A 57,515-nucleotide genomic window follows, 5' to 3' on the forward strand; every position below is an offset into this window, starting at 1 on the left:
CATGATGACCGAGAACGGGGTATCAACATATCTGGCGTTGATTTTTGGCACGCTGTTGAGTTCTCAAGGAACGGTCGCTTCCTTTGTACTCACCCGAGAGACTCTCTCGTGGCTTTCCTCCGGGCGCTTCCCTTCGGTGTTTCAAACTCTACCAGGCTTTTTCCGTCTCCCTGACCACTCATCTGCGGACATGCAGACAGCGACCCTGGATAGGATCTGACGAGTTTGGTTGCTGCTGAGCGAGGACGCTCGGTCGCGCCGCTCTCCCTCAAGCAGGAGCACGACTGTACACGCGGCGCTGAACTGCGTGCAAATCCGCGGGGTTGGTGGTCTAGACCACTTGCTGGTAGCTTCGATCCGGAACCGCCACTTCATTTGACATACGCTGCTGCTCAGTGCGCCGTCCGGGACAAACAGGGACGACCCATCTGCAGCTCCACTCCTTGGGAGGCTTCCCATGACCACCGTGACGTCCCCTCTTGCAGGACGTGCCATCGGACTGGCCGCCGTGCCGGATCCGGTCTTCTCCGGGGCCATGGTCGGCCCGGGCACCGCGATCGACCCCGTCCGTGAGCCCTCCGAGGCCGTGGCGCCCGTGGCCGGCGTCATCGTCTCCCTTCATCCGCACGCCTTCGTCGTGGTCGACGAGAGCGGTCGCGGCGTACTCACTCACCTCGGTATCGACACCGTGCAGCTCAACGGCGAGGGCTTCGAACTGCTCGTCAGCAAGGGCGACACCGTGGCCCGCGGCCAGAGCGTCGTGCGCTGGAACCCGGCCGCCGTGGAGGCGGCTGGGAAGTCGCCGGTGTGCCCCGTCGTGGCGCTGGAAGCCACCGCCGAGTCCCTCGCCGACCTCAGTGAGAGCGGCGATGTGAAGGCCGGCGACCAGCTCTTCGTCTGGAACTGACAGCACTGCCGTCTCGCGACGGCCCCCAGGACAACCACGGCGGCGGGACCTGCCGCACTACCGGAGACGGGTGAGATGGAGACAACGCTGCGAGGCGTCGGTGTGAGCCACGGTGTGGCGATCGGCGAGGTACGGCACATGGGAACGGCGGTCCTGGAACCGCCGGCCAAGCAGATCCCGGTGGAAGAGGCGGAGCGCGAGCAGGGTCGTGCCCGCAAGGCCGTGGAAGCTGTGGCTGCAGACCTCATGGCGCGCGGCAACCTGGCCGGGGGCGAGGCCCAGGCGGTGCTGGAGGCCCAGGCCATGATGGCTCAGGACCCCGAGCTGATGGCGGATGTCGAGCGGCGTATCGCCGTTGGCAGTACCGCGGAGCGTGCCGTGTACGACGCGTTCGCCGCGTACCGGGAGCTGCTCGCCGGCGCCGGTGAGTACCTGGCCGGGCGCGTGGCCGACCTCGACGACGTGCGGAACCGTATCGTCGCCCGGCTGCTGGGCGTGCCGATGCCGGGTGTCCCGGACAGCGACGAGCCGTACGTCCTGGTCGCCCGGGACCTGGCTCCGGCGGACACCGCGCTGCTGGATCCGACCCTGGTGCTCGGTTTCGTGACCGAGGAGGGTGGGCCGACCAGTCACAGCGCGATCCTCGCGAGGGCGCTGGGTGTTCCGGCGGTGGTGGCGCTGCCGGGCGCCGGTGAGCTGGCCGAGGGCACGGTGATCGCCGTCGACGGCAGCACCGGTGACATCTTCGTGAACCCGAGCGAGGAGAAGAAGGCGCAGTTGAAGGCGGCGGCCGCCGAGCGCAGGGCCGCCCTGGCCGCCTCGACGGGGCCGGGTGCCACCGCTGACGGGCACAAGGTGCCGCTGCTGGCCAATGTCGGTGGTCCGGCGGACGTGCCGGCGGCGGTGGAGGCCGGTGCCGAGGGCGTCGGGCTGTTCCGTACCGAGTTCCTGTTCCTGGACGACAGCAAGAACGCGCCGTCCGAGGAGAAGCAGGTGGACGCCTACCGGCAGGTGCTGGAGGCGTTCCCCGAGGGCCGTGTCGTGGTGCGGGTGCTGGACGCCGGCGCGGACAAGCCGCTGGACTTCCTGACGCCGGCCGACGAGCCGAACCCTGCGCTGGGCGTGCGTGGTCTGCGGACGCTGCTGGACCATCCGGAGGTCCTGCGCACGCAGTTGACGGCGCTGGCGAGGGCCGCCGAGGGGCTGCCCGTGTACCTCGAGGTCATGGCGCCCATGGTGGCGGACCGTACGGACGCCAGGGCGTTCGCGGACGCGTGCCGTGCTGCCGGGCTGCGGGCGAAGTTCGGTGCGATGGTGGAGATCCCGTCGGCCGCGCTGCGCGCGCGGTCGATCCTGCAGGAGGTCGAGTTCCTGTCGCTGGGGACCAACGACCTGGCGCAGTACACGTTCGCGGCCGACCGGCAGGTGGGCGCGGTGTCGCGGCTGCAGGATCCGTGGCAGCCCCCGCTGCTCGACCTGGTGGCGCTGGCTGCGGAGGCGGCGAAAGCCGAGGGCAAGAGCTGCGGGGTGTGCGGTGAGGCCGCGTCGGACCCTCTGCTGGCGTGTGTGCTGACGGGTCTGGGAGTCACCTCCCTGTCCATGGGTGCGGCGTCGATTCCCTATGTCCGGGCGACGTTGGCGAAGTACACGCTGGCGCAGTGCGAGCGGGCCGCTGCGGCCGCTCGTGCCACGGACAGCGCGGAGGACGCGCGCGGCGCCGCGCAGGCGGTGCTGTCCGGCGAGTGAGGTCGGGCCGGTGCCTGCGGTGCCGGTGTCCAGGGGCGCCCCGCCTTCGGGTGGGGCGCCCCTGGTGCGTTCGGTGACGGGTGCGTTCAGTGACGGTGACCCGGGGTGGTGTTCTCCTCTCCGAGGTCGGGTGGTGTGCCGTAGTCGACGCCGGGTTCCGGGGAGATGAGTTCGCCGGTTTCGACGTCGGTGCAGTAGGCGTCGAAGACCTCGGCGGCGGTGAGCGGTTCGAGTCCGCCGCCGCGCAGTCGCCATCCGTAGACGCGGTCGGCGGTGCGGGGTGTGCTGGCGCGCAGCACGATTCCGCCGGGGCTGCGGGTGGCGAGGCCGAGGGCGAGCACGCTGGTGAATTCGAGGGTCTCGGCCTCGTCGAGGCGGGTGCCGCCGTCGGTCTCGGCGTCGGCGTTCAGGACGGAGAGGAGTGTCTCCGGTGGTCCGGAGACACTGCAGACGATGTGCCGGTCGCCGGGTGGGGCGGTGTCGAGGATGCGGACCAGGATGTCGGAGGCGCGGCTGAAGGCGGCGCGGCCGATGTCCTCCCCGCAGCTGGGGCAGGGGCCGAGGCGGGTCAGGAGGGCGGTGGCGTACTCCCAGGTGGCCTGGCGTACGGCCTCGTCGACGAGGGCAGGGAGGAGTGCGGCGAGGGGCTGGCCCTCGTAGGGGATGGTGGCGCCGGTGGTCGCCAGTTCGGCGGTGAACCGGGAGCGGCTCGTGGAGGCCTCGGGGTCGAGGCCGGTGGCCGCGCAGAAGTCGGCGTACTCCTCGGGGTCGAAGAGGGCCAGTGTGGTGTGGTTGCCCTGTCCGGCGCGGGCTTTGAGGAGGGCCTCGACCTGCTGGAGGTAGGTGGTGTGGTCGGTGAAGGTGAAGCTGCGGTAGCGCCGCATGGCGTGGAAGTCGTGTTCGTCGGTGATCAGGCCGATGGTGCCGGCGATCTCGCGGCGCAGGACGCGTCGCATGGTGTCGTGAGCGGTGTTCGCCATGGTTTCCCCCAAGTGCGCGGTCGATCGATGCTCACTCACCGTAACCGCGGGCACTGACAACGGAGCCGCCGAACGGCCCCGGCCCGGCCATCGCCGGGTCCGAGGCCGCTTGCGGAGGGTGGCGGGCCGGCGGGCTCAGGCGCGCTTGCGGGCGAGTTCCTCGTAGAAGTCGAGGAGGCCTAGGTTGTCGATCGAGCCGGGGTTGACGGCCTTCAGCAGGGGCGTGCCCTGCAGGAGGCGCTTGACCGGGACTTCGATGCGCTTGCCGGTGAGGGTGTGCGGGACGCCGGGCACCTCGATCACCTCGTCGGGGACGTGGCGCGGTGAGAGCTGTTCGCGGATGCTCTGCCGGATGCGGTTCAGCAGCCCGTCGTCGAGGACCGCGCCGGGCGCGAGGTGTACGAACAGCGGCATCCAGTAGCCCCCATCGGGCTGTTCGATGCCGATGACGAGGGATTCCTTGATCTCGGGCAGGCGTTCGACGACCTCGTAGATGTCGGCCGAGCCCATGCGCACCCCCTGCCGGTTGAGGGTGGAGTCGGAGCGGCCGTGGATGATCACCGAGCCGCGCGAGGTGAGGGTGATCCAGTCGCCGTGGCGCCAGACGCCGGGATAGGTGTCGAAGTAGCTGTCGTGGTAGCGGCTGCCGTCGGGGTCGTTCCAGAAGCGGATCGGCATGGACGGCATGGGGTTGGTGACGACGAGTTCGCCGACCTCGTCGACGAGGGGTTCACCACTCGGGTCCCAGGACTGCAGGTCGGTGCCCAGGCCGGGCGCCTGGAGTTCGCCTGTGTACACCGGGAGGGTGGGCACGGCTCCGGCGAAGCAGGAGCAGACGTCGGTGCCGCCGCTGACGGAGGCGATCCACAGGTCGTCTCGGACCTCGTCGTGCAGCCAGCGGAAGCCGTCGGGGGGCAGGGGGGAGCCGGTGGTGGCGACGCACTGGACGCGGGAGAGGTCGAAGTCGCGGGAGGGGTGCACGCCCGCCTTGCGGCAGGCCATGACGTACGCGGCCGAGGTGCCGTAGAGGGTGGCTCCGGTGCGTTCGGCGATGCGCCACTGGGCGCCCGTGTCGGGGTAGCCGGGGCTGCCGTCGTACAGGACGATCGTGGTTCCCGTGAGCAGGCCGGAGACGAGGAAGTTCCACATCATCCAGCCGGTCGAGGTGTACCAGAAGAAACGGTCTTCCGGGCCGAGGTCGCAGTGCAGGCCGAGCTGCTTGAGGTGCTCGACCAGGATGCCGCCCTGGGACTGCACGATGGCCTTGGGCAGGCCGGTCGTACCGGAGGAGTAGAGCACCCACAGCGGGTGGTCGAACGGGACCGGCTCGAAGACGGGCTCGGTGTCGGCCGACGTCAGCGCCGCCCAGTCCAGGGTGCCCTCCGGGGCGGGGGTGCCGAGGAGGGGGATGTGGACCACGGCTCGCAGGGTGGGCAGTTCGCGGCGCAGCTCGGCGACGACCTCGCGGCGGTCGTGCTCCTTGCCGCCGTAGCGGTAGCCGTCGACGGTGAACAGGACGACCGGCTCGACCTGCTGGAAGCGGTCGAGCACGCTGCGGGCGCCGAAGTCGGGGGCGCACGAGGTCCACACGGCGCCGACGGCGGCCGTGGCGAGGAGTGCGACGACCGCCTGGGGGATGTTCGGGAGGTAGCCGCTGACACGGTCGCCGGGGCGTACGCCGAGGGCGCGGAGTTCGGCGGCGAGTGAGCCCACCTGGCGGCGCAGCTCGGACCAGGTCACCGGGGTCGGCTCATGGGCCTCGTCGACGTACAGCAGCGCGGGTTCGGCCGGGCGCTCGCCGGCGGCGCGCAGAGCGTGCTCGGCGTAGTTCAGCGTGCCACCCGGGAACCACTGGGCGCCCGGCATCGTACGGTCGCCGAGCACGCGCGCGTAGGGCGTGGAGAACCGGACGTCGAACCACTCGGTGACGGCTTTCCAGAAGGTGTCGAGCTGGTCGACGGACCACCGGTGGAGGGCCGGGTAGCCGCCTTCCGCGGGGGCACCGTGGTGCTCGGCGGCCCAGGCCTGGAACCGGGTGATCCGTGCCTGCGCGATCCGCTGCGGATCGGGCTGCCAGAGCGGCTGTGGGTTGGCGGTCGACATCGGGCTGCTCCTGGACTGTGCGCGTCGTGTGCGTCGGTCCGCGCACGTGCCGGGGTGTGCGCGTGACGCGGCTGACAGGGACGATGCCACGTGATCGACTTCCGCACCAGGGCACGTCCCACATCGTCCGTGTCGTGAAGATCTTGGCGGGGTCCGGATGAACGGCGGCTGAACGCCACGCGCGCGTGGGCCGGGCGGTGACAGGGTGAGCGGCATGGACGGTCGTGACCTGGTGCGTTCGGTGGGTGTGGTCGGTGCGGGGAGGGCGGCACGGGGGTGGCACACCGTGCGGGCCGCTTGGCGGATGCGGCGGAGCGACGCCACCGGGCCGGCGCCGCGGGGTGCGGAGCGCGCTCGGGTACCGGGGTCGGTGGTCGAGGCCGAGCCGGGGCCGGGCGGAGGCGTGATCCGTTTCGCCCGCTCCGAGCTGCGGGTCGCGGTCGCGGTCAACGGGGCCGTGTTCTGGGGCTGGGACGGGGCTCGCGCGGAGCCGTCGTACGCGCTCGCCGGCGGGTGCCCCGAGCCGGACCCGCGGGCGGTGCTGGAGCCGGACAAGGACGGCGGCCGGCGGGTCGTGGCCGAGCGGGTGACGGTGGTCGTCTCCCGGCACGGTGCGATCGAGGTGCGCACGCCCGGTGGGGTAGTCCTGCGGCGGGACCTTCCGCCGCGTTGGTGGGAGCCGGTCGGTGGGGGTCAGGGGCGGCGGTGGACGCAGCGGTCCGAGGTGGCGGCGGACGCCCGGTTCTTCGGTCTGGGTGGCCGGGCCGGCGGGCCTCGGCTGCGGACCGGGACGTACCGGCTGTGGAACACCGCTCCGGGCCGTGCGTTCGGCTGCGGCGACGATCCGCTGTACGTGACCATGCCCGTGCATCTGGTGGTGGCCGACGCCGGCGCGCACCTCGTGTTCCACGACAGCTCGTGGGACGGCACGGTGACGCTGCGGGAGGGCGAGGAGGGGGCCGGGTCGGGGCACGACCTGGCGGGGTGCTGCGAGGTGCGGATGGACGGCGGTCCGCTGCGCTGCTGGGTCATGGTGGGCACTCCCGCGCGCGTACTGCGCACGTGGGCGTCGCTGACCGGGGCGCCCGCGCTGCCGCCGTCATGGGCGTTCGGCCACCATCACGCGCGCCGGAATCTGGGCGGCGGGCAGGAGGTGCGGCGCATGGTGTCGGGCTACCGGGAGCATGCCCTGCCGCTGGACGCCGTCCATCTGGACGTCGGCCGCCCCGCGGGGCGGCAGGTGCCCCCCGGCGACCGCGAGCGCCTCGGGGATCTGCCTGTGCTGGCGGAGGAGTTGCGCCGCGACGGGGTCCGGCTGGTGGCCACGGTGGGTCCGGCCGTGCCTGTCTCCCGCGGCGACGGCGTGTACGACAGTGGTGCGGAGGCGGGCGCGTTCGTCCGGGATGCCGCGGGGCGGACGGTGCGGGGCGTGGGGCGGGCCGGCGAGTCGGTGTATCCGGACTTCACGCACGCGCGCGTACGTGACTGGTGGGGCGGTCTGTACGAGGAGCGGCTGGGGCGGGGCGTCGCGGGCTTCTGGCACGACATGAACGAGCCGACGTCGTTCCACGCCTTCGGTGGGTCGACGCTGCCGCGTTCGGCGCGGCACGCGCTGGAGGGCCGCGGTGGTGATCACCGGGAGGCCCACAACGTGTACGGCCTCTGCATGGCCCGGGCCGGCTACGAGGGGCTGCGGGCTGCCTCCCCCCGGCAGCGGCCGTTCCTGTTCTCGCGGTCGGGCTGGGCGGGCATGCAGCGCCATGGCGGCGCCTGTTCGGACGGTTTGGCGACGGGGTGGCCGGGGTTGCGCGCGTCCCTGTCGCTCGTGCTGGGGCTCGGGCTGTGCGGGGTGCCGTTCTCCGGGGCGGATGTGGGCGGCTCCGACGGCCGTCCGTCACCGGAGTTGTACCTGCGGTGGTTGCAGCTCGGCGCGTGGCTGCCGTTCCTCCGTACGCACGCGGGTGGGCGCGCGGGGAGCGGGGAGCCCTGGGAGTTCGGTCCGGATGTGCTGGCGCACGCGCGCGTGGCGTTGCTCGGACGCCGTCGGCTGCTGCCTTACCTCATGACGCTGGCGCACCTGGCCCGGCGTACCGGCGCACCCTGTGCACGGCCGCTGTGGTGGGGGGCTCCGGAGGACCGGGTTCTGCGTGAGTGCGAGGACGCCTTCCTGCTGGGTGACGGTCTTCTGGTGGCCCCGGTGCTCGGTCCGGGGGTGGACCGTCGTGTGGTGTGCCTCCCGCGGGGGCGCTGGTACGACACGGCGACGGAGGTGGCGTACGAGGGGCCGGGGCGGGTTCTCGTGGACGCGCCGCTGTCGCGGATCCCGGTACTGGCCCGCGCGGGGGCGGTCGTTCCCGTGCGCGGGGAGGACGGCGGGCCGGTGCTGGAGGTGTGGGCGCCGGCGCCGGGGCAGGCCGGGGGTGGGCTGGTCGTGCCGGACGCGGGAGACGGCGTGGAAGACGGGTGGGACGAGCCGGAGATCGAACGCTACGTCGCCCGTCGTGAGGGCCGTCGGGTGGTGGTGGCACGGGAGCGGGAGGACGGCGTGACGGAGCCGCCCTGCCCGGTGCGTGTGCGTGGGCTCGGCTGAGGGGCCCGGCTCAGACGTAGCGGCCCTCGAACCAGGCCCGCACGGCGAGGGTGTGCAGGGGGAAGGCGAGTTCCTCCGGTCGGCGCAGCAGGTGCCATCCCTCGGTCTCGGCGGTGGTGCCGGACGGGGGGAGCCCCTCGGCCGGGCGTTCCGGAAGCAGTCCGAACAGCAGCAGGTGGCCGTCGGGTGAGCTCATGGCGTCGGCGAGGCGCACCTCACGGGCGGCCGCGTCGATACCCGTCTCCTCCTTGAGCTCACGGACGACGGCCTGTTTCCAGTCCTCGCGGTCGTCGACGTAGCCGCCGGGCAGTGCGGTGCCCCCGCGCGCGGGTGCGATCGTGCGGGTGATGACGACGAGGGCCGTGCCCTTGGTGTCGTAGACGGGCTGGAGGGCGACCGCGACCGGCAGGGGGTTGCGGTAGGCGACGGTTCCGCAGGAGGGGCAGGTGCGGGGCCAGCCGGTGACGCCCTCGCCATAGAGCGCCCCGCAGCTCGAACAGTGTGAGTTCGGCTCGGAGTTGGCCGTTGAGTGCTGAATTTCGGACACGCGCGGACTGTATCCGATCAGAGGAATGGCGTCTTCCGTCATCGGGGTTCTGCCGGTCGAGAGCGTCCGGTCGGGACGTACGGGGCGGCCTGCCCATTTCCGGCTGCCCGTGGCACACTTCTGACGTCCCGTCAGATTCGCTTGTCAGGGAGGGGCTTTGCCGCGCACAAGCACGCCCGCGGTCTCCGGCTGGTTCACCGGCGAGGGGGACGAGTTCCGGCTCCTGGGCACCCGCTGTTCGTCCTGCGCCTCGGTGTTCTTCCCCCGCGAGGACATCCACTGCCGCAATCCGCACTGCACGGGGGGCACGCTGGAGGAGGTCCCGCTGTCGCGAAAGGGGCGCGTCTGGTCGTACACCGACAGCAGATACCGCCCTCCGTCACCCTATGTGAGCAATCCGGAACTTCCGTGGGTGCCGTACGCGTTGATCGCGGTGCAGCTGGAGGCCGAGCGGATGGTGGTGCTGGGTCAGGCGGTTCCCGGGGTCACCGTCGCCGATCTGACGGTGGGCATGGAGGTGGAGGCCGTTCCCGGCGTGCTGTACGCGGACGCGGAGACGACCTGGACGACCTGGCACTGGCGGCCCGTGGGGGTGACGGCATGACGGAGGACGTGGCGGTGCTCGGCGTGGGCATGCACCCCTGGGGCAAGTGGGGGCGCGGCTTCGTCGAGTACGGAACCGCGGCGGCGCGCGCGGCGCTGACGGACGCGGGGCTGCGCTGGCGGGACGTGGGTTCGATCGTGGGCGCGGACACCATGCGTGGCGGCTACCCCGGATACGTCGCGGGTGCCTCGTTCGCCAAGGCACTGGGCTGGCAGGGAGCCCGGGTCGCCAGTGTGTACGCGGCGTGCGCGTCCGGGGCGCAGGCGATCGCGACCGCGCGGGCCCAGATCCTGGCCGGGCTCGCCGACGTGGTGCTCGTGGTGGGGGCGGACGCGGCGCCCAAGGGGTTCTTCCGGCCGGCGGGCGGGGACCGGCCGGACGACCCCGACTGGCTGCGCTTCCGTCTGCTGGGGGCGACGAACCCGGCGTACTTCGGGCTGTACGCGCGGCGGCGGATGGCGGTGCACGGGGACACCCTGGAGGACTTCGCGCTGGTCAAGGTGAAGAACGCCGCCCTCGGGGCGCTGAACCCGTACGCGCGCTACCGCAAGCGGGTCACCGCCGAAGAGGTCGCCGCATCCGCCGTGGTCGCCGATCCGCTTCGGCTGCTCGACATCTGCGCGACCTCCGACGGCGGTGCGGCCCTGGTGCTGTCCGGCCTGGACTTCGCTCACCGGCACGGAGTCGCGCGCCCGGTACGGATCCGGGCGGTCGCGACCGTGACCCCGCGGTTCCCGAGCACGGTGCTGGACCTCCCCGACATCGCCACGGACTCCGCGGTGTCGGTGGCAGCTCCCGAAGAGGGCTTCCGGGCCTCCATCGCCCGCTCCGCCTACGAGGAGGCGGGTATCGGCCCGGAGGACCTGTCCCTGGCCGAGGTGTACGACCTGTCCACCGCGCTGGAGCTGCAGTGGTACGAGGATCTGGGGCTGTGCGGCGAGGGCGAGGCCGCCAAGCTGCTCCGGGAGGGCGCGACGTCCCCCGGCGGTCGCATACCCGTCAACCCCAGTGGCGGACTTGCCTCGTTCGGCGAGGCCGTGCCGGCCCAGGCCATCGCCCAGGTGTGCGAGGTCACCTGGCAGTTGAGGAACGCCGCGGCCGGACGGCAGGTGAGCGGGGCGCGGGTGGGCATCACGGCCAACCAGGGGCTGTTCGGGCATGGTTCGTCGGTGATCGCCGTGCACTGACCGGCGGCTCAGCTGGTAAGGGCCTGACCGCGTTCGGAGGCGTACGCCATCGCGTGCTGGACGACCCCGATGAGCACCTCCTTGACGGACTCCCGGTCACGCGCGTCGCACAGCATCACGGGCACGTTCTCGTCCAGGTCGAGGGCCTGACGGACGGCCTCGGCCGGATAGCGGTCGGCCCCTTCGAAGCAGTTGACGCCGACGAGGAAGGGGATGGATCGCCGCTCGAAGTAGTCGACGGCGGCGAAGCAGTCCTCCAGGCGGCGTGTGTCGGCGAGGACCACGGCGCCGAGAGAGCCCTCGGACAACTCGTCCCACATGAACCAGAAGCGTTCCTGCCCGGGTGTGCCGAAGAGGTACAGCACCAAGTCCTCGCGCAGGGTGATGCGGCCGAAGTCCATGGCCACGGTGGTGGTGTGCTTGCCCTCCACGCCCTCGGTGTCGTCGACGGGGCGCCCGGCCTCGGTCAGTGACTCCTCGGTGCGCAGCGGCCTGATCTCGCTGACCGAGCCGACTAGGGTCGTCTTGCCCACGCCGAAGCCGCCGGCCACGAGGATCTTGAGCGTGACGGGCTCGACCGGGGACGTGCCGCGCTCAGAACGCCCGAAGATCATCCTTCTCTTCTCCTGCTTGATGGGGGTCGGGCGACGGTCGGCCGTAGCCGCCGCCACCGGGGGTCTCGATGACGAGTACGTCACCGGGGGCGACGTCCGCCGAGCCGCTTCCGCCGAGTTCGGTGACCGTACCGTCGGCCCGCTCCACCCGGTTGGCGCCGAGCGCGCCGGGTGCGCCGCCCGCCATGCCGTAGGGCGGAACGCGGCGGTGCTGGGAGAGCGTGGAGACGGTCATGGGTTCGAGGAAGCGGATGCGGCGCACCGCGCCGTCGCCGCCGTGCCACCGTCCGGCGCCGCCGCTGCCGCGCCGGACGGCGAACTCGTCGAGCCGGACGGGCAGCCGCCACTCCAGGACTTCCGGGTCGGTCAGCCGCGAGTTGGTCATGTGGGTCTGGACGACGTCGGCGCCGGGGAAACCGTCTCCGGCTCCGGAGCCGGAGGCGACGGTCTCGTAGTACTGGTGGCGTTCGTTGCCGAAGGTGACGTTGTTCATCGTCCCGGACCCCTCGGCCTGGACGCCCAGTGCGGCGTAGAGGGCGCCGGTCACGGCCTGGGAGGTCTCCACGTTGCCGGCGACCACGGCGGCGGGGGGTTCCGGGGCGAGGAACGAGCCGGGCGGGACGATGATGTCCAGGGGGCGCAGGCAGCCGTCGTTGAGGGGGATGTCGTCCGCGACGAGGGTGCGGAAGACGTACAGGACGGCCGCGTTGACGACGGAGAGGGGGGCGTTGAAGTTGGTGGTCAGCTGCGCGGAGGTGCCCGTGAAGTCGATGGTCGCCCGTCGTTCGGCCCGGTCGACGCGCACGCGGACGCGGATGACGGCACCGGAGTCGGTCTCGTAGGCGTATGCGCCGTCGTCGAGGGCGTCGATGACGCGGCGGACGGATTCCTCGGCGTTGTCCTGCACGTGCCGCATGTAGGCCTGGACGACGTCGAGGCCGAACTCGGCGATCATGCGGCGGACTTCGTCGACGCCCTTGCGGTTGGCGGCGATCTGCGCCCGCAGGTCGGCGAGGTTCGTCGGGACGTTGCGGGAGGGGTGGGCCGCCGCCGTGAGCAGACGGCGAGTCTCGGTCTCCCGGAAGCGGCCGTTCTCGGCGAGCAGCCAGTTGTCGAAGAGGACGCCCTCCTCGTCGATGGTGCGGCTGTGGGCCGGCATGGAGCCCGGGGCGATGCCACCGATCTCGGCGTGGTGGCCGCGTGAGGCCACGTAGAAGAGGATCTCGGGGTCACCCTCCGTGGCGTCGGCGGAGTCGCGGTCGAAGACCGGGGTGATCACGGTGACGTCGGGCAGGTGGGTGCCGCCGTGGTACGGGTCGTTGACGGCGTAGGTGTCTCCGGGGCGCATCCCGGTGGCGCGGCGGCGGATGACCTCCTGGACGCCGGCTCCCATGGAGCCCAGGTGGACGGGGATGTGGGGGGCGTTGGCGACCAGGTTGCCGTCGGGGTCGAAGAGGGCGCAGGAGAAGTCCAGGCGCTCCTTGATGTTGACGGACTGGGCCGTGGACTCCAGCCGGGCGCCCATCTGCTCGGCGATGGACATGTAGAGGTTATTGAAGACTTCAAGCAAAACCGGATCGGTTTCCGTGCCGAGTTCGGAACTCTGTGTAACCGCCGCGCGTTCCATGAGCAGATGCCCGTCGTCGGTCGCGGTGGCCCGCCAGCCGTCGTCGACGACGGTCGTGGCACTGGCCTCAGTGATGATCGCGGGTCCGGTGACCGTCTCGCCGGGAGGAAGGCCATCGCGGCGGTGGAGGGGTACGTCGCGCCAGGCGCCGCCGGTGTGGAGGCGCACGGTGTCGGCGGCCGCGGGACGGCCTTCGTACGGGGCGAGGGCGGAGAGATCGGGGGGTTCGGTGATGCCTGTGGCTTCGACGGAGAGGGCTTCCACGACGACCGGGCGATCGAGGGTGAAGGAGTACGTGGCGCGATGACGCTCTTCGAAGGCGTGCAGCATGGTGTCCGGCTCGGACAGCTCGACGGTGAGGGTGGTGTCGGTTCCGTCGTAGCGGAGCTGGGCGCGGCGGATGACCCGGATGTGCTCCTCGGGGACGTCCTCGGCACCGAGTTCGGCGCGGGCGGCGGCCTCCAGGTCGTCGGCGGTCTTGCGGATGCCCGGCATGGCGGCGGCGCCCAGGGTGGCCTCGACGGACTGCTCGCGCATGGCGGTGGTGTCGGCGAGGCCGATGCCGAGGGCGGACAGGACCCCGGCCATGGGGGGCACGAGGACGGTGCGGATGCCGAGGGAGTCGGCGACCCGGCACGCGTGCTGTCCGCCCGCCCCGCCGAAGGTGGTGAGGACGTACCGGGTGACGTCGTGGCCCTTCTGCACGGAGATCCGTTTGACCGCGTTGGCGATGCCGGCGACGGCGATCTGCAGGTAGCCCTCGGCGACCTGTTCCGGGGTGCGGTCGTCACCGGTCCGCTCGCGGATCTCCCGGGCGAGGGCCGTGAACCGGTCGTGGACGAGGGCGGCGTCCAGGGGGCGGTCGCCGTCCGGGCCGAACACGGCCGGGAAGTGGACGGGCTGGATGCGTCCGAGCATCACGTTGGCATCGGTGATGGTGAGCGGGCCGCCGCCGCGGTAGCAGGCGGGGCCCGGGGTGGCGCCCGCGGAGTCGGGTCCGACGCGGTAGCGGGAGCCGTCGAAGTGCAGGACGGATCCGCCCCCGGCCGCGACGGTGTGGATGTCCAGCATGGGCGCGCGCAGCCGGACTCCGGCGATCTGGGTGGTGAACACGCGCTCGTACTCGCCTGCGAAGTGCGAGACGTCGGTGGAGGTGCCGCCCATGTCGAAGCCGATGACGCGGTCGAATCCGGCAAGCTGCGACATGCGGGCCATGCCGACGATGCCGCCGGCCGGCCCGGAGAGGATGGCGTCCTTGCCGCGGAACTGTCCGGCCTCCGTCAGGCCGCCGTTGGACTGCATGAACATCAGGCGCACATCGTGCAGTTCGTCGGCGATGTGCCGCACGTAGCGGCGCAGTACGGGCGAGAGGTAGGCGTCGACGACGGCGGTGTCCCCACGCGGGACGAGCTTCATCAGGGGGCTGACCTCGCTGGACAGCGAGATCTGCGGGAAGCCGACGTCCGCGGCGAGCGCGCCGATCGCCTGCTCGTGGGCGGGGTGGAGATGGCTGTGCAGGCAGACGACGGCTACCGCGCGGATCCCGTCGTCGTACGCCTGCTGGAGCTCTTCCCTCAGCCCGCCCAGGTCGGGGGCCCGGAGCACGGCGCCGTCGGCGGAGATACGTTCGTCGGCTTCCACGACGCGTTCGTACAACAGTTCCGGCAGCTCGATGCGCCGGGCGAAGATGCGGGGGCGGTTCTGGTAGGCGATGCGCAGGGCGTCGCCGAATCCCCGGGTGATGACGAGGAGAGTGCGCTCGCCCGTGCGTTCCAGCAGCGCGTTGGTGGCGACCGTGGTGCCCATGCGGACGGCGTCGACGGGCTCCGCGGAGCCGTCGAGGAGTTCGCGTACGCCGGCCACGGCCGCGTCGGCGTACCGCGCGGGACGGTCGGACAGCAGTTTGTGGGTGAGCAGCCGGCCGTCCGGGCGGCGCGCGACGATGTCGGTGAACGTGCCGCCCCGGTCGACCCAGAACTGCCAGCCTGTCACGTCACTTCTCCGCTTCCGCGCCGGTCACAGCGCCCGGAGGCCGTTGATCACGTCGCGCAGAATACTCTCGTCCACCAGTTCCGCCGGGGGGACCGGGCGCGTCACGTGGATGAGTTCCTCGTGCACCAGGTCTCCGATGAGCACGCGTACGACCCCGACGGGGAGGTCGAGTTCCGCGGCGAGCTCGGCGACCGACTGCGGCGCCTTGCGGCACAGTTCGACGATCTCCACCTGCTCCGGGGAGAGCGCGTGGTTCGCCTCCGGGTCGCCCGCGCCCGGTTCCGTGCCGACCACCGCGATCAGATCGAGCCGGTGCTGGGCCGCACTGGTGGTGCGACCGCCTGTCATGGCGTACGGACGGACGACCGGCCCGGCCTCGTCGTCGAACCAGTGCTTTCCCGTCTGACCGTTACCGCTCATGCCATCCCACTACCCGCCCGCGGGCAGATCGGTGCGTGGAGCGGTGCCCAGATGTACGCCGACCCGCTTGACCAGGAGCGTCATCTCGTAGGCGACCTGCCCCACGTCCGAGTCGGCGTCCGCGAGCACGGCCAGGCAGCTGCCGTCGCCGGCGGCGGTCACGAAGAGGAAGGCGTCGTCGAGTTCCACGACCGTCTGCCGGACACTGCCCGCCTCGAAGTGCCGGCCCACGCCCTTGGCCAGGCTGTGGAAACCGGAGGCGACGGCGGCCAGGTGCTCGCCGTCCTCCCTGGTCAGGTCCTTGGACACCCCCGTGGGCAGGCCGTCGCCCGAGAGCACGACGGCCTTGCGGATGCTGGCGACCCGGTCGACGAGCTCGTCGAGGAGCCAGTTCAGCTCCCCCCTGTTCGTCGCGGTGTGGCCGGTCGCCTTCGGTGCGGTCATCGACCGTCCCCCTTAGTCGTTCCTGGTGCTGTGCCGTTGCGGGCGCTGTCGCCCGCGGCGTTCTCCTCGCGGCCGCGCTGCCAGCCCCGCTGGAGCGAGGCCATCCTGCTGCGGACCTCGTCGGCGTCGCGGTCGGCGGGCCCCGGCTGCGGGTCGGTACGCCGTTCGGAGTCCTGCTTCAGCTGCGGGGCCAGGCTGGCCTGCCGAACGCGCCGGGGCAGCGAGCCGGTGTCGGCGCGGGTCTGTGCGTCCGTGCCGCCGGTGGCCGGGAGGTGCTCGCCCTCCCCCGCCCTGTCCGACGGTCCGGTGCGCCGCGCGGACTCGCCTCGTCGGCGGGCGGGCAGCGGGGCCGGTCCCCCCGTGTCCGGGCGGCGCCCCCCGGCGGCCGGCTCCTCGGACTCGCCGCGCCTCCCGTGCTGGTCCGTGACGGGCTTGCCGTGCGAACTGACGAGCTTGGGCGTGTGGCGTCGGGGCAGCGGTACGGGACCGCGCTCGCCGGCCGCCCCGTCGTCCGGGAGCCGGGGTGCGGGCTGATGAAGTTCACTCACCCGGAGAGCGGGCTGGTCGTCGGCACGGGCGAGGGACCGGCGGGGGCGGAACAGGCCGCCGCGCTCGCTGTCCTCATCGGTCAGGACACCGGGGAAGTCGTCGAGGGCGTCCAGGTCGACGGGGGCCTCCAGCTCGACCGGGCCGTCCAGCAGGGTGCCCGGCAGGCCCGGCAGCTGCAGCGGCATCGGGGACCGGCCGGTGGCGCGACCGGCTGCCTCGGCCTCCTTGGCGGGCCGGTCCCGGTCGAGGCGGAAGCCGATGCCGTTGGTGTCCGGGACCTCGTCGGTGAGCAGCGTGTCGGGAATGAAGACGACGGCGGTGGTGCCGCCGTAGGGAGACGGCTGCAGGGAGACACGGACGTTCTGGCGCTGAGCCAGGCGGCTGACGACGAACAGGCCGAGCCGGTCGGTGTCGGAGAGTTCGAATTCGGGAGTCTCGGCGAGCCGGAGGTTGGCGTCCAGCAGCGCCTCGGCCGTCATGCCGAGACCCCGGTCGTGGATCTCCAGGGTGAAGCCGTTGGCGACCCGTTCACCGAGGACCTGCACGGCGGTGTGCGGGGGCGAGAAGACGGTGGCGTTCTCCAGGAGCTCGGCGACCAGGTGGGTGACGTCGGCGACGGTCGGCCCGGTGACGGCGACCCGCGGCAGCCGGCGGACCTCGATGCGCTCGTAGTCCTCGACCTCGGCGACGGCGGCGCGGACGACGTCCATCAGCTGCACCGGCCGGCGCCACTGCCGCGAGGGTGCGGCACCGGAGAGGATCACCAGGCCCTCGGCGTGCCGGCGCATGCGGGTGGTGAGGTGGTCGAGGCGGAACAGGTCGGCGAGTTCGTCGGTGTCCTCGGTCCTGCGCTCCATGGTGTCGAGCAGTGTGAGCTGCTTGTGCAACAGCACCTGGCTGCGGCGGGCGAGGTTGACGAAGACCTCGGAGACGCCGGCGCGCAGTTCCGCCTGTTTCACGGCGGCCTCGACGGCGGCGCGCTGGAGCGTGTTGAGTGCCTGGCCGACCTCGCCGATCTCGTTCTGGTCGTACTCCAGGCGCGGCACCTCGGTCTCGACGTCGACCTGCTCGCCGGACGAGAGGCGGCGCATCACGCTGGGCAGCCGCACACCGGACGCGTCGTGCGCCTCCAGGCGCAGCTGCCGCAGATCGCGGACGAGGCCGCGGCCGATGCGTACGGACAGCACGAGGGACACGAGTAGGGCGAGGAGGCCGAGGACACCGGCGACGGCCGCCTGGGCGATCACCCGCTGGCCCACGGGGTGCATCCGGTCCTGGAAGCGGTCTCCGGCCTGGTCGTCGAGGGTGCCGAGGTCGTCGAGCACGGCCGCCGCGGCGGTGTCCCAGTCCTTGGCGGTGATGCCGTGCGGAGTGCCGGACGTGATGCCGATGACGTCCTGTTCGGCGGCCCTCAGCTGGGTGCTGGTGGCGTTGCGCCAGAAGCGTTCGTAGCGTTCGCTCTCCGTGTCCGGCAGCAGCGGAAGGCTGATGCGGTAGAGGAGGCGGCGCTGGGCGACGAGGTCGGACACGTCGCGGGTCTCGGAGCGGGAGAGCCGGCCGACCACGAGCGCGGAGCCGAGCAGGGCGTCCTCACGGGAGAGCAGGTCGCGGGCGCGGCTGATGTTGACCAGGGCGCGGGACTGTTGGTTGAGGTCGATGTCGTCGACGCCGTCGAGTGCGGCGAGCAACGTGAAGCAGGGGTCGACGAGGCGGTTGTACTGGTCGAGGGCCTGGGCGCGGGTGACGGTTCCCCGCTCGATGCTGTGGCGCAGTGCGTCGAGGCCGCCGAAGCCGTCCAGCACGGCGGTGAGGCGTTCGGTGTCGTCCGCGTCCATGCCGTCGAGGACATCGTGGTCCTTGGCGTTCACGCGGACCCTGGCGATGGCCCGGTCGGTGGCCGTGCGGGTCCGGTGCAGGGCGGTGAGGGCGTCGGCGGCGCGCGGGTCGGCCAGGTACACGAGGGTCTGGCGGCGTTCCAGCTGCAGGACGCGAACGGTGTCCTCGGTGGGGTACCCGATGTCCTGGACGATGTGGTTGACGTGAAAGAGCCGGGTGACCTCACGCCCTGTCAGTACCGTGGTGAAGGCCCAGATGGCGGTCAGGGACACCAGCGGCACGAGAAGCAGCGCCACGATCTTCCGGCGGATGGACTTCCCGCGAAAGCGCATGGCCTCCCCCAGCTCGACCCCCGCCGGCCGGGGGCGCACATGTTCGTCAACAAACGGCGCGAGCCTACTACCGCCTCACAGCTATCTCGAAGACACGCTCGGCGGCCGAACGTCCGTGACAGCGGCGAGAGATGGCGAGTTGTCCGGGCATTGCGGGAGATGGCCACCGTGAAACCGGCGGCTGGAAACGGCCGGACGGTCCGATATGGAAAGCCAGTTGGCTGAATTCTTTCGCCGATCGGGAATCTTCGGACGGTGCCGTTCGTCCTTCTCTGTGGGAAATGGGGGCGGAATCGGCCACAGGAGCCGCATCCCGCATCCCGGCGGCGTAAAACAGCGTAAGCCGGGCAGCCAGTGGGTGTCGGGGTCTTCGGACACCGGGGCGAGCGGTCTTCCGGCGGTGGGGAGTGACAGGGTGATGGGCACGGCTCAGCGGCACGAGGCGCCCGAGGACGAAGGGGCCGCACGCTCGACGGTGCGGTGGGCCCAGGGGCCGCCGGATCGCGAGATTCCGGTGCGTGAGCCCGCCGAGCGGGCTTCCGGGGAGCAACAGCGGGCGCAGTACCGGCCGTTGTGGGTGGAGGAGCCGGCACGGCGGTACCGGATGCCCGATCCGGTGCGTACGGCGGCGGTGCGGGCCGTCCTGATCACCGCGGTGATGCTCATCCAGGCCGTGGTGGCGTTCCTGTGCACGGTGGCCGGGTCCTGGGTGGCGTTCCCCATGGTGATCAGCGGCGTGGCCAGCACGGTGGTGGCCACCTGGGCCGCGGTCGACGTGTGGGTGACCCGTCAGGTGTGGCGCCAGCGGAACGGGGTGGTCTCCCAGCCGAGCAGCACGGCCCGTGCACTGCGCCGCGAGCGGCGCGCCGGCCGCCGCCGGGAGCGGGCCGCTCTGCGGGAGCAGGAGCGGATACGCCGCCGGGGCGGCTCCGGGCAGCTGTCTCACTCCTGAGACGGGCGCCCCGCTTGCCCGCTGTGGGAGGTCGCGGCGCCGCCGCGGGAGGCCGGCGCCGCCGCGGCCCGGCCCACCCCGCCGCTACGAGGCGCTCGGTGCCGGTCGTCTGTACATCCGCGTCGCCGTGATCTCGCTGTGCGCCGCTTCCACCGCGGAAGCCTCGTTCGGCAGCCCCGGCCTGAGGTGTTCCTCCACGCTGATGTACTTCAGGCCCGCCCTGAGGTCGGCGTCGTTGCGCAGGCGGATGACCAGCGGAAACTCTGCCAGCGCGGTCGTGTCGAACAGGCCGGTGGTGTACAGCAGCTGGACGCCGAGCGCGTCGGACACGGCCCGCTGGAGCTCCAGCAGATACGTCGCGTTGGCGCGGCCGATCGGATTGTCCAGGAACAGGGTTCCGGCGTGCCGGTGCTTGTCGCGGCCGCGGTCGTTGGAGCGCAGGGCGGCCATCGTGCAGTACAGGGCGATGGCCGCGGTGAGCAGCTGGCCGCCGGAGAAGACGTCGCCCATCTGGCCGACGGGCACCCGCTCGGCGCGCAGCACGGCGTCCGGTTTGAGGATCTCCACGGCCACGCCCTTGGGCTGCAGCGCCGCCGCGACGCCTCGCAGCAGCAGGGACATGCCGTCGCGGCGCAGGTCGGAGTTCTTCTTCACCGCGGCGCGGGTCGCGTCGTCGATGACCTCGCCGAGACGCTCGGCGAGGGTCGCCTGGTCGGGTTCCTCGAAGCGGATGCGCAGGAACTCCTGCCCGGACCACTCGCCGAGCCCTTCGGGGAGGCGGGAGAGCCGCTGGGCGGAGCGCAGGGTGGCGAGGGCCGACTCGACGAGGCCCCTGAGCCGGTCCACGATCGAGTCCCGGTTGCGCTCCAGCTGCGCCAGTTCGTCGGTGAGGACGCGCAGCCGGGGCGCGAAGGCGTCGGCCCACTTCTGCGCGTGTTCCGGCAGCGCGGAGGCGGGCAGTTCGCGGATCTGCTGCCGGGCGGGGGTGCGCACCTGCTCGTAGCGCGTGGAGTTGGCGTGCCGGACGAGGACGTCGCTCGCCTCGCGCACGGCCGTCTCGGCGGCGGACAGGTCGGCGGCGCAGCCGCGCAGCGAGCGGCGGGCCTCGGCGGCGGAGTGCCGTGCCTCCTCCGGGCTGCCGGGGTAGGGCTCGGTCTCCTCCTGCTCCTCCTCGGGGCCGTGTTCGCGCAGCAGGTCGCGGAGCATGGCGGCGATCTCGTCGAAGCCGCCGGCCGCGTCCTCGGCGGCCCGGTGCGCCTGGAGCAGTTCGGTGTGGGCGGCGCGGGCCTCGGTCAGCGCCTCGGTGCGGGCGGTGAGTTCGGCGGTCGCCGTGCGCAGGAGGGCCTGGGCGTGCTCGGCGTCGCGCGGTAGGAGTTCGTCGGGCAGTTCGGTGTGTGCCTCGCCGTCCGCGGGGGCGTGCCGTTCGGCCTCGCCGCGCAACCGGCCGAGCTGTTCGCTCGCGGAGGACATGCGGGTCTCCAGGAGCTGGACCAGTTCCTCGGCGCGCGCGGCCGCCGCCTGCCGGGACGGGCCGTCGGAGCCGTCCGGGGACCGCAGCAGTTGCTCGGCGCGGGTGCGGACCTTGTTGCTGAGCCGGTCCAGTTCCGCGTGGGCGGCGCTCTCGTCGCTCTCCGCGCGGGCCTGCTCGGCGCGCAGGTCGGCACCGACGCCGACCTTCTCGTACACCTGGGAGGCGGCCCGGTAGGCCTCGCGGAGGGCGGGAAGGGCGGTCTTCGGGGCGTCCGTGCCGTCGTCGGACACGTCCTCGGGCACGTCCTCGGGCACATCGTCGGGGGCGCCGGCGATCTCGGAGCGCTCGGCGCGCAGCGCACGGGCGGTGCGGCGGGCGTCGTCGGCGGCACGCTGAGCGGCGCGCCGGTCCTCGTCGGCGGTGCGGGCGCGGTCCAGGCAGGTCTGGGCGCGGTCCTCGGACTCGGCGGCCTCGTCGGCCAGCTCACGGAGCCGGACCTGCCAGCCGGCCCGTTCGCGGAGCCGGAAGGCGAGTCCGGCGAGGGCGTCGGCGGCGCGACGGGCCTTCTGCGCGGCTTCCTGCCGCTCGTCCCGGACCCGCACGGTCTCGCCACCGGCCTCGTCGGCCTCGGTCCGCACGGTACGGGCCTCGGCGAGTTCGGCCTCGGACTCCTCGGCGAACGCGCGGGCCTCGCGGGCGGCCCCGGCGAGTTCGGCGAGCCGTCCGGCGGGACAGCCGGTGCGCCAGGAGGTGAGCCGGGCGGTCAGCTCCCGGTCCTTGCCGAGCCGGGCGGCGAGGGTGCGGATCTCCTCGTCCCGGTCGGCGGCCCGCACGCGCAGGGCCTGTCGTTCCTCGTCGGCGGCCTGTTCGTCGTGCATGGCCGGGTTCGGCGGCACCAGGAAGACGTCCTCGGGGGCGCTGCCGGGGGCCGGGGTGGGGGCGAGCAGGGCGGCGGACGTGCCGACGGCCACGGCCGAGCGGGGCAGCAGGGCGGCGGCGCTGAGCGCGTCGCGGGCACGCGCGTGCGTGCCGGGGTCGGTGATGATGACGCCGTCGACGAGTTCGGGCCGTGCGGCGAGCACGCGCGCGTGGTCGGCGGGGTCCACGGCCTGGGCGAGGTAGCGCCAGCCGGGCAGCGCGGGGATGCCGTGCTCACCGAGGAACTCGACGGTGGCCAGCACGTCGGGGCCGGGGGGCAGCAGCCCGCCGTCACCCAGGGCGCCGAGGATGCGGGCGTCGTCGGCGGCAGCCGTACGCAGCTCGAACAGGTGCCGTTCGGCCGAGGTGACGGCGGCGTCGAGCAGGTCGCGCAGTTCGTCTGCGAAGCGGTCCAACTGCTCGGGGGTGAGCGGGCCGCCGTCGCCGATGGCCGCGTCTGCGGACGGGTGCGGGGTGCCGTCCGCGGCGGGGCCGCCCTGAGCTCCGGCGTCTCCGGGCGCGTGGGCGGCCGTGGCTTTCGCGTGTCCGCGCGGGGCCGGTTCGCCCGCGTCCCCTCCACGCGGGGCAGCGACTTCCGCGGTAGCGAGTTCTGCGGTAGCGAGTTCTGCGGTGCCCTGCTCTGTGGTGCCCCGGTCCACGCCGCCCTCGGCGCCCGTCCGGGGGCCCGGCACAGCGGCCCGGCCGGCCACGGGGGCGCCCGGCAGGCTCAGCAGCTCCGCGAGGCGCTCCTCGGCCGCCAGGGCCTCGGCGAGCCGCCGCTCGGCCTCGTGGGCCCGCTCTGCGGCCGTCGCCGCGTCCGCCGCGCGGGCCGCCGTCAGCTCCGCGCGGGACTCGGCGGCGGCCGCTTCACGCGCGTGCTCGGTGGCCCTGCGAGCGGCTTCGCGGGAGGTGTCCCAGGCGGCCACGGCGCTCTTCTCGGCGTCGCTGGCGGCGAGCGCCGCGCGCGCGGGGTCGGCGTCCGGGGCGCTGTCGTCGAGCCAGCCCGCGCGGACCGCCTCCGCGGTCTCCTGCTCGACCTCGGTGAGGCGCTGGCGCAGGTGCCCGGCCTCGCTGCGGGCGCGCTGCGCCTCGGTGGCGGCGGCGGTGGAGTCGCGGTACGCGGCATCGCTGACCTCCTGGAGCGCGGCGGAGCGCTCCTCGTCCTGGTCGGCGAGGGCCTCGGCGCCCTCCGCGGCCGCGTGCAGGGCCCGTACGAGGTCCACGGCGGCCTTGGCGCGGGCGGCGAGCGCGGGTGCGGCGTCGCGTTCGGCCTCCTGGATGGCGGCGGACACGCGCGCGACGCGGTCGGCGGCGGCGCGGTGGCGCAGTACGGCCTCGGCGGCCTGCCAGGCGGCGTGCAGGGTGCGTGCGTCGGCCAGTTCCCGCTTCTGCGCGGCGGCGGACTTCTCGGCGCCGGCCAGCGCCAGGGACGCGTGACGGTAGGCGAGTTCGGCGGCGATCAGGGCGCTGCGCTCGCGGGCGCCCTCGGAGTGGGTGACGGCGTAGGCGGCGGCCGTGACCCGCTGGGCGAGGTCGGCGGCCCGCACCCGTTCCCGTACGGCACGCGCGGAGAGTCTGCGGGCCAGGGTGCGGGTGCGGCGCTCGGCCCCGGCGTGGATGTCACGCGCGCGGGACCGCGTGTCGGCGGCCTCGACGATCCGGCCGAGGAGGTCGGCGGAGCCGGCGGTGAAGTCGCGTTCGGCGATCAGCTCGGCCCGGCGGCCCAGCTTGTTGCCGAAGCCGCTGACCAGGTCGGCGAGGCCGTCGGTGTCGCGAGTGTCGGTGACGGCGCGCAGCAGCAGGTCGGTGAAGTCGGAGTCCTTCTTGACCGCGAAGAGGCCTGCGGCCTCGCCCTCGTCGGCGTTCATCTCCCGCTGGTAGCGGAAGAGTTCGGGGTCGAGGCCGAGGTCGCCGAGGTGCTCGATCCAGCGGTCGTGGATCTCCTCCCAGTGCGCCTCCAGGTGCGGGTAGGCCTTGCCGGCCTCGGTGAAGGCGTCCCGGAAGCCCTTCATGGTGCGCCGTCGGCCCTGGGCGCCCGACTGGCCCTCGACGGGCGGCCGTACGGCGGTGGACTCGGCGACCGGCAGGTTGTCCAGGCTCAGGCCGGGGCCGGGCCGGAAGGAGTACCAGGCCTCGGCGAACTTCCGCGGGTCGCCCGAGACCTGGCGCCCGCGCCACTCGCTGACCTTGCCGACGACGACGCACTCGCCGGTCTGCACGTGCTGCCACTCCAGGGCCACGTGGCCGCAGTCGTCGGCGAGCAGGAACTTGCGCAGCACGCCGGAGCTGGCGCCGCCGAGGGTGTTGCGGTGGCCCGGCAGCATCACCGAGAAGATCAGCTTGAGCAGGACGGACTTGCCGCCGCCGTTCTCCAGGAAAAGCACGCCCGCGGGCGCGGGGCGGCGCGGCGGGCCGGCCGGCTCCTCCTCGAAGAACTCCGCCTGGGTGGGGGCGGGGTCGGGCACGGGTTGGCCGACGCCGCGCAGGTCGAGCACGGTGTCGGCGTAGCGCGCGCCGGCGGGCCCGATGGAGTAGAGGCGGACCCGGGACAGCTCGTACATGGCGGACTCTCGTCAGTGTGGTCGAAACGTGCGGTGGGTCAGGAGTGGAACGGCAGTCCGGCGCCGGCCACCAGGTCCAGGTCGTCGGCGTCCTCGCCGGGCAGCAGGCTGGCGGTGCCGTCGGTGACGGGGACGACGCCGAGGTCCAGCAGTTCGGCCATGGCGGCGGCGCCGGCCATGTCGCGGACCTGGAGCTGGTAGCGGGCGGTGGTGCGGTAGGTGCCGCCGTTGTCGTCACCGGTGCGCTGCAGGAAGCCGCAGTCGGTGAGGAAGGCCGCGGCCTTGGCGACGATGCCGGTGGTGGAGGCGGCGGGCCGGCGCGCGTCCTTTGTGGCGCCGGTCGCGCTGCGTCTCGCCCAGATCCGCCAGGCCGCCTCCAGGCCGGGCGCGTCGGTGGCGGGGTCGGTGTTCTCGCCCTGTTCCTCGGCGCGTTCCTCCAGGCGGCGGCAGGCCTGCCGGACGAAGGCGTCGACGCCGTTGACGGTGATACGGCCGATGTAGGCGTCGTCGGCCAGGTCCTCGGGGCGCGGGAAGGCCAGCGCGGCGACGGCGAGATGGGCCAGGCCGTGCAGGAAGCGGTCTCCGGAGTCGGCGGCGGTGCGACGCGCGTAGTCGCCCATGCGGACGGCGAACACCGAGTCCTCGGCGGCCGTCACGGCCATTCCCGCGCGCGGGGACACCTCCAGCACGACGAGCCCCAGGCCGGCGGCGACGGCGTCGGCGAGCCGCGCGAACGGGGGGTCGTCCCGGTAGCGGCGGAGCAGTTCCGTGTACTCCTGGTCGCGGGCGGGCTGCAGTTTGGGCTGCAGCCCGAATGCGACGAGCCGGGCCGCGTCGGCGGCGTCGGCGGGGGTGACGGCGGCGGACACCGACGGCGTCGGCGTCTCCGTGTCAGTCCACTCGACATGCTCGCTCACGGCCGGGGCTCCTTTGTCTTCAGAACGGTGTTGAGAACGGTCTTGAGTACGGCGCCGGGCGCGGGCGCCGCCGGCAGGTCCCTCACGCGGCCTCCGTCCGGTCGGCCGCCATGCCCGCAGCGTCGAGCAGGGCCGTGCCGACGATCAGGTCGGCCCCGCCGAACTCGGGATCGTCCAGTTCCGTGCCGTCGTCCACGGCGAACAGCAGTTTCTCCTCGCCCTGCCGGTAGGCGGTGCCGACCGGCGGGCTGGCCGCGTGCACCGCCAGCAGCGCGACGAGATAGGGCAGGTCGGGATCGTGTGCGCGGGCGTCGGCGAGCAGCCCGGACAGTCTGCGCGGCGCGTCGGCGGGCAGGTCCAGCAGCTCCATGGCGGACGCCAGCTGCTCCTCGCTGAACCGGCTGTCGTCCGGCGTCGCGATCAGGTCGGGCTCCGGCATCTCCGCGCCCAGGTGCTCCCGTTCCTGGGGCGGCGTCAGCAGTATCCCGACGAGGTCACTCACCCGGACCGACACGGGCGTGCGCGGCCCGGTTCCGCGCGCGAAGAAGGCGTCGGTGACCCGGACCGCCTGTTGCAGGGGCAACGGCAGCGCCGGGGCGACGAGATGGCCGTACAGGTCGATGCCGGAGGTCGCGGCGGGTGTGGCGAAGGCCTGCCGGTCCTGTTCGGCGCGGAAGAGGGGGCCGGCCTCCAGCAGGCGGGACTGGAGCTGGGTGTGGCGGCGGATGCAGTCCTTGACGATGTCGACCAGTTCGGCGGCCCGCCGCTTGTGCTCGGCGTCCTCCGTCTCGTCGCGCGCCTTGCGGATGTTGGTGAGGATCGCGTTCTCGTGCCGGTAGCGGTCGGCGACGTGTTCCAGGGCCTCGGCGATCATGTCGGGGACGGCGCTGAGCCAGTCCACCGCGCGGACGTTGCGCCGGGTGGCGTCCAGGGCCCGGCGGAGGGTCTCGGAGTACTGCACGGTGCGGTAGCGGGCCTGTTCGGCCGCGAGCTGGGCGTCGGCGAGGCGGCCGCGGCTGATCAGCACCTCCAGTTTGACCTCGGCGGCGATCTGGGCGCTGGTGACGTCGGTGTCGAGGGCGCCCACCAGCACGTTGACGGCCTCGTCGGTGGTGCGGAGGTAGACCGTGCCGCCGGGGCCGGGGACCTCCTCGATCAGCTTGAAGTCGTAGTCCCGGCGGACGTAGGTGCCGTCGGGGGCGAAGGTGCCGTACACCGCGCGGAAGCCTCGGTCCACGCTGCCGACATTGATCAGGTTCTCCAGGACCCAGCGGGCCACGCGCTCGTGCTCGGCGACGGGCCGGTGCGGGGCCTGTACGGCGATGCGCGGGATGAGCCGGGCGACGATCTGCTCGTGGTCGGCGCCCGTGTCGAAGTCCATGTTCAGCGTGACCAGGTCGATGGCGGCCAGGGCCACCTCCGCCATGCCGTAGACCGAGTACTCACCGGCGAGGTTGGCCTTGCGCTGGTCGAGGTCGTGCAGCGGCGCGGTGCAGGCGAGCGCGCGCAGCCGCCGCGCCAGCCCCTCGTCGGCGGCCGGCCCCGGAGCGGGGCGCGGCCCCGCGTTGAGCTGGGGCGGAACACGGTCCGTCGGTGCAGGCGAAGTCACGGTGCACAGATTAGGTCCTCGGTCTGACAACGGCCCAAACGACGTCCCGGTGCCGCTACGGGGTGCCGTCCACTCGGCGCCGGTACACCTCGACGACCCGCTGGAGGGAGTCGGCGAGATAGGTCTCCAGCAGCCGCTCCGCCTCCCGCCGGTCGCCCGCCTCCAGGGCCTCGAGCAGCCGGCGGTTGCGGACGAGGTAGGGCTCGTGGAGCCGGCGCGGGTGGTCCACGACGTGGAAGGCGAGGCGCAGTTCGGCGAAGACGCTGCGCATCAGCTCGTCGGTGCGCTCGCTGCCGGCGAGGGCGACCAGCTCGCGGTGGAAGTGGATGTTGGCGGTGCCCAGCGCTTTCCAGTCATTCTCGGCGGCCGCCACCTGGCCGTCGGTGACGGCGGCGGCCAGCTCCTCCAGCGGGTAGGGCGGGTCGCCGAGGCCCCGGACGACGGCGCACTCGACCAGGGCGCGGGTGCGGTAGATGTCCTCGACGTCCTCGACGGTGGGGACCCGTACGAAGACGCCGCGGTTGAGTTCGTGGACCAGCAGGCGCTCGTGGGTGAGCAGTCGGAACGCCTCGCGCAGGGTGTTGCGGGAGACGCCGAGCGCCCCGCCGATGCTGTCCTCCGACAGGCGGGTGCCCGGTGGGAAGAAGCCCTCGGCGATCCGGCTCCTGAGGATGTCCGAGACCCGCTCGGCGGTGCTGGTGCGCCCCAGGAGCGCCCGGTCGTCGGCCAGTTCCGTCAGCTGCTCTGCCATGCACGGAATTCAAGCGCAGACCCGGGAACGAAACAACAGGGGTATTGAAGGATCGTTGAACGATCCCCTACGGTGCTCCGCACGGCTCGTTTCCCAGCACCCTCCGTCCCCCTCTGCGAGGTGCCCATGAGCATGACCCCGTCGCCCCCGCCCGTGGCCTCCGGCGTACGCCCGGCGCACGGCGAAGGCGCCGACCCGGACCGCGCCTTCGGCTGGCTGCGCGCCCTCGGCCCGGGCGGCCGACGCGCGTTCGCAGGCGCTTTCGGCGGGTACGCCCTGGATTCCTACGATTACTTCGCCCTGCCGCTGAGCATGGTGGCGCTCTCCGCCTACTTCAGCCTGGACAGCGGCCAGACCGGACTGCTCACCACCGTCACGCTGGTGGTCTCCGCCGTCGGCGGTGCCCTGGCCGGCGTGCTCGCGGACCGGGTGGGCCGGGTGCGGGCGCTGATGATCACGGTGAGCACCTACGCCGTCTTCACCGTGGCCTGCGGTTTCGCGCCCGACTACGGGACGCTGCTGGTCTGCCGCGCTCTGCAGGGCCTCGGCTTCGGCGGTGAGTGGGCGGTCGGCGCGGTCCTGGTCGCCGAGTACGCGAGCGCACGCCACCGGGGCCGCACCCTGGGCGCGGTCCAGAGTTCCTGGGCGGTCGGCTGGGCGCTGGCGGCCGTCGTCTACACGCTGGTCTTCTCCTTCGCCGGTGACGACCTGGCCTGGCGCGTCATGTTCTGGACCGGCGCGCTGCCCGCGCTGCTCGTGCTGTGGCTGCGCCGCCGCGTGCACGACGCCCCGGAGGCGACAGCGGCCCGCGAACACAGCCCGCGGCGCGGCTCGTTCACGGCGATCTTCCGGCCCGGCCCGGACGGCGACCGAGGGCTGCTGCGCACCACGGTCTTCGCGAGCCTGCTGTCCACGGGCGTGCAGGGCGGCTACTACACGCTGGCGACCTGGGTGCCGACGTATCTGAAGACCGACCGGGGCCTGTCCGTCGTCGGCACCGGCGGCTACCTGACCTTCCTGATCTCCGGCGCCTTCCTCGGCTATCTGACCGGCGGTCACCTCACCGACCGCCTGGGTCGGCGCCGCACCATCTGGCTGTTCGCCCTGCTCTCGGCGATCTGCGTCCTGGTGTACGCGAACATCCCGCAGGGCGCCAACACCCTGCTGCTGGTGCTCGGCTTCCCGCTCGGCTTCTGCATGTCGGCCATCTTCAGCGGGTTCGGCTCCTACCTGAGCGAGCTGTACCCGACCGAGGTGCGCGGCACGGGCCAGGGCTTCACCTACAACACGGGGCGCGCGGTGGGCGCCGTGTTCCCCACCCTGGTCGGCTTCCTGGCCGACAGTTGGGGCGTGGGCGGCGCTCTCGTCTTCGGCGCGATCGGCTACGGCATCGCGGCCCTGGCGCTGCTCGGGCTGCCGGAGACGCGCGGAAAGGAACTGGCGTGACGCGGGTGAACCGTACCGACGACCGTCCGGTGACCCTCACCGACCCGCACGCGCACGCGTGGAGCCCGCAGACCGCCCGGGCCCGTTTCCGGGCGGGCCTGGCCGGCCCCACGGCCGGGGTCTCGGCGGGCCACACCCAGGCCAACCTGATCGCGGTCCCGGCCGACTGGGCGTACGACATGCTGCTGTTCTGCCAGCGCAACCCCCGCCCCTGCCCGGTCCTCGACGTCACGGACGCGGGTTCGGTCACGACCGTCCTCGCCCCAGGCGCCGACCTGCGCACCGACCTGCCGCGCTACCGGGTGTGGCGGGACGGCGAGCTCGTCGAGGAGCCGACGGACGTCCGTGCGCACTGGCGTGGCGACCTGGTGTCGTTCCTGCTGGGCTGCAGCTTCACCTTCGAGTGGGCGCTGGCCCGGGCGGGCGTCCCCGTCCGCCATGTCGAGCAGGGCCGCAACGTGCCGATGTACGTGACCGGCCGACCGTGCCGGCCGGCGGGCAGGCTGAGCGGGCCCATGGTGGTGTCGATGCGCCCGGTGCCGCCGGAGCACCTGCGTGCGGCGATCCGGGAGAGCGGCCTGCTGCCGGCCGTGCACGGCGGCCCCGTGCACTGCGGCGACCCCTCGGCCCTCGGCATCGCGGACCTCGGCCGGCCGGACTTCGGCGACGCGGTGGACGCCGGACCCGACGACATCCCGGTGTTCTGGGCGTGCGGGGTGACCCCGCAGGCGGCGGTGATGGCCTCCCGGCCGCCGTTCGCGATCACCCACGCGCCGGGCCGGATGTTCCTGACCGACGCACGGGACGAGCAGTACCGGGTGGTCGGCGTGGACTGACCCCGGCCGTCGCTGTCACCCCGTACGACCACGGACCACGACTCACGGAGACACGGAAAGACCGATGAGCACGATCGATCTGAACGCCGACCTCGGCGAGGGCTTCGGCCGCTGGCGGCTGACCGACGACGAACAGCTGCTGTCCGTCGTCACCAGTGCCAATGTGGCCTGCGGTTTCCACGCCGGGGACGCGGCCACGATGCGCCGGGTGTGCGAGTTGGCCGTGGAACGCGGGGTGACGATCGGCGCCCAGGTCTCCTACCGGGACCTCGCCGGGTTCGGGCGCCGTGCGATGGACGTGCCGCCAGCCGAGCTGGCCGCCGAGGTGGCGTACCAGGTCGGCGCTCTGGAGGTCTTCGCGCGGGCGGCGGGCGCGCGCGTGGCGTACGTCAAGCCGCACGGGGCGCTCTACAACCGGGTGGTGCACGACGAGGAGCAGGCACGTGCGGTGATCGACGGTGTGCGCCTGGCGGACGCCGGCCTGCCCGTGCTGGGGCTGCCCGGCTCGCGTCTGCTGGCGCTGGCCGGTGAGGCGGGCCTGCCGGCCGTGCCGGAGGCGTTCGCGGACCGCGCCTACACGGACGAGGGCACGCTGGTGCCGCGCGGCAGGGAGGGTGCCGTGGTGAGCGATCCCGAGGCCGTCGTGGATCGCTCGGTGGGGCTCGCGCGAGGCGGTACGGTCACCGCGCGCTCCGGCGCCTCCATCGCGGTGCGCGCGCGTTCGCTGTGCCTGCACGGGGACACCCCGGGCGCGGTGCAGCTGGCCCGCCGGGTTCGGGAGCGCCTGGTGGCGGCGGGCGTGACGGTGGAGGCCTTCGCATGAGGACGCTGCCGGTCGGCGACGACGGGCTGCTCGTGGAGCTGGCCACCGCCGAGGAGGCGCGCGCCCTGCACGCGGAGCTGCTCCGCCGCCGCGCCGAGGGCTCGCTGAGGGTGCGCGAGATCGTCCCGGCGGCCCGTACGGTGCTGCTCGACGGCCTCGACGACCTGCTCCGTTGGACAACCGAACTGGCCGCGTCCCCCGCTCCGGCCGCTTACCCACGCGCGCGGCAGCTGATCGAACTCCCGGTGCGCTACGACGGCCCGGACCTCGCCGCGGTCGCCGCGCACTGGAAGGTGGCCGAGCACGAGGTCGCCGGCATCCACGCGAATACGGAGTTCACGGTCGCGTTCTGCGGCTTCTCGCCCGGTTTCGGCTACCTCACCGGCCTGCCGGCGCGGTACGACGTCCCGCGCCGGGCCACCCCGCGCACGGCAGTCCCGGCGGGCGCCGTGGCCCTGGCCGGCCCGTACACGGGCGTGTACCCGCGCTCGTCCCCGGGCGGCTGGCAGCTGATCGGCACGACGGACGCGCCGCTGTGGGACCCCGCCCGCACACCGGCCGCCCTGCTCTCGCCCGGCACCCGGGTGCGGTTCGTCCCCGTGGGGACGACATGACCGGCCGGCCGACGGTCACGGTGGTGATCGTATGACCGACCGCGCGCTCGTCGTCGTACGGGCGGGGGTACTGACCACGGTGCAGGACCGCGGGCGGCCGGGGTACGCGCACCTCGGCGTGCCGCGTTCCGGGGCGCTCGACGCCGCCGCCGCGGCGCTCGTGAACCGGCTCGCCGGCAATCCGCGGGACGCGGCCGTGCTGGAGGCAACGCTCACCGGGTGCGCGCTGCGGCCCCGGTCCACGGTGACCGTCGCGGTCGGGGGCGCGCCCTGTGCCGTCACGGTGGGAGGCCGCCCCGCCGCCTGGGGCGCCCCCGTCGTCGTCCCGGCCGGTGAGGTGCTCGACGTGGGACCGGCCACGGCGGGAGTGCGCGCGTATGTGGCCGTATCCGGTGGCGTCGCCGTGGAGCCGGTTCTCAGCAGCCGGGCCACCGATCTGCTGTCCGGGCTCGGCCCTCCACCGCTCGCCGACGGCATGGTGCTGCCCCTCGGTACGCCGTCGGCAACGCCCGCGCGCGTGGACACCGCGCCGCAACCGCGTCCGCCGGCCGAACTGGTGCTGCGGGTCACGCTGGGGCCGCGCGACGACTGGTTCACACCGGAAGCCGTACGGCGGTTCACCGGGCGCGGGTACCGGGTCTCGTCGGCGAGCAACCGCATCGGCCTGCGGACCGAGGGGCCCGCGCTGGAGCGGGCCCGGCCCGGTGAACTGGAGAGTGAGGGCATGGTGCTCGGCGCGGTCCAGGTGCCGCCGGACGGCCGCCCCGTGGTCTTCCTGGCCGACCATCCGACCACCGGGGGCTACCCGGTGATCGCGGTGGTCCGGACCGCCGACCTCGCGGCCGCCGCTCAGGCCGTACCCGGCACACCGGTCCGCTTCGTGGCAGTACGCCACCGCTGAGTCAGCGCCCGGACGGACGCCTGCCGACGGTGGCGGGTCCGGCCGGTACGCGACCGCTGAGCAGTGCTACCGGCCGCAGGCGCTCGACCTGCGGCCTCGCCACCCCGGCCGAGGGCCGCCTTCGCCCGCTGTCACGCCTGGCTGCTGTTTCGCGCCCCCATTGGGCCCGGCGCGGGGCGACGCGGCCCCCCTGCGAGGCAGCCGCCGCTCGCGCGGGAGCCGGGCCGCTCCGCGCGATGACGCGTCGCGTGAGCGGCTCCCGCCGTAGGGCCCGGTCAGGGCGGGGGCCCCGCGCCGGCGCCTGTCCTCCGCGGGGCCGGGGAGCGCCCGGCGGGCCCGGGCCGGGTGGCGGTGCGTCTCACGGTGGACCCGGCACGCGGCTTCCCGGGGTCAGGACGCCGGGCTGTCCGGGGTGATGCGGCTGCGTACGGCCGTCTGCACCTCTGCTTCCTCGGCCGGGTCGGCGGCGAGGCGGCGGAGGCGTTCGACGACGCGGGCGTCGCCGGTCTCGGCGTGCCGTGCGGCGAGTTCGCGGGTGGTCTCCTCGCAGTCCCAGAGGCATTCGACGGCGAAGCCGGTGGCGAACGAGGGGTCGGTGGCGGCCAGGGCGCGGGCGGCGCGGCCGCGGAGGTGGGAGGAGGCCGTCTCGCGGTAGATGTGGCGCAGCACGGGGGCCGCGCAGGCGATGCCGAGTCGTCCGGCGCCGTCGACGAGGGTCCACAGGGTCGGCGCGTCGGGGCCCTCGCCCCGTACGGCCTCGCGGAGGGCGGCGAGGACGAGGTCCTTGTCCCGGGCTCCGCCGCGACAGGCGAGCACCCGGCCGGCGGCGGCGCCGAGGGCGTCGGGCCGGTGGGCCCATCCGCGCGCGCGGTCGACGGCGGCGACGCTGCGCATCCGTTCGAAGGCGTCGACGGCGGCCTCGACCACGCCCACCGGTCCGCTGGTCGCGGCGGCCTCGATGAGGTCGAGGGCGTCGGGGTCGTTGCTGTCGGCGAGATAGCGCAGCGCGGTGCAGCGGGCGCCCTCACTGCCGTCCCGGGCGGCCCGGACGATCTCCGGCCGGTCCTCGGGGCCGGCGACGGCGACCAGGCAGCGGGCGGCCGGGACGTGGAGTGCGGCGCCGCGTTCGACCCCCTGCTGAGCCCACTCGAAGACGGCGTTCACGCTCCAGCCGGGGCGCGGTCCGGTGGGCCGCATCTGGCGCTGCCAGCGATCGAAATTGCCCGTCTCCTGGGCGGCACGCACGCGCGTGGCGATCGATTCGCGGGGATCGTCGGCCCACAGCCGCCAGGGGCGGGGCTCGAAGGCGTCGCGTACGGCCGCGGCCAGTTCGGCGTCGCCCTCGGGATCGGCGGGGAAGCGGGCCAGCACCGGCGCCGCGAGGGCGCGCAGGGCGGCGTCGTCGTCCCTCAGGGCCAGCTCGTCCAGGGCCCAGGCCCAGTTGGAGCCGTGAGCGGCGTACCTGCGCAGCAGTTCGAGCGCGTCCCGCCGGCCGTAAGAGGCGAGGTGCCCGAGAACGGCCAGGGCGAGGCCGGTACGGGACTCGTCGGCGTCGAGGACGTCCTCGGCGTCGAAGAGGTGCGCCTCGATGGCGTCCAGCTCGCCGTCCAGGTCGAGGTAGAGCCGCGCGCAGTACAGGGAGCGGTTCTCCACGTGCCAGTCGTGGCGTGGATCGTGGAGCACACAGTGGTTCAGGGCCGCCAGCGCTTCCGCGCGGGGGGCGGTGAGCGCGTGCAGCGTGCCGTCGCCGCGGCCGCGCTGAAGCAGGCCGAGCAGCGTTCCGCTGGGCGCTATGACCGGATCGAACATGGGAAACAGCCTCACATCAAGCGTCGACGCAACCGGGGACCACGCACTACCTGGCCGCGTGACACAACGTCGGGGCGCCCGCCGTCTCTTGCTTGCTGTAGACCATCTTCCTCTGCCTCTCGTCGTGGCCCTCGCGGACCGCATCACGGTCCGCGCGGTGCGGCAACACCTGCCCAGCCATCGCGTCCGTGAATCACATCGCCATGATGACCGGCACTTTCCGCTGCCGCGACCGTATTTCCGGCGGCCCTTTACCGCCTCCCCCGTTTTCCGTGTCGTACCTGGTAGGAACGTTCGGATCAGTGTGCGCCGAACAATTCCAGGAGTTCCGTCCTGCCGAACATGCGTGCCGTGTCCGTCGCCGAGGGGGTGCCCTCGTCGGGATCGGCGCCGCCCTCCAGGAGGGCTTTGATCACGTCCGTCTCACCCTTGAAGACGGCCCCGGCGAGGGGGGTCTGGCCCCGGTCGTTGACCTGGTCCGCCGCGGCGCCCCGGGCGAGCAGGGCACGCACCGCGTCGGCGTGGCCGTGGTAGGCGGCGAGCATCACCAGGGAGTCGCCGCGGTCGTTCGTGAGGCCGGCCGGCACACCCGCGTCGACGTACGCCACGAGCGCCTCGGTCTGGCCCCGCCGGGCCAGGTCGAAGATCTTGGTCGCCAGCTCCACGACCTCGGGGTCGGGGGCTTCGCTCATCGGCCGGTCCGCCTCTCTTACAACCGTTCGGGTGAATCGCCAGGGTACTGGCTCGCGTCACACATGCGCCGAAGTGCCGGAGGTAAAGATCACTTCAGACGCCGGCGGGCGCAAGTGCCCTGCTCAACCGGCCCACGTACGACTGCATCGGTCGGGGGAAAAGCGACGGAAATCACCCGGTTGCACCTTTTGTCGTATAGATACATTCTGTGATCCTGGAAGAACTCATGGTGACTGTCCCCTCTCGACACCAGGAGATCGCAAATGATCCTCACCTGTTCAGGCGTCGTCCTGCTCGCCATCATCGTGTTCCTCTTCTTCAAGAAGGACGGCCTCAAGGCATCGCACGCCGTGGTCACGGCACTGTTCGGTTTCTACCTGGCGAGTACGCAGGTCGCGCCGAGCATCAGGGCCGGAGGCGAGAGCCTGGCGAGCCTCCTCGGCGGAATCAAGTTCTGACACCGCCCGTCCTGCCCGTACCCACCGACAGGAGACAGCCGTGGCCCGCCGCCCTCTCCCCCGCATTCTGAGCAACGGCAGCGCGCAGATCGCCCGCACGCAGATCGCCCGGAGCCGGGAGCTGGCCCGGACGGCGGCCGACAGCGCCACCGACGTCCTCCACCCGCTGATCACCATCACGCGCGGGCTGCGCCAACTGGCCTCGGCCGGGCGGCGCAGATGGGCGGAGACGCCCAAGGACAAGCGCGGGCCGCTGCTGTTCCTGGTGGCCTCGCTGGTCCTGGTGGTGGCGCTGGTGCCGTACGGTCCGCTGCTCGCCGTCGTCACCGTGATGGGCGCGGCGGCCTGGCAGGGGCGCGATCGCACCCCCCCGGAACCCGATGGGCCCGACGAGTCGCAGACCCAGCGGCTCCAGTCCCTGTACGAGGCCCTCGTGCCGTACTTCTCGACCGCCGAGGACCCGGCTCCGGTGTACGCGCACGGCGGGGAGTGGGAAAAGGCGTTCGCGGAGCACGAGTTCGACGACGCCGGGCGCGTCGGGCGGCTCGTGATCCGCTACCCGGCGTACTTCCCGGACGGCGAGCCCGAGGCCCGCGCGCGGGTCGAGCAGCTGCTCGCCGCGAAGGCCGGCCGGGGCCGCGAGTACCACTACGCGTGGGACGAGGAGGGCAACCAGCTCACGGTGGCCGTCCTCGACCCGCTGCCCACCGACATCGCCGCGCAGCGCTTCGTGACGGCGCCGGGCGAGACGGTGCTCGGCTTCACCGACCCCGCCGAGGAGCCGCGCACGCTTCCCCTCGCCTACGGGGAGGAGCAGCGCGACGTACCGCCGGTGGTCTGGCGGACCGGCATCCGCTCCACGGAACCGCATCTGCTGGCCATGGGGCAGCCGGGCAGCGGCACCTCGACGCTGCTGCGCTCCATCGCCCTGCAGGCCCTCCACCACGGTGACGTGCTGATCGTCGACGGCGGCGGCACCGGCGAGTACGCGTGCCTGACCGGCCGGGACGGCGTCCTGGCAGTCGAGTGCGGGCTGGCCGGGGCGGTGGCCAGCCTGGAGTGGGCCGCGCACGAGACCGAGCGGCGGCTCGTCGCCATCAACAAGGCGCGGCAGGCGGGCGATCCGCCGCCGGAGGACACCAGGCGGCCGCTGTGGCTCCTGCTGGACCGGCCGACCGCGTTCGCCCACCTCGCGGCGGCGGACGGGCGCAAGGATCCGCAGGCGCTGCTGCAGGTGCCGCTGCGGCACGGCCGCGCCGCGAACGTGACCGTAGTGGTGGCCGAGCAGTTCGACAGCGCGGAGGCGCTGAGCGAGGCGGTACGGCAGCACACGCGCGCGCGTGTCGTGCTCGGGCCGGCGGCGGCCTCGCAGGTGCGGGCCGTGCTGGGGGTGCGGCCGCACACGACGCCGCTCGACCAGGTGCCGCCGGGGCGGGGGTACGCGCGGCTGGGGAGCGGGGCCGTGCACCGGCTGCAGGTGCCGCGCACGCCTGACCCCTACGACGACGCGACCAGCGAGGCCGACCGGCAGGCGGTGGAGGCGCTGCTGCCTTCGCGCACGACGCCGGCGGACGCGGAGGGGGTGGAGTCGACGCCGATGGCTACGGAGGCGGTCCCCGCGGAAGCCGTCGCAGCGGAACCCGCGTAGCGCTGCCGTTGCGCTGGTCCGGGGTAGGTCCGCTTACCGGCGCTGCCAGGGTGCCGCTGCGCCCACCCGTGCCGCCCCTAGCGACACGCATGCCCGCAGCTGGGTAGCCGTTCGGCGCCGTCGCCCACGGCACGCATGCCCGCAGCTAGGTGCGTACACGCCCCGTCAGGGTCGCGGGGAACTGCGCGATCAGCCACCACGCACCCGCACCCGACGGCGGACCAGCCCCCCAGGGCGGGGCCGCGGGCTATGCCACGAATGTGCGGGGGGACTCGGTGGAAGGGGAGGCGCCCTGTTCGACCAGGTGGGCCGCGGCTGCCAGGCGGGCCGCGGCCTCGTCGGCGACGGCGCCGCCGACTGTGAACGGCAGCCGCACGTACCCCTCGAAGGCGCCGTCCACGCCGAAGCGGGGCCCCGAGGGGACCCGGACGCCCACGCGTTCGCCGGCCTCGGCGAGGCGGGAGCCGGACAGCCCCCCGGCGCGGACCCAGAGGGTGAGACCGCCCTGGGGGACCTCGAACTCCCAGCCGGGCAGCTCGCGGCGGAGCGCCGTCACCAGGGCGTCCCGGTTCTCGCGGGCCTGACCGCGCCGCAGCTCCAGCGCCTGTTCCCAGCCTCCCGTGCTCAGCAGCCAGGCCACGGCCAGCTGCTCCAGCACCGGGGTGCCCAGGTCGGCGTAGGCGCGCGCGGCGACCAGGCTGCGGATGACGTCCGGCGCCGCCCGCACCCAGCCGATCCGCATGCCCGCCCAGAACGCCTTGCTGGCCGAACCGACCGTGATCACCGTGGAGCCGGCCGGATCGAACCCGCACACCGGACGGGGCATCCCCGCGGGCCCGATCTCCTCGTCCAGCCACAGCTCGGTCATCGTCTCGTCGGCGACCAGTACCGTGCCCGCCGATCGGGCCGCGTCCACCAGCCGGCGCCGCTGGTCCTCGTCGGCCAGGGCGCCGGTCGGATTGTGGAAGTCGGCGACGACGTACGCGATCCGGGGCGCGGCCTCGCGCAGCACCTGGCGCCAGCGGTCCATGTCCCAGCCGGTCAGCCCCTCCGCCATTGCGACGGGCACGAGCCGCGCGCCCGCCTCCCGCATGAGCTGCAGGATGTTGGCGTAGGACGGCGACTCGACGGCGATGCGCTCGCCGCGGCCCCCGAACAGGTGGCAGATCGCGTCGATCGCGCCCATCGCCCCGGTCGTCACCATGATCTGCTCGGGCATGGTGGGGATACCGCGCGCGGTGTACCGCTCGGCGATCATCGCTCGCAGCGCGGGCAGCCCCGCCGGGTAGTCGCCGTGCGTGTGGGCGTACGGCGGCAGTTCCTCCAGCGCGCCCTGCACGGCGCGGGTCAGCCACGGTTCGGGGGCCGGGAGGGCGGCGCAGCCCAGGTCGATCATCGAGCCGAGCGCCTCGGGCGGCAGCGGTTCGAGGCCGCGGGCCGGGACCGGGTTCCCGGCCGGTACGGCGGTCCAACTGCCCGCGCCGCGCCGGGACTCCAGGAAGCCCTCGGTGCGCAGCGCCTCGTAGGCGGCGGCGACGGTCGTGCGGCTGACGGAGAGCGCCAGGGCCAGCTCGCGTTCGGCGGGCAGACGGGCGGCCACCGGGACGCGCCCTTCGAGGACCAGCAGCCGGATGCCGTCGGCCAGCGCGCGGTAGGCGGGCGGGCGGCGCGTGCCCGGGCCGGCCGGACGGTCCTGCTGGGAGTTGAGCAGCCGGGCGAGCTGCGCGGCACCCACCGCAGAGGTCCACTGCGCCATGACGATCAGTCCACCTTCCCCGAATTGGCCATGGATGGCATCGCATCCCAAGCCACAGAGTGTCATGCGTCAGGCCACCGCCACCACCCAGGGGGGTACGTCGTGTCCACGCAGGGCCACATCGGACGACGGTTGATCCAGCTGTACGCCGGGCTCGCGCTGTACGGCGCGAGTTCGGCGCTCCTCGTCAGGGCGGGCCTTGGGCTGCAGCCCTGGAACGTGCTGCACCAGGGGCTGGCCAAGCTCACCGGCCTCACGATCGGGGTCGTCTCCATCATCGTGGGAGCCGCCGTGCTGCTCCTGTGGATCCCGCTGCGGCAGCGTCCCGGCCTCGGCACGGTCTCCAACGTGTTCGCGGTCGGCCTCTCCCTGGACGGCACGCTCGCCCTCGTCCCGGACGTACACGGTTTCGCCGTCCGGATCCCGCTGCTGCTGGCGGGCATCGTGCTGAACGGTGTGGCGACCGGCCTGTACATCGCGGCGAGCTTCGGTCCGGGCCCGCGGGACGGCCTGATGACGGGGCTGCACCGGCGCACCGGCCGTTCGATCCGGCTCATGCGCACGAGCATCGAGGTCGTCGTGGTGGTCACCGGCTTCGTCCTGGGCGGCACCATCGGCGTCGGCACGCTGCTGTACGCGCTGTCGATCGGGCCGCTGGCCCAGTTGTTCCTGCGGGTGTTCGCCGTGCCGGCGGCCGGGGCGGGAGGCACGGTCGTTGCGGCGCGGACCCCGGCGCGCGCGATACTGCGTCGGTGACGACGACCCTCATACGCCACCCGTACCTCGACCATCCCGGTCCGATCGCCTTCGCACACCGGGGCGGTGCGGCCGACGGACTGGAGAACACGGCGGCGCAGTTCCGGCGTGCGGTGGCGCTCGGCTACCGGTACATCGAGACCGATGTGCACGCCACGGCTGACGGGCGGCTCGTCGCCTTCCATGACGCCACCCTGGACCGGGTGACCGACGGGGCGGGCCGCATCGCCGACCTGACGTGGGACGTCGTACGGCACGCGCGCGTGCGCGGTGAGGAGCCCGTGCCGCTCTTCGAGGAGCTGCTGGAGGACTTCCCCTCGGTGCGCTGGAACGTGGACGTGAAGGCGGAGCCGGCGCTGCGGCCCCTGCTGGAGCTGGTCGAGCGCAGGGACGCCTGGGACCGGGTCTGTGTCGGCTCGTTCTCCGAGGCGCGCGTGCTGCGGGCGCAGCGGCTGGCCGGACCGCGTCTGGCCACGTCGTTCGGCAGCCGGGGCGTGCTCGGGCTGCGGCTGCGGTCCTGGGGGCTGCCGGCGGCGGTGCGCCGGTCCGCCGTGGCCGCGCAGGTGCCGGAGGCGCAGTCGGGCGTGCCCGTGGTCGACCACCGCTTCGTGCGCGCGGCCCACGCGCGCGGGCTGCAGGTGCACGTGTGGACGGTCAACGAACCGGAGCGGATGCACCGGCTCCTGGACCTGGGAGTCGATGGCATCATGACCGATCACATCGACACGTTGCGCGAGGTCATGGAGGACCGCGGCGTCTGGGTCTGACCGCCCGGGAACCGGGGCCGCGCCTTCGCACGGCACACATGCGGGGAAGCGAGGGCACGGGTGGACACCGGGACCGTGCGGGCACAGGCGGCCGACGAGGCCGCCGGACTGCGGCGCGAACAGCGCGGCTGGTACTTCTACGACTGGGCGTGCTCGGTCTATTCGACGAGCGTCCTCACGGTGTTCCTCGGCCCCTACCTCACCTCGGTCGCCGAGTCGGCGGCGGACGCGGACGGCTATGTGCACCCGCTGGGTCTGCCGGTACGAGCGGGCTCGTTCTTCGCCTACTCGGTGTCGCTGTCGGTGATCGTGGCCGTCGTGCTGATGCCCCTGGTGGGCGCGGCGGCGGACCGCGGCGGCCGCAAGAAGCCGCTGCTCGGGGCCGCGGCGTACACCGGCGCGGCCGCGACGACGGGCATGTTCTTCCTGGACGGCGACCGTTATCTGCTCGGCGGGGTGCTGCTGGTCGTCGCCAACGCGGCGCAGTCCGTGGCGTCGATGCTCTACAACTCCTACCTGCCGCAGATCGCCCCGCCGGAGGACCGTGACGCCGTCTCCTCGCGCGGCTGGGCGTTCGGCTACGCGGCGGGCTCGCTGGTTCTCGTCGCCGATCTCGTGCTGTACTCGGCGCACGGCTCCTTCGGGCTGTCCGAGACGGCGGCGGTCCGGATCTGCCTGGCCTCCGCCGGCCTGTGGTGGGGCGCCTTCACGCTGGTGCCGCTACGGCGGCTGCGCGACCGCCACGCGCGTGGAGAGCGCGCGGCCGGCGCCGCCTCCCCCGGCCTGCGCCAGCTGGCGGCGACCGTGCGGGACATGCGCCGGCATCCGCTGACGCTCGCCTTCCTGCTGGCGTACCTGATCTACAACGACGGCATCCAGACGGTGATCACCCAGGCCTCGGTCTACGGCTCCGAGGAACTGGGGCTAGGGCAGTCCACGCTGATCACGGCGGTGCTGCTGGTGCAGGTGCTGGCGGTGGCGGGCGCGCTCGCGATGGGCCGGCTGGCCCGGACGTACGGCGCGAAGCGGACGATCCTCGGCTCGCTGGTGGCGTGGACCGCGACCCTGGCGGCCGGGTACTTCCTGCCGGCGAATGCGCCGGTGTTCTTCTTCGTGCTGGCCTGCGGGATCGGCCTGGTCCTCGGCGGCAGCCAGGCGCTGTCCCGGTCGCTGTTCTCGCACCTGGTGCCGCCCGGGAAGGAGGCCGAGTACTTCTCGGCGTACGAGCTGAGCGACCGCGGAATGAGCTGGCTCGGTCCGCTGCTGTTCGGGCTGACGTACCAGATCACCGGAAGCTACCGGTCCGCGATCATCTCTCTCGTGGCGTTCTTCGTCATCGGTTTCGCCCTGCTCGCCCGGGTCCCCGTACGGCGGGCCGTCGCGGCGGCCGGCAACCCGGTGCCCGAGAAGATTTAGCACTCAACACGAAAGGGCGGTAGTGTACGCCTTTGGCCTGCCAGGCGTACCGTTACTGCGCGTCAAAGAAGCCGAAACGCTGGGTGACATCTGCTAGCAGATGTGACAAACCGGGCGCCGGTGGGTACGACATTGGTCAGCAAGGCTGCGGCTACGACGGCGACGCATGGCCCCGGATCGGGACTCGGGGCGGGAATCTTTACCGCCGACCGGACGTTGACCGGATGACGACGACAGCGACACCTGTCCTGTGGGCGACAAGCCCGGGAGGCACGATTCATGAGTGAGCGAGCTCTTCGCGGTACGCGCCTCGTGGTGACCAGCTACGAGACGGACCGCGGTATCGACCTGGCTCCGCGCCAGGCCGTGGAGTACGCATGTGAGAAGGGGCACCGCTTCGAGATGCCCTTCTCGGTCGAGGCGGAGATCCCGCCGGAGTGGGAGTGCAAGGTCTGTGGGGCCCAGGCACTCCTGGTGGACGGCGACGGCCCTGAGGAGAAGAAGGCCAAGCCCGCGCGTACCCATTGGGACATGCTGATGGAGCGCCGGACCCGTGAGGAACTCGAAGAGGTCCTCGAGGAGCGTCTGGCGGTCCTGCGCTCGGGGGCGATGAACATCGCCGTTCACCCCCGGGACAGCCGCAAGTCCGCCTAGCGGGAGCCGCGAGGCAACCAAAGCGAGTAACCGCGGGCGCCGTACATGATGTACGGCGCCCGCGGTTTTCGCGTTGTACCTCTGTCTGTACCCGAGGTTGGTCCTCTCCGTGCCCGAGGATGGCTACCGCGCCAGCGGCGGGCGCCGGTCCTGCTCCCCCGACCCGGGGCGGTCGTCGCGGATGACCTCGCCCTGCACCACCTTGCCGTCGGGACGGTGGATGCGGGCCTGCTGGAAGACGTTACCCAGGCTGCCCGGGGCGGCCCGGCGGAGCCTGCGCTCCAGGGCGCTCTCGGTCCAGCGGCTCACGGCCTTGTGGACCGGCGGGAGCAGCAGGAGCAGGCCCATCACGTCCGAGATCATCCCCGGGATGATCAGCAGCAGGCCGCCCAGCATCATCAGGCCGTTGCCACCGCCACGCTCGGGCGAACCCCCGCGCTGCAAGGCTTCGTTGAGGCTCTGGAAGGCGCGGCGGCCGGCCCGCTTGATGGCCACGGAACCGGCCACGACGCCGGCCACCAGCAGCAGGAACACGGTCAGCCCGCCCGCGGCTCCGGCGACCAGGGTCAGCAGCCAGATCTCCAGCACCAGCCACGCGGCGAGCCCCAGCGGCAGATACCTGCGCAGCCGGGAGCGGCGGGCCGGTGCGGTGGATGAGGAGGTCGGAGCACCAGTCGTCATGGTCCCAGTGTGCCTGGGTCCGGCTCAGTGCGGGATAAGGGGGAGGAAGCGGGCGCTACGCCTGCTGTGCGCCCTTGCCCCTGGCCTTGCCGGTGATCTTCCCGACCCGGTCCCCCACGCCCCAGGCGGTGACCCGCCACAGTGCCTCGACCAGGATGTCCTTGCTCATCTTGGAGTCGCCGAGTTCGCGCTCCACGAAGGTGATGGGGACCTCGACGACGTGGTAGCCGGCCTTGACCGCGCGGCGGGCCAGGTCGACCTGGAAGCAGTAGCCCTGCGAGGCGACCTCGCTCAGGCCCAGCCCTTCCAGCGTCTCGCGACGGAAGGCGCGGTAGCCGCCGGTGATGTCACGCAGTGGCAGATCAAGGGCGAGGCGGGAGTAGAGGCTGCCGCCGCGGGAGATGAACTCGCGGGACTTGGGCCAGTTGACGACCCGGCCGCCGGGCACCCAGCGGGAGCCCAGCACCAGGTCCGCGCCCTTGAGGGCGGTGAGCAGCCGGGGCAGTTCCTCGGGCTGGTGGGAGCCGTCGGCGTCCATCTCGACGAGCACGCCGTAGCCGTGCTCCATGCCCCAGCGGAAGCCGGCGAGGTAGGCGGCGCCGAGCCCTTCCTTGCCCTTGCGGTGCAGGACCTGGACGTGGTCGTCCTGGGCGGCCAGCTCGTCGGCGAGTTTGCCGGTGCCGTCCGGGCTGTTGTCGTCCGCCACCAGGACGTGGGCCTCGGGGACGGCCGTGCGCACCCGGCCCACGATGGTCTTGATGTTCTCCGCCTCGTTGTACGTGGGGATGATCACCAAGGCCGTGCCGAGCGGACCGAACTGCCTCCCCTGGGCCTTCGCCGCGAGGGTCCCGTCGCCGTCGTTCACTGCTGCCCCTTCATGTCGTACGCAGATGTCCACCATAGTGGCCGCGGCCTGCGATGACGTGACATCGGGTTCATACAGGGGTGTCGATTCCACAAGAGTGGGGTAAGAGCCCCTGTTTCGGCATGTTCGTCCGACGGACGCGACCGGTGCGGCGGATGGGGGCCCGGTGCCCTTCGGGCCGACCTGGCACCCGCTGGCTGCGGGTCCGCCGAAAGCCGTTGTCTACTGAGCATCCGGGCCCCACCCGGGTCACACCTTGCCGACCGGCCGGAACGTTCCCTCGTCGGCGCGGGCGCTGAGCCTGGCTCCCAGTGACGGTGCCCCGGTGCGGCACACCGTCCCTGACCCAGCGGCGCTGCGACGAGTGGCGAACACTCCCCGGTCGGACGTCCGGTGGTGGACTCGGCCGAACCTACCGGCCCCCGGCCGTCGACTGTCAACAGCCTCCTGACCTGCGCAGACGTGCTGCCGTACGCGCTGACCGGCGAGGATGCCCAGGTCGGGCGACACAGCGGGGGCGGACGATCTTCGCCGCGCCACCCCGGGAGATCACTCGCCCGGCCCTACGAACACAGTCCGGCCGCCGACGACGGTCCGCAGGCAGACCGGCAGGTCACGGCCCGGCGAGAGGTCGGGCAGGCCCGGCGTGCCCGAACGCGGGTCGGTCGACCAGCGGGCGACGCGGTCGTCGGGGGCCTGGACGACCAGTTCGTCGGTGCGCCACACGGCGTAGTCGGCGGGCGCGCCGGGCACCAGGACACCCGCGTCGTCGCGCCCCACGGCCCGCCAGCCGCCCCGCGTGTGCGCGGTGAACGCGGCCCGCACCGAGACCCGGTGCTCGGGCGTGTGGTGGAAGGCGGCGGCGCGGACCGTGCCCCAGGGGTCGAGCGGGGTGACGGGGCTGTCGGAGCCGAAGGCGAGGGGCACGCCGGCGCGCAGCAGGGCCGCGAAGGGGTTGAGGGTGCGGGCCCGCTCCACGCCCAGCCGCTGGGCGTACATGCCGTCCTCGCCGCCCCAGAGGGCGTCGAAGGCCGGCTGGACGGAGGCGATCAGGCCCAGTTCGGCGAAGGCGGCGACGGCCTCGGGGGTGAGCATCTCGGCGTGCTCCACGCGGTGCCGGGCGGCGCGAACGCGGGCGAGGCCGGTCTTCTCGGCGGCGGCGCGGACTCCGTCGACGACGGCGGTCACGGCGGCGTCGCCGATGGCGTGGAAGCCCGCCTGGAGGCCCGCGTCGGTACAGGCGAGGACATGGCGGGCGACGGCGTCGGCGTCCAGGTAGGCGGTGCCGGTGTGGCCGGCGTCGGCGTACGGCTGGTGCAGGCAGGCGGTGTGCGAGCCGAGGGCGCCGTCGACGAACAGGTCGCCCGCGGCGCCGAGCGCGCCCAGTTCCTTCGCCTTCGCCACGCCCTCGTCGCCCTGTTCCGCCCAGTAGCCGACGACGCGTGGCCCGGGCAGTCCTCCGGCGAGCCGTAGCAGGCCGGTGAAGTCGTCCTCGGAGGAGATCTGCGGGCCGCCGCACTCGTGGACGGTGCCGATGCCCAGGGAGGCGGCGCGGGCGAGTGCCGCGCGCTGGGCCTCGTCGCGCTGGGCGGGGGTGACGGCGCCGAAGGCGGCGGCACGCACGGCGTGGTGGGCGTCGCGGGTGAGCGGGGCGTCGTCGCGGGCGGTCACGTCCGGGACCAGGTCGAAGAGGGCGGTGGTGACGACGGCCGAGTGGACGTCGATCCGGGACAGGTACAGGGGGCGCCCGCCGGTGGCCTCGTCGAGTTCCGCGCGGGTCGGCGGGCGGCCGCCGGGCCAGCGGGCGGCGTCCCAGCCGTGGCCGAGCAGGACGCGGTCGCCGGGGCGGGCGGCGGCGAACTCCCGGACGAGGCCGAGGGCCGCCTCCAGGCTCGGGGCGGCGGACAGGTCCAGGCCGCTCAGCGCGAGACCGGTGGACGTGGTGTGCACGTGGGCGTCCGTGAAGGCCGGGGTGACCAGGGCGCCGTCGAGGTCGACCACCTCGTCGACGCCGTCGGCGAAGGCGTCGGCGGCACCCTCGGAGCCGACCCAGGCGACCTGCCCGCGTTCCACCACCATGGCGGTGGCGAAGGGATCGGCGGGGCTGTGGACCTCTCCGCGGCGCAGCAGCACGGTGTGCGGGGTGGCCCGGGGGTCGCTCCGGTGGTCGGTGGACAGCTCACTCATGCCCCACAGTCTCTCCCGCGCGCGGGGCGCGCGAGGCACCGGGGCGTCCGCCTCATCCTCCGGGGCAGCCGCGCGTCCCGTGGGACCGCGCCCGGCGCCGGGATCCGGCCGGGTCTCCCGGCACTTCGGTCGGTCCCGTTCCCCGGCAGCGTTCAGATCTTCGGCGGGCGGGCCTCGTACGGGGTCGACAGGACCACCGTGGTGCGGGTGGAGACGCCGGCGAGGGTGCGGACCCGGGCCAGCAGTTCCTCCAGTTCGTGCGGGGTGGCCACGCGCACCTTGAGGATGTAGTTCTCGTCGCCGGCGACGCTGTGGCAGGCCTCGATCTCGGGTACGCCGGCGAGGCGGTCCGCGATGTCGTCGGGGGCGCTGGGGTCGAACGGTTTGACCGAGATGAAGGCGGTCATGGGCAGCCCCACCGCCTCGGCGTCGACCACCGCGGCGTAGCCGCGGATGACGCCACGCTGTTCGAGCCGGCGCACCCGCTGGTGCACGGCCGACGTGGACAGGCCCGTGGCCTTGCCCAGGTCTGTGTAGCTCATCCGCCCGTCCTTGACGAGCAGCTGCACGATTTGACGGTCCAGCTCCTCCATGACGCAAGAACCTACCGTGCCGTTGATCTCCTCGGATACCTCAGCGGCGCAGGTCATGCCCGGTTCGTGATGTCCGGGGCGGGCGGTGGGCCGACCGGGGGACGCGGACCGTCGCCGGCGGCGCCCACCCCAGGCGTGTGATGAACGCCACAGCGGCGGGGCGGTCTGCATGCCGTCGGCGCGATTACCGCCGAGAGCGGGCGGGAAGTGCTTGCTGTGGTCGAGGCCGCAGTGCCGTTGACGGCCCAGCCTTAGGGGGAGAAATCCATGCAGAGTGTCAAGCGCCCTGGTCGTTCCGCGCCCAAGCGGCAGCAGTCGGTCGTCGAGCCAGAGCCGGAGGGCGTCGAACGCGACCTCGTGGACGCCGACGACCCGTACGACACCTTCGAGATGTACCGGGTGATCTGCCCGGACTGCGCGCAGCCCATCGCGCTGCTGGCCGACGAGGAGGCGCTGCCGGAGCACGCGCTGTGCGCCTCGCCGTGGAATCCGTTCGGCCTCACGGTGTGCGCGGGGACGGGCCGCGCGGCGGCGGACGCCCGCCCCGCGGACGAGTCCGTCCTGCCGCAGGAACAGGACACCGCCCTGCTGCTGACGCTCCCTCAGGGGCTGGACTGGCGGACGCAGCCCTTCTCGCACGCCGGCGGCCCGGGCTCGCGCCCGCTGCGCGTCCCGGTGATGCGCGGCGAGGCCGCCTGAGCCGTCGTAGGGGGTGGGTTGACGTCGCGTCGGCCCACCCGGCTCGGCGGGACGCGATTGAACGCACTCCCGATTCCGCCGGGCGGTGACCTGTCCGGCCGCGGTCGCGTTGCCCAGGCATGGCCCCCATGAACTCGGTCACCGGGCGTCAGCGCCGCATCTTCGTACCCCGGCCCGCAGAATCGGTTCCGCCGCCCCCGCCCGCCCCGGACCCGCCGATCTACCGTGATCTGCTGCGCGCCTGGGCCGAAGGGGGCCGCACCCTGCCGGGCCGCCACGACCCGGAGTGGGTCAGGCTGGCGGCCCCGACGGTCCTCAGGGGGCAGTTCAGCGACCCTCTGGTCCCGCCACGTGACGGGCGATGACCATCCGCTGGATCTGGTTGGTGCCCTCGACGATCTGCAGGACCTTGGCCTCGCGCATGAAGCGCTCGACGGGGAAGTCGGCGGTGTAGCCGTAGCCGCCGAGTATCTGCACGGCGTCCGTGGTGACCTTCATCGCCGCGTCCGTGCAGAGCAGCTTGGCCATGGCGGCCTGCTTGGCGAACGGCCTGCCCGCGTCGCGCAGGCGGGCCGCAGCGAGGTAGAGCGCGCGGCCGGCCTCGATCTGCGTCGCCATGTCGGCGATCATGAACCGCAGGCCCTGGAAGTCGGCGATGGGCCGGCCGAACTGGCGGCGGTCGGTGGCGTACGCGACGGCCGCGTCCAGCGCGGCCTGGGCCACGCCGATGGCGCAGGCGGCGATGCCGAGCCGTCCGGAGTCGAGCGCGGACAGGGCGATGGCGAAGCCCTGGCCCTCCTCGCCCAGCCTTCGGTCGTCGGAGACGCGGACACCGTCGAAGTGGACCTGGGCGGTGGGCGAGCCCTTCATGCCCATCTTCTTCTCGGGCGCCGCACCGCTCAGCCCCTCGGCGTCGCCGGGCACCAGGAAGGCGGTGATCCCGCGCGAGCCGTCCTCGCCGGTGCGGGCCATCACCGTGTAGAAGTCGGCGATGCCGCCGTGGGTGATCCACGCCTTCGTGCCGTCGAGCACCCAGTGGTCGCCCTCGCGGACGGCCTTGGTGCGCAGGGACGCCGCGTCGGAGCCGGAGGCCGGTTCGGAGAGGCAGTAGGCGCCGAGCAGGCCGCCGCCGAGCATCGCGGGCAGGTGCTCGACCTGCTGCTGCTTGGTGCCGTACGCGGCGAGCCCGTAGGAGGCGAGCGTGTGCACGCTGACGCCGAGGCCGACCGTGAGGCGGGCCGCGGCGAGCTCCTCCAGGACCTGGAGGTAGACCTCGTACGGCTGGTCGCCGCCCCCGTACTCCGAGCCGTACGGCAGGCCCAGCAGGCCCGATTCCGAGAGCAGGGTGAAGACCTCGCGCGGGAAGCGTCCGGCGTCCTCCTCCTCGGCCGCGTTCGGCGCGATCTCGCGCTGAGCGATCTCACGGACGAGCGCGAGCAGATCCCTCGCCTCTTCCGTGGGCAGTTGACGCTCCACCGGCTGCGGGTCGCGGTCGGACATGGCGTCGGTCTCCTCCCTGTTCGGGCACATCGGCGGACGTGCGCCTTGGGTGGGGCGGCTCCGCCTGATCGTTCCGGTTCCGGCCGCGGCGCTCGCTCCCGGGTCTCGGAGGCGGCTGACCAGCGGCTGCGCTGTGAGTATGCCCGATCCGCGACCTCCCGTCACCAGTTAACGGTCGCTTACTTCGAGAAGCCACCCCTGACTTTCCGGGGTCGCACCACTACGGGGGGGTGTTCGACGCGTCCATGACACGATCTCGGCCGCCTCGGCGCCGTCAGAAGGTCCGCTTCCGGTTCTCAGGCGTCGCGACGGGCCGGTGGCGGCGCCGGGTAGGAGGGGTCCATCTCCTCGATGGCCCGCAGGGTGCCGCCCAGCGCCTTGACCAGCAGTTCCCGCATGGTGTCGCGGGAGAGGTCGGGGCGGTCGATCCAATCCAGGGTGGCTCCCTCGACGCTGCACAGCCAGGACAGCAGGCCCATGCGCGCGAGCGGGGCGATGTCGCTGCGGCCGTAGGCGCCCTCGGCGATGGTGGCCACGATCGCCTCGCGCACACCGTCCCGGATGGCCTGCACCTCGGTGTCGAAGCCGACGCCGCCGCTGGTGATCGTGCGGTAGGCGGCCTGGTGGCCCTCGGCGTAGCGGAGGTAGCTGTCGACCGTGCGGTGGACGCGGTCCACGGCGGGTAGTTCCAGGCCGCTCGCGGCGGAGGTGACCAGGTCGGCGACGGCGTCCTGGATGATCGCCAGGTAGTAGCCGCGCTTGGAGCGGAAGTAGTAGTAGATCAGCCCCTTGGCGACATGCGCCTGCCGCGCGATGTCGTCCATGGACAGCGCGTCGTAGGACGTGTCGGCGAACAGCTTCCGCCCGATGGCGATGAGTTCGGCACGACGCGCCACGGAGCGCTCCGTGCCGCGCACCCGGCGGTGGACGGCGGCACGCTGGGGACTCGTAGGCAATTTCGACCCTGGTCCAGTCGGTCGGCGGGACATCCGCAGTATGTCAGAACAACTCCCGCCCACCGAGCGGGCGTCGGGCCGAGCGGACCGCGGCCCGGATCAGAACAGCCCGAGCCGGGTGACGAGCATCGCGGTCACCACGACGAGGACCCAGCCCATCACGTGTTCGAGGATCGCGGGCCCGTCTTCCTTGGGCCCGCCCGTGCGGACGCGGGTGGCGGTGGCCGGGTGTGCGGTCATGGTCGCTCGCAGAGATCGGACGTATCGGGGGAATCCCCCACGGGTCCATCCACCTTGCCATCCGCGACGGCCCGTGCGGTGGAGAGGTTGGTCACACGGTCAGCGCACGCCCACCGCCGCGAGCGCCATCCGCTGGTGCGGGCTGGGGTGGGCCGGGAAGTACAGGTAGCAGACGCCACCCGTGCCCGAGGCCACCTTGCCGGAAGCGTTGTACCGCTTGGTGCGCAGCCAGATGTTCTCGAACTCCCGCCGCAGGTACACGCGCCGGACCGCCTGGTCGCCCGGCGAGGCCGGGTCGTTGGCGATCACGTCGCCGTCGGCGGTGAAGCCGATCACCGTCATCAGATGGCCCGAGGTGCCGTATCCGGCGCCGGTCAGCTCGGTGCTGAGGAACGACTGGGACGTTATGGCCGGGATGCCGGCCGCGATCAGCGTCTCCAGGTCGGTGAGCGAGCCGAGCCGGGTGACCACGCCCTGGACGCCCTCGTAGGTGGCCGCGTAGGCGGCGTTGAACGGCCAGTTGCCGCAGCCCTCGTACTGGTAGTCGTAGGTGAAGCGGGCCGCGTTGTCCACCTGCGGGTCGGCGTAGGAGGGGTCCACCCAGGACAGTTGTTCGGGAGTGAGCCGGCCGCCCCAGTACTCGATGATCATCTGCGAGGAGGTGGGGCTGCACCAGGCCTCGCCGCCGCCGTCGTACTGCGGGTACTGGCCCTTGTGGGTCTCCTGCGAGTAGCGCGGGACGGCCAGTTCCTGGGCGAGGCCGGGCGTGGAGGCGGGGACGGTGAAGCGGTCGGGGATGTCGGAGCCCATCGCGCCGAGCCGCCACACGGTCGGCGTGAGGCGGGTGCCCGGGGTGCGGTAGAGGGTCAGCCGCAGGCGGTACGAGGCGAGGCGCAGCCCGGTGCTCGCGTCGTCGATGGCGAAGGTGTCGGTCCAGATGCTGCTCTTTCCGTCGCTCTGGCCGTCGACGGAGGTCCGCTTGATGTCCTGGTCGCCGGCCGCCCAGCGGCCCATCACGTACCAGGGGGTGGCGGTGTGGTCGGAGTACGACCCCTGCAGTTCGACCTGGATCCAGGTGCCGGCCGGGGTGTGCGCGTTCCAGGAGGCGATCGTCTCGGTGGCCGGGGCGCTCAGCCGGTGCTCGGGAGAGGTCCAGGTGGCGTACTCCCAGGTGGCGGTGGTGCCGGTGTGCGGGTCGGTGTAGTCGGTGCGGCCCGCCGCGGCGCCGATGACGACGCCGGGCCGGTGTCCGGCGACGACCCGGACGCCCTCGGAGGTGCCGCGACGCCAGTCCCGGACGGTCGTCCAGGCGTGGTAGTCGACGGGGCGGGCGGTGGCCCGGCCGGGGTCGTCGTGGTCGGCGGGCTCCTGCGTGGTGGCCGCCGCGGGCGTGGTCGCCGCGGCTCCCGCGGCCACCGCGGCGACGACCGCGGCGGCGAGGACGGTTCTGCGGGACGGCTGTTCGGCTCTGCTCATGGGCGCGAGTACCCCCAGGGGTGCGAGTCGGGGCTGGTCCGGTGCACGTTGTGCGCCAACTATGGAGCAGCGCGCAGGGCCCTGCCAGCACTTCGACGCACGCCACGCCATCAATATTGGTCTCGTCCACTGGCGGCTCCACCGGACCGGGATCGCCTGTTCCCCGGCACGGGACGGCCCCGGCGCGGGCGGGCGAGCCGTGCGCCGGGGCCGTGGTCCGGTCCGTTCAGTGGTCCGGTTCGCTCAGTGGTCCGGTTCGCTCAGTGGTCCGGTTCGCTCAGATGAGGTCCATCGCGGCGACCTCGTCCGGCCGGCCGTAGCTGACCGGGCCCTGGAAGCGGCGGCGGGCGGTGGCGAACCACCACACCGTGGCCACGAGCAGGACGACGGCCAGCGCGATCGGCGCGTAGTTGAAGGAGTCGACGGTGATCGGCGAGGCCTGCGGCAGCATGAACAACACGCTGCTGAGCAGGATCCAGACCACCGCGAGCCAGCCGATCGGCTTGCCCCAGCGGCCCAGGTGCCAGGGGCCGGCCTGGAACGCGTCGCCCAGCCGCAGCCGCAGGAAGATCGGTACGGCGTAGGCCAGGAAGAGGCCGACGACGTTGACACTGACGATGGCGGTGAAGGCCGTGTGCGACCACCAGCCGGGGATCACGAGGGCGAGCGAGCAGCCCACCGCGAGCCAGACCGCCTTGACGGGCGTCCGGGTGCGCGGCGAGACCGAGTGCCACCAGCGCGAGCCGGGCATGGCGCCGTCCCGGGAGAAGGCGAAGATCTGCCGGGTGTTGCTGGTGAGGTTGGCGAGGCCGCAGAAGAGCATCGCGCCGATGACGATGAGGAGCATCACCTTGGCGGTGCCGAGGCCGAGGCCGTCGATGAGAATCTGGACGGGCGGTGCACCCGAACTCGCCACCTTGGCGTAGTCGTTAATGCTGTAGACCAGTGCCAGCATCAGGATCAGGCCAGTGATCGCGGAATAGCCGATCGCCCGCGTGATCCCCTTGGGGGCGTTGACCGTCGCCTGGACCGTTTCCTCGGACATGTGGAAGCTGCCGTCGAAGCCGGTGAAGGTCCAGCTGGTGACGAGCAGACCGAGCATGCCGCCGTAAAGTCCGTTGGTGAAGCCGGTGTTGTTCACGAAATGCGTGACGAAGGACGCCGACTGGTGATGGTCGGGCATCACGATGAGTGTGCTCACGATCACCACGAGTCCGATGATCAGCCACCATACGGAAATGCGGTTGAGTACGGCGACGAGCTGGACGGTGTAGGTGTTGGCCAGCCCCTGCAGCACGATGATCAAGGCTGTGATCAGCACCGTCTGGTGGGTGGTGGGCTGGTACGACGACCACTGCAGGGCGATGAACGCCTGTATGAAGGTGGCCGCTGCGTAGCCGGTCGCGGCGGTCCCGCCGATCTGGCCGACGAAGTTCAGCCAGCCCGTGAACCAGGACCAGGCACCCTTGTGCCGCTTGGCGAGTTTACCGGCGGAGAAATAGAGCGCACCGCTCGTCGGATAGGCCGAGGCGACTTCCGCCATGGCGGCGCCGATGAGCAGCACCATGATGGAAACACCTATCCAGCCGAATACGAGAATACGCGGGCCGCCCGCGTTCATACCGTATCCGAAGGACGAGAAAATACCCGAGAGGATATTGATGATGGTGAACGAGATCGCGAAGTTGTCGAACGCCTTGAAGCGCCGGGTCAGTTTCCGCGGATAACCCATCGCGTGCAGAGTGGCGTCATCGTCGAGCAGCTCCGGTTCCTTACCGGCGGGGGACGTGGCCCGGGGTCTCGATGTCCGTTCCGACACTGATCGGCCTTTCTTCTCGGTGGGGCAGGGCACGTGCGGGGTCAGGCGGGTCCCGGGACGGGCAGGCCGCATGCGCGCCGGGCCCGGGAGAGCTGCTCGGCGGGGTCGCCGAAGACGCTCCAGGGCATGCGCGAGGCGTACGGCCCCATCGCCGCGAACACCGCCCGGGCCTCGAACTCGCGCTGGGCCATGACCAGCGCGTGTGCGAGGTACGCCAGGTCGAGCACCGGGGTGAAGCGGTAACCGGCCGCCGCGGGCAGCCAGTTGTGGTAGATGGCGAGCGCGGTGGAGCGCCACTGCGGCTGTTCCCAGACGCGGTCGGCGAGCAGCTGGCCCGGGTTGTAGCTCTCCACGAGGGCCACCAGGGGCAGCAGCCGGAGGGCGGAGTCGGCGGGCGCCCGCTGGCTGAGGAAGGCGGCCACGTCCCAGGCCGCGTTGACCGAGCCGCCGTGGCGCGAGAAGAAGAACGACAGGAAGCGGTGGTGGGCCTCGCGGTGCCACGGGTCGAGGGACAGGATGTGCGCGAACAGCCGCCAGGGGCCGGGCGGCGCGGTCAGCAGGCCCTGCGGGGCGGGGTCGCGCAGCCGGTGCAGCCGGGCCATGGCCAGCTTGGCCGCCCAGGGCGTGGGGTCGTCGGGGGCCAGCGCGCCGGCCCGGTCACAGGCCGCCAGCGCTATCCGTTCCAGCGCCTCGGCGCGTTCGTCCCGGCCGTCGGCGGCGCGGACCGCGCGCTGCACCGCCACCCGGGCCCACATCAGCGCGGCCTCGGGTGAGGGCTCCTCGTCCAGCCAGCGTTCGACCAGGTCGGAGCCGGCCGCCTCGGACGCCAGCACCAGCGAGCGGTGGGCGCGCAGCCCGAAGTCGGAACGCGTCTCGGCGAGAGCTTCGTACGCGCTCCGATAACGTCCGGCCCGCACGTCGACGCATACGCCCGCCAGGGTGCGGTCGTCGGCCGCCGGATGCCATACGTAGTGCCCTTCGAATAACCCCGCGGTCATGTTCCCCTGTCCGTCCCCGTACGACGCGTCGCACTTGCGCAGGAGCACCTTACTCAGCGGGGAGCACAACAGGAACGCCGAATTCGACATATCGGTCAGCGGATTCGGAATGTTATTCCGGGGCGATTGACCGACGGTCAGCCGTTGGTTCAAGGTGTGACGTTTTTCCGTCCCACCGGTCCACCCGCTATGGGCTTCTACTAGAATGTTTCCGGAAAACCCCCCACACCGCACCACACCTCGGGAATCACCATTCACCACCTCGCCGCCCGGCTCAGCGGGCTCCCCCCGTCCTGCGGGCCGGTACGGCTGGTCGGCGTCGACGGGCACGCCGGGTCCGGGAAGTCCACCTTCGCGGGACGGCTGGCCGCAGCCCTCGGCGAGGCGCCCGTGCTGCACCTGGACGACGTCGCGAGCCACGAGCACTTGTTCTCGTGGACGGAGCGGCTGCTCACCCAGGTCATCGACCCGTTCACCCGCGGCGAGAACGCGCTCTGCACCCCCTACGACTGGCGAGCCCGGCGCTTCGGGCCGCCCCGCACGCTGCCGCCGGCACCCGTGATCCTCGTCGAGGGCGTCGGTGCCGGGCGCCGGGCGCTGCGGCCGCATCTGACGCGGCTGCTGTGGATGGAGGTGTCCCCGGAGGAGTCCTGGGCGCGGGGCCGGGCGCGGGACGGGACGGAACAGCGGGAGTTCTGGGACGGGTGGGTCAGGGCGGAGCGGGCGCACTTCGCCGACGACCCCTCGCGGCCGTACGCCGACCTTCTGGTGCTGCGGTCTCCCCTGGGGTACGAGGTGCGTTCCGGGCCTGGTGCGACGGTTGGACCGGACCAGTTGTGACCCACGGTGACGGACTGTCGGCAATGTGCTGAACTTGTGAAGACCCTTGTCCGGCAACTTCTCCGAGAGCCTCAACTCCGCTTGACCCGGGGGCCGTACAGGACTTACGTTCTCAATGTGCGGCCATTCGGAGCCGCCCGCATGCGCGAAGCCCCCGGTTGTTCCCCCGTGATCGGGGGCTTCGTTCTGCCCGCAGCCGCTTTCGCGGCCGCCCCGCGCACCGCGCCGCTCACCCTCGGTCACCGCTCCCCGTGCGCCCCGTCTGCTCCCACCTCGCCGAACGGCCGGTGCGGCACCCTACGGCGCGCGGTCGTGCCGCGGGTACGATGCCCTCGGTGCGACCTTCGAGCAGCTGCCTCGCGCACCGCAACTCCGGTCCGCGGCAGGGCGGTTCGACCGCGGCGGGCCGCCGGGCCACCGCCCGGTGGCGAACCTACGGGGGCACGGTCTGTGGGGGACGTGATGGACTTCGGCACGCAGGGCCCCGAGGCCCCGGCCGGCCTCGCCTGGCTGCGGGGTGTGGACGCCTACACGATGGGCGCCTATCCGCAGGCGGAGGAGGAGTTCCGCGCCGCGGTGAGGATGGACCCCGGCATGGCCGACGCCTGGCTCGGACTGCACGCGCTGCGCGTCGACACCACCACCGCACTGCTCAGGATGTTCCGGCACCGAGAACGCTTCGGGGAGCAGCGCGGGCGGCACCGCCGCACCCTCAACTCCTGGTACTGGCTGGGCTGGTGGGTGCAGCCGGTGCTGGAGAGCCCGCGCGATCTGCTGCTCGCGCACGCCTCGCACTGGCTGGACGGCCGGCACGTGCCCGAGCTGGACCGGGCGCTCGCGGGCCTCCCCCCGGTGGACACCGACCCGCAGGTCCGCTTCCTGCACGCCTGCCGAGCCTATCTGGTCAAGGACTGGGAGCAGCTCGTACGGCACACCGATCCCCTGCTCGACGACACGCTGCTCGGCATCGAGGCCGGCCTGTTCGGCGGGATGGCCCGGGTCCGGCTGGAGATGTACGGGCACGCCGAGCCGCTGCTCTCGTCGGCGCTGATGCGGTGCCGCAGTGAGCAGCCGCAGCGCAAGGAGCTGCGCTACTGGCTGGCGCGGGCGCACGAGGGCACCGGCCGCAGTGCCGCCGCGCTCCCTCTGTACCGGGCGGTGCACCGCGTCGACCCGGCCTTCATGGACACCTCGGCCCGGCTGGCCGCGATCGCCGAGGGCGACGGGTACGAGGACGCGGCCGGTTTCGCCGCGATCACCCTCACCGGGGCCGGGCAGGACGTGGTGGACGGGCAGGACCTCTTCGATCCGTTGTTCGGCACCGACGGGCGGGACCTGCGGCTGCCCGAGCCCGACCTGCCGACCGGGCCGCTGCCGTCGGTGGGTGATCCGGCGGTGCGGGCGAAGACCGTCACGTCGTCCTCCGGACTGCCCGCCGGGCCGACCGATCCCGCGCTGCTGGAGGAGGCGCTGGCCGAGCTGGAGCGGATGGTGGGGCTGGAACCGGTCAAGCGCCAGGTCAAGGCGTTGTCGGCGCAGCTGAACATGGCGCGGCTGCGGGCCGTGCAGGGGTTGCCGGTGCAGCCGCCGAAGCGGCACTTCGTGTTCTCGGGGCCGTCCGGGACGGGGAAGACCACGGTCGCGCGGATCCTGGGCCGGGTGTTCTACGCGCTCGGTCTGCTGGGCGGGGACCACCTGGTGGAGGCGCAGCGGGCCGATCTGGTCGGCGAGTACCTCGGGCAGACCGCCGTGAAGGCGAACGAGCTGATCGACTCCGCGATCGGCGGGGTGCTGTTCGTGGACGAGGCGTACTCGCTGTCCAACTCCGGGTACGGCAAGGGGGACGCCTACGGGGACGAGGCGTTGCAGGTGCTGTTGAAGCGGGCCGAGGACAACCGGGACCATTTGGTGGTGATCCTGGCCGGCTACCCGGAGGGCATGGACCGGCTGCTCGCGGCCAACCCCGGGTTGTCGTCGCGGTTCACCACGCGGGTGGACTTCCCGTCCTACCGGCCGGGCGAACTCACCTCGATCGGGGAAGTGCTCGCGGCGGAGAACGGGGACGGGTGGGACGAGGAGGCGCTGGAGGAGCTGGGGTCCATTGCCGGGCATGTGGTGGAGCAGGGGTGGATCGACGAGCTCGGGAACGGGCGGTTTCTGCGGACGCTGTACGAGAAGAGCTGTGCGTACCGGGATCTGCGGTTGTCCGGGTATCTCGGGTCGCTGTCCCGCGACGACCTCGCCACGCTCCGCCTTCCTGACCTGATGCAGGCCTACGGCGAGGTCCTCTCGGGCCGAGGCCCCTCGGACCCCTCGGCCCTGTGAGGCACGCGCCGCCAGCCGGGAGCGGGCCCGCTCACCGGCGCTGCGAGGGCGCCGCGGGCTGCCGCCGGCCAGGTGGGTCCGCTCACCGGCGCTGCCAGGGTG

Annotated in this window: 45 protein-coding genes and 1 pseudogene; 21 read left to right on the forward strand and 25 right to left on the reverse strand. The window is 72.8% G+C overall.

Annotated elements, in window-relative coordinates; translation table 11 throughout:
- The 3 genes from ABZ854_RS29065 to ptsP form a co-directional block, all read left to right on the forward strand.
- On the forward strand, positions 1–220 hold a 220-nt coding region (locus ABZ854_RS29065; RefSeq protein ID WP_361216396.1), incomplete at its 5' end, for a hypothetical protein.
- A 237-nt stretch (positions 221–457) separates the two neighbouring features.
- Positions 458–907 (forward strand): PTS glucose transporter subunit IIA, encoded by a 450-nt coding sequence (locus ABZ854_RS29070; protein ID WP_361216399.1) that lies wholly within the window; start codon positions 458–460, stop codon positions 905–907.
- Positions 908–982: 75 nt separating this feature from the next.
- Entirely contained in the window at positions 983–2,653 is a 1,671-nt protein-coding gene (gene ptsP, locus ABZ854_RS29075; RefSeq protein ID WP_361216402.1) for a phosphoenolpyruvate--protein phosphotransferase, read from the forward strand.
- Positions 2,654–2,739: 86 nt separating this feature from the next.
- Here ptsP and ABZ854_RS29080 read toward each other — a convergent pair whose 3' ends face one another.
- Both ABZ854_RS29080 and ABZ854_RS29085 read right to left on the reverse strand, forming a co-directional pair.
- Complete coding sequence (locus ABZ854_RS29080) at positions 2,740–3,633, reverse strand: hypothetical protein (RefSeq protein WP_361216405.1); 894 nt, start codon at positions 3,631–3,633, stop codon at positions 2,740–2,742.
- 135 nt (positions 3,634–3,768) lie between these two features.
- A complete protein-coding gene (locus ABZ854_RS29085; RefSeq protein WP_361216408.1) occupies positions 3,769–5,736 on the reverse strand; it encodes an acetoacetate--CoA ligase in 1,968 nt (655 codons plus the stop codon).
- Between the two features lie 214 nt (positions 5,737–5,950).
- On the opposite strand from ABZ854_RS29085, the gene ABZ854_RS29090 reads away from it, so the two are divergent.
- Positions 5,951–8,326 (forward strand): glycoside hydrolase family 31 protein, encoded by a 2,376-nt coding sequence (locus ABZ854_RS29090; RefSeq protein WP_361216411.1) that lies wholly within the window; start codon positions 5,951–5,953, stop codon positions 8,324–8,326.
- 10 nt (positions 8,327–8,336) lie between these two features.
- Here the strand turns inward: ABZ854_RS29090 and ABZ854_RS29095 are convergent, their stop codons facing one another.
- Positions 8,337–8,873 carry an NUDIX domain-containing protein gene (locus tag ABZ854_RS29095; RefSeq protein WP_361216414.1) on the reverse strand — a complete coding sequence of 179 codons (537 nt, stop codon included), beginning with the start codon at positions 8,871–8,873 and terminating at the stop codon, positions 8,337–8,339.
- A gap of 157 nt (positions 8,874–9,030) precedes the next feature.
- Between ABZ854_RS29095 and ABZ854_RS29100 the strand changes: the two genes are divergently transcribed.
- Both ABZ854_RS29100 and ABZ854_RS29105 read left to right on the forward strand, forming a co-directional pair.
- Complete coding sequence (locus tag ABZ854_RS29100; protein WP_361216416.1) at positions 9,031–9,477, forward strand: zinc ribbon domain-containing protein; 447 nt, start codon at positions 9,031–9,033, stop codon at positions 9,475–9,477.
- Complete coding sequence (locus tag ABZ854_RS29105) at positions 9,474–10,664, forward strand: lipid-transfer protein (protein WP_361216420.1); 1,191 nt, start codon at positions 9,474–9,476, stop codon at positions 10,662–10,664. Before ABZ854_RS29100 ends, ABZ854_RS29105 begins: the two co-directional genes overlap by 4 nt.
- Positions 10,665–10,672: 8 nt before the next feature.
- On the opposite strand, the gene ABZ854_RS29110 is transcribed toward ABZ854_RS29105, so the two are convergent.
- Genes ABZ854_RS29110 through ABZ854_RS29130 form a run of 5 tightly spaced genes read right to left on the reverse strand, consistent with a single transcriptional unit; the run spans position 10,673 to position 18,478 of the window.
- Positions 10,673–11,278, reverse strand: a complete 606-nt coding sequence (locus ABZ854_RS29110) for an ATP/GTP-binding protein (protein ID WP_361216423.1) — start codon at positions 11,276–11,278, stop codon at positions 10,673–10,675.
- Positions 11,259–14,897: a hydantoinase B/oxoprolinase family protein gene (locus tag ABZ854_RS29115; RefSeq protein WP_361216426.1), complete on the reverse strand. Its 3,639-nt coding sequence runs from the start codon at positions 14,895–14,897 to the stop codon at positions 11,259–11,261. Before ABZ854_RS29115 ends, ABZ854_RS29110 begins: the two co-directional genes overlap by 20 nt.
- A gap of 24 nt (positions 14,898–14,921) precedes the next feature.
- Positions 14,922–15,317, reverse strand: coding sequence for a DUF742 domain-containing protein (locus ABZ854_RS29120; protein WP_361216429.1), 396 nt, complete (start codon positions 15,315–15,317; stop codon positions 14,922–14,924).
- Positions 15,318–15,326: 9 nt separating this feature from the next.
- Positions 15,327–15,761: a roadblock/LC7 domain-containing protein gene (locus tag ABZ854_RS29125; protein WP_129310428.1), complete on the reverse strand. Its 435-nt coding sequence runs from the start codon at positions 15,759–15,761 to the stop codon at positions 15,327–15,329.
- Positions 15,758–18,478: a nitrate- and nitrite sensing domain-containing protein gene (locus ABZ854_RS29130; protein ID WP_361216432.1), complete on the reverse strand. Its 2,721-nt coding sequence runs from the start codon at positions 18,476–18,478 to the stop codon at positions 15,758–15,760. Before ABZ854_RS29130 ends, ABZ854_RS29125 begins: the two co-directional genes overlap by 4 nt.
- A 418-nt stretch (positions 18,479–18,896) precedes the next feature.
- Between ABZ854_RS29130 and ABZ854_RS29135 the strand changes: the two genes are divergently transcribed.
- The gene (locus ABZ854_RS29135) at positions 18,897–19,430 is read left to right on the forward strand and encodes a hypothetical protein (RefSeq protein WP_361216435.1); all 534 of its coding nucleotides are present in this window, start codon (positions 18,897–18,899) and stop codon (positions 19,428–19,430) included.
- Between the two features lie 84 nt (positions 19,431–19,514).
- Here ABZ854_RS29135 and ABZ854_RS29140 read toward each other — a convergent pair whose 3' ends face one another.
- The 4 genes from ABZ854_RS29140 to ABZ854_RS29155 all read right to left on the reverse strand — a co-directional run bounded on the left by ABZ854_RS29140 (position 19,515) and on the right by ABZ854_RS29155 (position 27,657).
- Positions 19,515–24,380, reverse strand: coding sequence for a hypothetical protein (locus tag ABZ854_RS29140; RefSeq protein ID WP_361216438.1), 4,866 nt, complete (start codon positions 24,378–24,380; stop codon positions 19,515–19,517).
- Between the two features lie 38 nt (positions 24,381–24,418).
- Positions 24,419–25,297 (reverse strand): hypothetical protein, encoded by an 879-nt coding sequence (locus tag ABZ854_RS29145; protein ID WP_361216440.1) that lies wholly within the window; start codon positions 25,295–25,297, stop codon positions 24,419–24,421.
- An 82-nt stretch (positions 25,298–25,379) separates the two neighbouring features.
- On the reverse strand, positions 25,380–26,906 hold the full coding sequence (locus tag ABZ854_RS29150; protein WP_361216443.1) for a hypothetical protein: 1,527 nt from the start codon (positions 26,904–26,906) through the stop codon (positions 25,380–25,382).
- A 55-nt stretch (positions 26,907–26,961) separates the two neighbouring features.
- The gene (locus tag ABZ854_RS29155) at positions 26,962–27,657 is read right to left on the reverse strand and encodes a GntR family transcriptional regulator (protein ID WP_129310418.1); all 696 of its coding nucleotides are present in this window, start codon (positions 27,655–27,657) and stop codon (positions 26,962–26,964) included.
- Between the two features lie 126 nt (positions 27,658–27,783).
- Here ABZ854_RS29155 and ABZ854_RS29160 point away from each other — a divergent pair, with 126 nt between their 5' ends.
- The 5 genes from ABZ854_RS29160 (at position 27,784) to ABZ854_RS29180 (ending at position 32,277) form a co-directional block, all read left to right on the forward strand.
- Positions 27,784–29,103 (forward strand): MFS transporter, encoded by a 1,320-nt coding sequence (locus ABZ854_RS29160; RefSeq protein ID WP_361216446.1) that lies wholly within the window; start codon positions 27,784–27,786, stop codon positions 29,101–29,103.
- A gap of 5 nt (positions 29,104–29,108) precedes the next feature.
- Complete coding sequence (locus ABZ854_RS29165; RefSeq protein ID WP_361216546.1) at positions 29,109–29,939, forward strand: putative hydro-lyase; 831 nt, start codon at positions 29,109–29,111, stop codon at positions 29,937–29,939.
- Positions 29,940–30,003: 64 nt separating this feature from the next.
- Complete coding sequence (locus ABZ854_RS29170) at positions 30,004–30,762, forward strand: 5-oxoprolinase subunit PxpA (RefSeq protein ID WP_361216449.1); 759 nt, start codon at positions 30,004–30,006, stop codon at positions 30,760–30,762.
- On the forward strand, positions 30,759–31,376 hold the full coding sequence (gene pxpB, locus ABZ854_RS29175) for a 5-oxoprolinase subunit PxpB (protein WP_361216452.1): 618 nt from the start codon (positions 30,759–30,761) through the stop codon (positions 31,374–31,376). Before ABZ854_RS29170 ends, pxpB begins: the two co-directional genes overlap by 4 nt.
- 31 nt (positions 31,377–31,407) lie before the next feature.
- Positions 31,408–32,277 carry a biotin-dependent carboxyltransferase family protein gene (locus tag ABZ854_RS29180; protein ID WP_361216455.1) on the forward strand — a complete coding sequence of 290 codons (870 nt, stop codon included), beginning with the start codon at positions 31,408–31,410 and terminating at the stop codon, positions 32,275–32,277.
- Positions 32,278–32,667: 390 nt separating this feature from the next.
- On the opposite strand, the gene ABZ854_RS29185 is transcribed toward ABZ854_RS29180, so the two are convergent.
- Together ABZ854_RS29185 and ABZ854_RS29190 are read right to left on the reverse strand one after the other, a co-directional pair.
- Positions 32,668–34,086 (reverse strand): HEAT repeat domain-containing protein, encoded by a 1,419-nt coding sequence (locus tag ABZ854_RS29185; protein WP_361216458.1) that lies wholly within the window; start codon positions 34,084–34,086, stop codon positions 32,668–32,670.
- Between the two features lie 299 nt (positions 34,087–34,385).
- Entirely contained in the window at positions 34,386–34,778 is a 393-nt protein-coding gene (locus tag ABZ854_RS29190; RefSeq protein ID WP_361216460.1) for an ankyrin repeat domain-containing protein, read from the reverse strand.
- 264 nt (positions 34,779–35,042) lie between these two features.
- Here ABZ854_RS29190 and ABZ854_RS29195 point away from each other — a divergent pair, with 264 nt between their 5' ends.
- Positions 35,043–35,237 carry a hypothetical protein gene (locus ABZ854_RS29195; RefSeq protein ID WP_361216463.1) on the forward strand — a complete coding sequence of 65 codons (195 nt, stop codon included), beginning with the start codon at positions 35,043–35,045 and terminating at the stop codon, positions 35,235–35,237.
- A 40-nt stretch (positions 35,238–35,277) separates the two neighbouring features.
- Positions 35,278–36,885, forward strand: a complete 1,608-nt coding sequence (locus tag ABZ854_RS29200) for an ABC transporter ATP-binding protein (RefSeq protein WP_361216465.1) — start codon at positions 35,278–35,280, stop codon at positions 36,883–36,885.
- A gap of 247 nt (positions 36,886–37,132) precedes the next feature.
- Here ABZ854_RS29200 and ABZ854_RS29205 read toward each other — a convergent pair whose 3' ends face one another.
- The gene (locus ABZ854_RS29205; protein ID WP_361216468.1) at positions 37,133–38,641 is read right to left on the reverse strand and encodes a PLP-dependent aminotransferase family protein; all 1,509 of its coding nucleotides are present in this window, start codon (positions 38,639–38,641) and stop codon (positions 37,133–37,135) included.
- Positions 38,642–38,743: 102 nt separating this feature from the next.
- On the opposite strand from ABZ854_RS29205, the gene ABZ854_RS29210 reads away from it, so the two are divergent.
- The 4 genes from ABZ854_RS29210 to ABZ854_RS29225 all read left to right on the forward strand — a co-directional run bounded on the left by ABZ854_RS29210 (position 38,744) and on the right by ABZ854_RS29225 (position 42,234).
- On the forward strand, positions 38,744–39,397 hold the full coding sequence (locus ABZ854_RS29210) for a hypothetical protein (protein ID WP_361216471.1): 654 nt from the start codon (positions 38,744–38,746) through the stop codon (positions 39,395–39,397).
- On the forward strand, positions 39,394–40,164 hold the full coding sequence (locus ABZ854_RS29215; RefSeq protein ID WP_361216474.1) for a glycerophosphodiester phosphodiesterase: 771 nt from the start codon (positions 39,394–39,396) through the stop codon (positions 40,162–40,164). The genes ABZ854_RS29210 and ABZ854_RS29215 overlap by 4 nt, the downstream gene beginning before the upstream one ends.
- Before the next feature lie 60 nt (positions 40,165–40,224).
- Entirely contained in the window at positions 40,225–41,580 is a 1,356-nt protein-coding gene (locus tag ABZ854_RS29220) for an MFS transporter (protein WP_361216477.1), read from the forward strand.
- A gap of 279 nt (positions 41,581–41,859) precedes the next feature.
- Positions 41,860–42,234 (forward strand): RNA polymerase-binding protein RbpA, encoded by a 375-nt coding sequence (locus ABZ854_RS29225; RefSeq protein WP_003977404.1) that lies wholly within the window; start codon positions 41,860–41,862, stop codon positions 42,232–42,234.
- Positions 42,235–42,357: 123 nt separating this feature from the next.
- Here ABZ854_RS29225 and fxsA read toward each other — a convergent pair whose 3' ends face one another.
- The 4 genes from fxsA to ABZ854_RS29245 form a co-directional block, all read right to left on the reverse strand.
- Complete coding sequence (fxsA, locus tag ABZ854_RS29230; protein WP_361216480.1) at positions 42,358–42,915, reverse strand: FxsA family membrane protein; 558 nt, start codon at positions 42,913–42,915, stop codon at positions 42,358–42,360.
- Positions 42,916–42,970: 55 nt separating this feature from the next.
- A complete protein-coding gene (locus tag ABZ854_RS29235; protein WP_361216483.1) occupies positions 42,971–43,780 on the reverse strand; it encodes a polyprenol monophosphomannose synthase in 810 nt (269 codons plus the stop codon).
- 549 nt (positions 43,781–44,329) lie between these two features.
- Complete coding sequence (locus ABZ854_RS29240) at positions 44,330–45,967, reverse strand: amidohydrolase (RefSeq protein WP_361216486.1); 1,638 nt, start codon at positions 45,965–45,967, stop codon at positions 44,330–44,332.
- A gap of 152 nt (positions 45,968–46,119) precedes the next feature.
- Positions 46,120–46,560, reverse strand: a complete 441-nt coding sequence (locus tag ABZ854_RS29245) for an Lrp/AsnC family transcriptional regulator (protein WP_129310384.1) — start codon at positions 46,558–46,560, stop codon at positions 46,120–46,122.
- Positions 46,561–46,827: 267 nt separating this feature from the next.
- On the opposite strand from ABZ854_RS29245, the gene ABZ854_RS29250 reads away from it, so the two are divergent.
- On the forward strand, positions 46,828–47,259 hold the full coding sequence (locus ABZ854_RS29250; protein WP_361216489.1) for a hypothetical protein: 432 nt from the start codon (positions 46,828–46,830) through the stop codon (positions 47,257–47,259).
- Positions 47,260–47,586: 327 nt separating this feature from the next.
- Here ABZ854_RS29250 and ABZ854_RS29255 read toward each other — a convergent pair whose 3' ends face one another.
- The 6 genes from ABZ854_RS29255 to ABZ854_RS29280 all read right to left on the reverse strand — a co-directional run bounded on the left by ABZ854_RS29255 (position 47,587) and on the right by ABZ854_RS29280 (position 54,248).
- Positions 47,587–48,759 carry an acyl-CoA dehydrogenase family protein gene (locus tag ABZ854_RS29255; RefSeq protein WP_361216492.1) on the reverse strand — a complete coding sequence of 391 codons (1,173 nt, stop codon included), beginning with the start codon at positions 48,757–48,759 and terminating at the stop codon, positions 47,587–47,589.
- Between the two features lie 296 nt (positions 48,760–49,055).
- Positions 49,056–49,715 carry a TetR/AcrR family transcriptional regulator gene (locus tag ABZ854_RS29260; RefSeq protein WP_361216495.1) on the reverse strand — a complete coding sequence of 220 codons (660 nt, stop codon included), beginning with the start codon at positions 49,713–49,715 and terminating at the stop codon, positions 49,056–49,058.
- A gap of 99 nt (positions 49,716–49,814) precedes the next feature.
- On the reverse strand, positions 49,815–49,955 hold the full coding sequence (locus ABZ854_RS29265) for an SCO1431 family membrane protein (RefSeq protein ID WP_361216498.1): 141 nt from the start codon (positions 49,953–49,955) through the stop codon (positions 49,815–49,817).
- Positions 49,956–50,054: 99 nt separating this feature from the next.
- The gene (locus ABZ854_RS29270) at positions 50,055–51,431 is read right to left on the reverse strand and encodes a peptidase C39 family protein (RefSeq protein ID WP_361216501.1); all 1,377 of its coding nucleotides are present in this window, start codon (positions 51,429–51,431) and stop codon (positions 50,055–50,057) included.
- A gap of 277 nt (positions 51,432–51,708) precedes the next feature.
- Positions 51,709–53,163, reverse strand: coding sequence for an amino acid permease (locus ABZ854_RS29275; protein WP_361216549.1), 1,455 nt, complete (start codon positions 53,161–53,163; stop codon positions 51,709–51,711).
- 128 nt (positions 53,164–53,291) lie between these two features.
- The gene (locus tag ABZ854_RS29280) at positions 53,292–54,248 is read right to left on the reverse strand and encodes a hypothetical protein (protein ID WP_361216504.1); all 957 of its coding nucleotides are present in this window, start codon (positions 54,246–54,248) and stop codon (positions 53,292–53,294) included.
- A 252-nt stretch (positions 54,249–54,500) separates the two neighbouring features.
- Here ABZ854_RS29280 and ABZ854_RS29285 point away from each other — a divergent pair.
- Both ABZ854_RS29285 and ABZ854_RS29290 read left to right on the forward strand, forming a co-directional pair.
- A pseudogene (locus ABZ854_RS29285) lies at positions 54,501–55,120 on the forward strand (hypothetical protein).
- A gap of 430 nt (positions 55,121–55,550) precedes the next feature.
- Positions 55,551–57,413 (forward strand): AAA family ATPase, encoded by a 1,863-nt coding sequence (locus tag ABZ854_RS29290; protein ID WP_361216507.1) that lies wholly within the window; start codon positions 55,551–55,553, stop codon positions 57,411–57,413.
- Positions 57,414–57,515 lie beyond the last annotated feature (102 nt).

It is taken from the genome of Streptomyces sp. NPDC047028, assembly GCF_040644095.1.
GTDB lineage: Bacteria > Actinomycetota > Actinomycetes > Streptomycetales > Streptomycetaceae > Streptomyces.

Coding starts and splice junctions, on each gene's coding strand:
- ABZ854_RS29085 (WP_361216408.1), bottom strand. CDS start 5,736: ATGTCGACCGCCAACCCACAGCCGCTCTGGCAGCCCGATCCGCAGCGG.
- ABZ854_RS29105 (WP_361216420.1), top strand. CDS start 9,474: ATGACGGAGGACGTGGCGGTGCTCGGCGTGGGCATGCACCCCTGGGGC.
- ABZ854_RS29195 (WP_361216463.1), top strand. CDS start 35,043: ATGATCCTCACCTGTTCAGGCGTCGTCCTGCTCGCCATCATCGTGTTC.
- ABZ854_RS29255 (WP_361216492.1), bottom strand. CDS start 48,759: ATGTCCGACCGCGACCCGCAGCCGGTGGAGCGTCAACTGCCCACGGAA.
- ABZ854_RS29155 (WP_129310418.1), bottom strand. CDS start 27,657: ATGGCAGAGCAGCTGACGGAACTGGCCGACGACCGGGCGCTCCTGGGG.
- ABZ854_RS29160 (WP_361216446.1), top strand. CDS start 27,784: ATGAGCATGACCCCGTCGCCCCCGCCCGTGGCCTCCGGCGTACGCCCG.
- ABZ854_RS29185 (WP_361216458.1), bottom strand. CDS start 34,086: ATGTTCGATCCGGTCATAGCGCCCAGCGGAACGCTGCTCGGCCTGCTT.
- ABZ854_RS29225 (WP_003977404.1), top strand. CDS start 41,860: ATGAGTGAGCGAGCTCTTCGCGGTACGCGCCTCGTGGTGACCAGCTAC.
- ABZ854_RS29275 (WP_361216549.1), bottom strand. CDS start 53,163: ATGGGTTATCCGCGGAAACTGACCCGGCGCTTCAAGGCGTTCGACAAC.
- ABZ854_RS29290 (WP_361216507.1), top strand. CDS start 55,551: ATGGACTTCGGCACGCAGGGCCCCGAGGCCCCGGCCGGCCTCGCCTGG.
- ABZ854_RS29130 (WP_361216432.1), bottom strand. CDS start 18,478: ATGCGCTTTCGCGGGAAGTCCATCCGCCGGAAGATCGTGGCGCTGCTT.
- ABZ854_RS29120 (WP_361216429.1), bottom strand. CDS start 15,317: ATGAGCGGTAACGGTCAGACGGGAAAGCACTGGTTCGACGACGAGGCC.
- ABZ854_RS29170 (WP_361216449.1), top strand. CDS start 30,004: ATGAGCACGATCGATCTGAACGCCGACCTCGGCGAGGGCTTCGGCCGC.
- ptsP (WP_361216402.1), top strand. CDS start 983: ATGGAGACAACGCTGCGAGGCGTCGGTGTGAGCCACGGTGTGGCGATC.
- ABZ854_RS29090 (WP_361216411.1), top strand. CDS start 5,951: ATGGACGGTCGTGACCTGGTGCGTTCGGTGGGTGTGGTCGGTGCGGGG.
- ABZ854_RS29070 (WP_361216399.1), top strand. CDS start 458: ATGACCACCGTGACGTCCCCTCTTGCAGGACGTGCCATCGGACTGGCC.
- ABZ854_RS29180 (WP_361216455.1), top strand. CDS start 31,408: ATGACCGACCGCGCGCTCGTCGTCGTACGGGCGGGGGTACTGACCACG.
- ABZ854_RS29080 (WP_361216405.1), bottom strand. CDS start 3,633: ATGGCGAACACCGCTCACGACACCATGCGACGCGTCCTGCGCCGCGAG.
- pxpB (WP_361216452.1), top strand. CDS start 30,759: ATGAGGACGCTGCCGGTCGGCGACGACGGGCTGCTCGTGGAGCTGGCC.
- ABZ854_RS29240 (WP_361216486.1), bottom strand. CDS start 45,967: ATGAGTGAGCTGTCCACCGACCACCGGAGCGACCCCCGGGCCACCCCG.
- ABZ854_RS29125 (WP_129310428.1), bottom strand. CDS start 15,761: ATGACCGCACCGAAGGCGACCGGCCACACCGCGACGAACAGGGGGGAG.
- ABZ854_RS29245 (WP_129310384.1), bottom strand. CDS start 46,560: ATGGAGGAGCTGGACCGTCAAATCGTGCAGCTGCTCGTCAAGGACGGG.
- ABZ854_RS29205 (WP_361216468.1), bottom strand. CDS start 38,641: ATGGCGCAGTGGACCTCTGCGGTGGGTGCCGCGCAGCTCGCCCGGCTG.
- fxsA (WP_361216480.1), bottom strand. CDS start 42,915: ATGACGACTGGTGCTCCGACCTCCTCATCCACCGCACCGGCCCGCCGC.
- ABZ854_RS29140 (WP_361216438.1), bottom strand. CDS start 24,380: ATGTACGAGCTGTCCCGGGTCCGCCTCTACTCCATCGGGCCCGCCGGC.
- ABZ854_RS29270 (WP_361216501.1), bottom strand. CDS start 51,431: ATGAGCAGAGCCGAACAGCCGTCCCGCAGAACCGTCCTCGCCGCCGCG.
- ABZ854_RS29135 (WP_361216435.1), top strand. CDS start 18,897: ATGGGCACGGCTCAGCGGCACGAGGCGCCCGAGGACGAAGGGGCCGCA.
- ABZ854_RS29110 (WP_361216423.1), bottom strand. CDS start 11,278: ATGATCTTCGGGCGTTCTGAGCGCGGCACGTCCCCGGTCGAGCCCGTC.
- ABZ854_RS29280 (WP_361216504.1), bottom strand. CDS start 54,248: ATGACCGCGGGGTTATTCGAAGGGCACTACGTATGGCATCCGGCGGCC.
- ABZ854_RS29250 (WP_361216489.1), top strand. CDS start 46,828: ATGCAGAGTGTCAAGCGCCCTGGTCGTTCCGCGCCCAAGCGGCAGCAG.
- ABZ854_RS29265 (WP_361216498.1), bottom strand. CDS start 49,955: ATGACCGCACACCCGGCCACCGCCACCCGCGTCCGCACGGGCGGGCCC.
- ABZ854_RS29190 (WP_361216460.1), bottom strand. CDS start 34,778: ATGAGCGAAGCCCCCGACCCCGAGGTCGTGGAGCTGGCGACCAAGATC.